Here is a 54,323-nt window from a genome sequence, read left to right as displayed (position 1 = left end):
AAGTGAAACGCCGTGGAGCCGATGGTAGTGTGGGGAATTCCCCATGTGAGAGTAGGTCACCGCCAGACTATAAAATACCTTACCCTGACATTATGTCGGGGTTTTTTATATATAAAATCTGCACAAATTGCCATCCTAAATCTGTTCTGAATAAATTTATAATCTATTATACAATCTCATCTATAACTTTGTTTATTTGTTAGCAATGTTACGCTACTGCTTTATAATCTTATCCTAATTCTATATTTCAGGTTGAATGAATATATAATCAAAATAATGGTTTAAATTAGAATTGATAACAGTGATATTTGTTAACTATAAAATTTTTTTATAAAAATTAATTGGATCATGTAATATTTTAGTAAAAATAACTGACATTTTTCTTATGTTACTGATAATATAGATTATCTATCACTATTTTCTTATATAGCTATGATTAATATTTTATTGATTGATGATGATGTTGAACTATCTCAGATGTTAAGTGAGTACTTAACGAATGAAAGCTTTAAAGTTAAAGTTGTCCATCAAGGGCAAGAAGGTATTAATGAGGCGCTAACTGGCGAATATAAAGCGATTATTTTAGATATCATGTTACCCGATTTAAATGGTATTGATGTTCTTAAAAATATTCGCCAAACATTGAACACGCCTGTCATCATGCTAACAGCAAAAGGTGATAATATTGATCGTGTTTTAGGACTAGAACTTGGCGCTGATGATTATATTCCTAAACCATGTTATCCCAGAGAATTACTTGCCCGACTTAGAGCTGTACTACGTCGTATGGATGACAAACCACCTTATCCTGAATTTGATGACAAAAAATATATTTTTCATGATCTTACATTAGATATCCCACAACGTTTATGTATGTGGAAAAATACTACAATTGAATTAACTTCAACGGAATTTAATTTACTGACTTTATTAGTTAAAAATCATGAGCGTGTGGTTACTAAGGAAGAGTTATCTGAAGAAGGCTTAGGTCGTGCTCGAGAGTTGTATGATCGTAGTGTAGATGTCCATATTAGTAATATTAGACAAAAATTGCATCAGCTCACTCGTGATGCTATAACAATTGAGACAATTAGAGCTGTAGGTTATCGTATTAGATAATAACTTCGATGAACAGATGCTTATTTTGGAAGATACTCATTATATTTTGGGGTATCTTTTATCTCACTTTTCAATTAACTTGGATTGGTTTCACTTTTTATCTGGAAAATCGTGAATCTAAAATGTATTACCACATTCCAACAAAAGTTGAGATGATAGCACAGTTACTACAGATTTCCGGTGAACGTGAGGCGGTAAATTTTATTTCACATTTAGCTGAACCTGAGCGTTTATGCTTCTCAATTACCTTGTCCAGCGTGCAAGAAGAACTTCTGACTACAGGACCAAATTATTTAAAAGATGGTTCTTTTATCTATCAAAAAACCGCCGTTGCACCCGATGGTATCGTTTATTTAATTACTTTCAAAGATAACAATAAAAGTTATGCTAAAGGAGCTTTTTTTAACTTACCTGTTCCTATGTTTTTGATGGGAATTATTGGTGGTTTACTATTTAGTTTGTTTTTAGCATTAAATCTTACCCGACCCATGAAATTATTGCGACAAGGTTTTTATCAGGTGTCACAAGGTAATTTATATGTTCGACTTTATGAGCGCTTAAAGTCCCGTCATGATGAATTTAGTGAATTAGCAAATGATTTTGATTCAATGGTTGAACAATTAGATATTTTAATTACTGATAGACAAGTATTATTGCATGATGTTTCTCATGAACTTAGAACACCACTGGCAAGACTTCAATTAGCAATAGGATTGGCGCAACAAAATAAACAAAATATTGATAACGCTCTTGCTCGAATAGAACTGGAATCCCAACGGCTAGATGCATTGATCGGTGAAATTCTCAACTATTCACGAGCTGAAATGAATAATTGTCTTGATGAGTACTTTGACCTAAAAGAGCTCATTAATGTCATTGTTGATGATGCACGATATGAAGCTGCTCCTCAACATATTGTGATTAATTTTAAATGTGAGCCAATTATTCATTCTATTATTAAAGGAAATTCAGAGCAAATCAGGCGAGCGGTTGAAAATATTATTCGAAATGCAATTAGATTTTCTGAGAAAGAACAACAGATTGATATTCACTTAAAAGAAGTGGGGAAATATTTACAAGTTGTTGTCAGTGATCATGGCCCAGGTGTTGAAGAGCATAAATTATCAAGTATATTTGAACCTTTTGTCAGAATACAATCACCTCAATTAGGTAAAGGCTACGGTTTAGGATTAGCTATCGCCCGTAAAAGTATTAGTATGCACAATGGTACTATTCAAGCTAAAAATCAGGAAACAAAAGGTTTAATTATTACTATTAAATTACCTTATTGGCGTGGTTAATTTTTAATAACAATCTGGATTAACATCAAAAACATATTCTTCAATTAAATCACGTAATTTAATTTTATTATAACCAGCGAACGTTAATTGATTGATAATGGATTTTTCATTACTAGCTAAAATATTCTTGTATTGAGCTAAAAATTTCTTAGCGATGGGTTGATAAGACCAATGCCATTCTTCAGGTTGATATCCACCCTTTCGACCATGATTAAAAGACTGACAAAAACCGTATTTAGACATATTTGTTTGTAACCATTGAAAAAGAATTTTACCTTTTGGGTCTTGAGTAAAATAATCGGATGAAACGCTGGTGATATCAACATCTGTTCCCCAGTGGTGACGTGATGTTCCTGGCATTGAAGAATATTTTAAAATTTCTTGTGCTGTTTTTGGTTCATTTTTTAATTTTTTAAATAGCCTATCCCATTTGTTTTGCCAAATACTATTTTGATAAGCATAATTTCGTGTCGCACTGACAACAATAAAAGGTATATTAGGATGTGCGATTTTGAAATCTTGATAAGCTTTTGTTAATTGATCGGCGACTTCTTTTTGCAAATACATACCGGGTTTATTGACAGGTAAAATAGTAGAATCTAAGGCGACAAAATTAGGATCTGTCTTTTCGTTAAATTGTCCGATCAATTTGTTTAAAGGTATTGTTTCTGCCATAGTAGTAAAAGTTAGATTAAGTAAAAGAAAAAATAGAATTTTTTTCATGTTATCTATATCGCAAAAAATAGAATAATATTAGCCAGATGAATTTAAAAACAGTATAATCTCTCCTCAATTTTTTTCATATATTTTTTCGCCGCAATGTGTAAAAACGAGGCCATATGACAGTAGTAAATAATGTAGAAATGCAAACCGAATTATCGGCTCAATCTTTTGTATTAGATGAAGCATCTTTCGAAAAAGTAAATTTATTAAATTTCACCCGCCAAGAATTACGTGAATTTTTCAAAAATTTGGGGGAAAAACCTTTCCGCGCAGATCAAGTAATGAAATGGATTTATCATTTTGGTTATGATGATTTTGAACTAATGACCGATATTAATAAAAAATTACGTGATCAATTAGCCAAAATAGCTGAAATAAAAGCCCCTGAGATTGCTGAAGAACAGCGTTCTGCAGATGGTACGATTAAGTGGGCACTTGATGTCGGTCATAATCAACTAATTGAATGTGTCTATATTCCAGAAAAAGATCGAGCGACGTTGTGTGTATCATCGCAAGTGGGATGTGCATTAGCTTGCCAGTTTTGTTCTACTGCCCAACAAGGTTTTAACCGCAATTTACGCGTTTCAGAAATCATAGGTCAAGTTTGGCGAGCTTCAAAAGTTATCGGTTTGACCGGTAAACTCGCAGATAGACCGATTACCAATGTCGTAATGATGGGAATGGGGGAACCGTTATTAAATATTTCTAATGTGGTACCGGCCATGGAAATCATGTTGGATGATTTTGGTTATGGCTTGTCAAAGCGTCGGGTGACGTTATCCACATCAGGTGTAGTACCCGCATTAGATAAACTCGCTGGTATGATTGATGTCGCATTGGCTATTTCATTACATGCACCTAATGATGAAATTCGTAATCAAATAATGCCAATCAATGAAAAATATAATATGGCAATGTTACGTGATTCAATTCATCGTTATTTAGCCGTATCTAATGCTAATCATGGTAAAGTCACTATTGAATATGTGTTACTTAATCAAATAAATGATAGTGTCGAACATGCTCACCAGCTAGCTAGATTTCTAAAAAATACACCTTGTAAAATTAATCTTATTCCTTGGAACCCATTCCCAGGAGCACCTTATTCACGCAGTTCAAATACGCGAATAGATCGATTTATGAAAACATTAATGGAGTATGGTTTTACTGTCATTATTCGAAAAACTCGTGGCGACGATATTGATGCAGCATGTGGTCAGTTAGCTGGTGATGTAATTGATCGAACTAAACGTACTAAGTTGATTAAATCGTCGTTAAACAAAACACATATTGAAGTGAGACAAGCTTGACATTAAGAGGATTAAATCAATGATGCTTTCAAAAAAAAGGTATTCAGTCATTTTAAGCGTTGCAATAATATCTTGTTTAACCGGATGCCAATTTACTGAGCAGCAACAGGCAGAATTTAATCCAGAAAAGGCGGCATTTGCACGATTAAAATTAGGCTTAGGTTATTTGGTACAAGCAGATGTAGATGATTCCGCAGAAAATATTAAACGTGCACATTATAATTTAGCTTTAGCAAATCAATATTCACCAAATAATCCGAACATCATGCTTGGTATGGCATTGTTCGATCAACGTGTAGGTGAGTATGATGAAGCAGATATGATTTATAAAAATATCACTAAAATGGAACCCAATAATGGGCTCTATTTTAATCATTATGGTGCTTTTTTATGTGCCAGAGACCAATATGCTGAAGCAAAAAAACAATTCCAACATGCGATTAAATTAAACAATCCCATATGGAAAATTAATGGTTTAGAACAATTAGGTTATTGTGCCATACAAAATAATGATAAGGCTGAAGCGGATCAAACTTTTAAGCAATTATTTCGCTATGATCAAACTGCTCGAGATAGAGTGAGTAAATCAGCTAAAGATTATCGGCAGCGTGGTGCAATTTACGTTGCTGACTACTTAGACAATATTTCAAAATAATATTTTAATAAAAACAATTCGAGCAAATTTTATGAATTTTTTAACCGTTATGCTGTTGGCGTTTGCCATGTCGACAGATGCTTTTGCTGTGGCTGTTTGTAAAGGAGTATCACTCAATGTTCCTAAACTGAAAGATGCGTTTAAAGTGGGACTAATATTTGGTTTGATTGAAGGTATTACCCCCATGTTAGGATGGTTATGTGGTTTTCTCACACTACACTTTACTGAAAAATGGGATCACTGGATTATATTTCTTTTGATGTTATTTTTAGGTAGTCATATGATCTATAATTCTTTTCATGAAGATGATGAAACTCAAGAAGATAAAAACACTAAAAAACAGTCATTATTTTTGCTTGTTTTGACCGCAATATCAACCAGTATTGATGCATTTGCAGTAGGTATCGGGTTAGCGCTTGCAACAGTTAATATTGTTTTTGCATCTTGTATGATAGGTGCTGCAACTTGTTTAATGGTTACTTTAGGGATTTTACTGGGTAAGAAAATAGGGTCTTGGATTGGTAAACGAGCTGAATTTTTGGGCGGTTTAGTACTTATTGTGATTGGTTCAATAACACTTTATCAACATATTTCAGCTTAGATGTTTAAATCGTTGAAATTGGTGAGTGATAACGATAAGTTTAATAAAATTTGTACTAAATAGTCTTCAATCTCCACCTGTAATACGCTTTTGGGCAAGGTTAATCAGTAAATAACCGGTGTTAAGATTTTTAGGTTTGATATTATATATATTTTACAACCTGATCGTCTGAACTGAATATATAATTAAATGGTTCTAAATGACTAACAACAATAAAATTATCGTTATCCTGCCAAAACATGGCTACTACAAATTAAGTAGTGCCAAGCAAAAGTGTGATCCTTTTTGTTTTTTCTTTTCAATCTACTAATTATTATATCTTGGCAAACTTTATTACCATAACAGACAAATTTATCTAGATTTTTTAAAAATAAATAAGATTTCAAGGTATTATAGTTTTTTCGAATAAAATCCAATTTTAGAAGTATGTAAACATTGTTAAGATGTGAGATTTAATATCACTGATATAAATAACTTGATCGTTTTTATCGAATTACCAAGAACTTATTATCTTTAATATACCATTATAGTGATATCTAGACGGTAAAAGTCAAGCCGAAGGTTTAATGATATTTATGAGTGAAAAGGAAATTGTTTATTTAGTATCTCTATAAACGGTGTTCTTCATCACGACCAGTTACTGAGCTTATTTAATCCACTGAAATAGGTATTAATGATATATTATTTAAAAATATGTAACTAATAAAATATAGATGCACCATTTAGAGATAAGCTCAGAATTTCATTTATGATATTATAAATAATATTTATTGAAGACTAACTTTGAAAGGCCTTTTTATCAAATTTGTTCACTTTTCATTCAAATATTGAAGAACGCAATCAATATTTGAAAAACGAATAAAACTCAATAAATCAATTCTGTTTATATAATGAATGAGATATTGTTAACAATAATTTTTTCAAAAATAAAAAACCACTCTCATTTCTGGAGTGGTTTTTATTTTATTTAGCTATGGATAGGGGAAATTACATCATTCCACCCATACCTCCCATACCGCCCATACCAGCAGCACCTAAATCAGGTTTATCTTCTTTAGGAAGTTCAGAAATCATACATTCGGTGGTAATCATTAAACCGGCAACAGAGGCTGCATATTGTAATGCACTACGTGTTACTTTAGTTGGATCTAAAATACCCATCGCAATCATATCACCGTATTCTTCAGTAGAAGCATTATAGCCGTAATTACCTTGACCTGCTTTTACTGAGTTAGCAACAACGGACGCTTCTTCACCGCAGTTAGTTACGATTTGGCGTAATGGCGCTTCCATTGCGCGTAATGCAACTTTAATACCTACGTTTTGATCTTCATTATCACCTTCAAGTGATGAAATGACACTAGCTGCTCGAACTAACGCTACACCACCACCAGCAACAACACCTTCTTCAACTGCAGCGCGAGTAGCATGTAAGGCATCTTCAACTCGTGCTTTTTTCTCTTTCATTTCAACTTCAGTTGCAGCTCCAACTTTGATTACGGCAACACCACCAGCAAGTTTAGCTACACGTTCCTGGAGTTTTTCTTTATCGTAATCTGATGTTGATTCTTCAATTTGACCACGAATTTGGTTCACTCGCGCTTCAATTAGAGACTGCTCGCCAATACCATCAATGATGGTAGTGTTGTCTTTGTTGATTACAACACGTTTAGCTTGACCAAGGTCTTCTAAAGTTGCTTTTTCAAGTTCTAAACCAATTTCTTCAGAAATAACAGTACCTGAAGTTAGAATTGCAATATCTTGTAACATTGCTTTACGGCGATCACCAAAACCAGGTGCTTTAACCGCAGCAACTTTAACAATACCACGCATAGTATTGACCACTAAAGTAGCAAGCGCTTCGCCTTCAACATCTTCCGCGATAATTAATAAAGATTTGCCTGCTTTAGCAACAGCTTCAAGTACTGGCAATAATTCACGGATGTTAGAGATTTTTTTATCGACTAATAAAATATATGGGCTGTCTAATTCAACCGTTGCAGTTTCTGGTTTATTGATGAAATAAGGTGATAAGTATCCTCGATCAAATTGCATACCTTCTACAACATCTAATTCATCTTGTAAACCAGTACCATCTTCAACAGTAATGACACCTTCTTTACCGACTTTTTCCATTGCTTCTGCAATTAATTTACCAACAGTTTCGTCAGAGTTTGCAGAGATTGTACCTACTTGAGCAATAGCCCGTGAATCAGAACAAGGTTGAGATAGTTTTTTAAGTTCTTCAACTGCAGCAATGACAGCTTTGTCAATTCCGCGTTTTAAGTCCATTGGGTTCATGCCCGCAGCAACAGCTTTCAAACCTTCATTGACAATCGCTTGAGCAAGTACGGTTGCGGTAGTGGTACCGTCACCTGCTGCATCATTCGCTTTTGATGCAACTTCTTTAACCATTTGAGCACCCATATTTTCGAACTTATCTTCTAATTCGACCTCACGGGCAACTGATACACCATCTTTAGTAATAACTGGTGCGCCAAATGATTTGTCTAAAACAACATTTCGACCTTTAGGTCCTAATGTTACTTTTACTGCATCAGCAAGAATATTTACACCACGCAGCATTTTTGTGCGCGCATCATTACCAAATTTTACTTCTTTAGCTGCCATTCTTAATTTCTCCTAAAATTCTGTCTTTTATTCTGATTAATAACTTAATTATGCTTGAACGATTGCTAGAATATCGTTTTCAGAAAGGATTAAAACTTCTTCGTTATCAATTTTTTCAGCTTTTACGCCATAGCCTTCATTAAAAATAACAATATCACCAACTTTGACATCTAATGGCTGTACTTGACCATTTTCTAAAATACGACCATTACCTACAGCCAACACTTCACCACGAGTAGATTTACCAGCAGCAGAACCAGTTAAAACAATACCTCCAGCTGATTTTGATTCGATTTCTTTACGTTTGATGATCACGCGATCATGCAATGGACGAATTTTCATTTATTATTCTCCTAAACTAATTTCAAATTAAGTTTCAATACAGTGAATTAAAACAAAATCATAATATATGATCATATTACAATGTAGTTATCCTAAAATGGGGATTTATTTATATACTTCAAGGTAGATCGAAAAAAAATTTTTCAATTGACTAATTATTAATCATTTTTGCGCTTAAATTCTCCTTCGATAATATCAAGCTCAGCATCATTACTCGCTTTAAATTCATAACCATATGTTTTAATATTCATTTTAGGTATGATTTTGCTGAAAAGAAATCGTTGTATTGGGGATAATAATAAGATCACCCCTAGTATATCGGTAAAAAAACCCGGAATTAACAGTAAAAATCCAGCTATAAATAATGAGATATTTCTAATGACTTCATTGGTGGGATTTTCTCGATTAACTATTTTATTTTTCATTTGGATAAAATTTTTTATGCCTTCAGATTTAACTAAAGATAATCCAAAAATGGATGTTGCAAAGATAGCAATTAAAGTTAGCAATACACCGATCGTATTGGCTACTGCATTAAATATTGCAAATTCAACATAAAGATAGATGAAAAAACAGAAAAAACAAAATATACGCATAATTTGATGATTATTCCGAATAAATAACTAGATTAATATTAAATATTTAGGCTAAATTTTTATTTTCAACCTCAATTAAAACCTATTCCAATTTTTTTCAAGATATAAAATTTAGTATAATAATATTAGCAGCAGTCCAAATCGCCGCCTTATTTTTACAATTTTAATATCAAGATTTTGGTTGCCAACGTTTAAGTAATAATGCATTGGTGACGACACTAACACTACTTAATGCCATGGCAGCACCGGCAATCATCGGATTGAGTAAACCTAGGGCTGCAAGTGGTACACCAATAAGATTATAGAAAAAAGCCCAGAATAAATTTTGTTTAATTTTATGATAAGTTCTTCGTGAAATATCAATGGCATCTGCAATCAATAAAGGATTACCGCGCATTAATGTCATGGATGCGGTATGCATGGCCACATCTGTGCCTGTTCCCATCGCGATTCCAATATCTGCTGCAGCTAATGCTGGTGCATCATTAACACCATCGCCTACCATAGCAACTTTACCATAGTTTTTTTGAAGTTGATAAATTTTATCAGCTTTAACTTCAGGGGTAATTTGCGCAAAAACTTCATCAATGGATAATTCTTTTGCAATGGTGTTTGCAGAGTGAATATTATCACCGGTTAACATAATCGTTCGTACATTTAATTGATGTAAGGCAGTAATTGCTGTTTTAGCTTCTGGTTTTATCACATCAGAAAAACCCAAAATAGCTAAAATTTTGATAGTTTCAGATGCTTTTTCCGCCAATATAGAAATAGTTAGGCCTTTCATCTCCAATTCATCGATACTATTTTGTAGTTCTGTAACATCAGCGTTCATTGATTTTAGCCAACGGTAACTACCTAAATAATATTGATGATTATCAATTTCAGCTTTAACTCCCGAACCCGCTATATTTTTAAAACTTTGTGTATAGTGATAGGATAAATGTTTTTCATTAGCTTTGGTTATAACAGCTTTGGCTAGAGGATGTTCACTTCCCGATTGGATTGATGCGGCGATAGTTAATAAACTATTTTCATCAGAATCAGTTATAATTTTAAAAATCACCAATTCCGGTTTGCCAATGGTTAGTGTTCCTGTTTTATCGAAAGCGACAGCTTTCACGCTATGAATAGTCTCAAGAGCCTGAGCATCTTTAATTAAAATACCTTGTCGTGCGGCAACACCTGTTCCAACCATAATTGCAGTCGGTGTAGCAAGACCGAGTGCACACGGGCATGCAATCACTAACACGGCAATGGCATTAAGTAAAGCGTGCTGCCAGTCATGAGTATAAATCCCCCAAGTTAGTAAAGTTACTAAAGCAATTAACAAAATAATCGGTACAAAAATCGCACTAATGTGATCAACAATTCGTTGTATTGGGGCTTTTTTAGTTTGGGCTGATTCCACCATTTGAATGATTTTTGCTAAAGTTGATTCGTTTGATGTTGCGGTTGCTTCAACAACTAGTAAACCCTCGCCATTAATTGCCCCACCTATTACTGTATCATTAATTTGTTTACTTACGGGTAGACTTTCACCGGTAATTAATGATTCATCACTACTCGATGCGCCTTCTAAAATAATGCCATCAACTGCAATTCTTTCACCAGGTTTCACGATAATAATATCGTTTAATTTAATTTGATCGATAGGTAGTATCACTTCTTGTTCGCCACGTCGAACACGAGCCGTTTCTGGGCGTAGAGCAGTTAGTGCTTCAATAGCTTGAGTGGTCTGATGTTTGGCTTTAGATTCTAGCCATTTACCTAATAAGACTAACGTGATTATCACGGCAGACGATTCGAAATAAAGATGAGGTATTTGGGGGCTATGCCAATATTTAATCAATTCAAAAACGGATAATCCATATGCTGCACTGGTGCCAAGGGCGACTAAAAGATCCATATTACCGGTCAAGGCTTTAACTGCTTTCCAAGCGCTCTGATAAAATTTTGCACCTAAAATAAATTGTACTAATGTAGCAAGTAAAAGTTGTAGCCAACCCGGTAACATTAAATTAATTCCAAACGGCATCAAAAGCATAGGTATTAGTAATGGTGAAGCTAATAATGCTGCTAAAAGAACTGGAATGAAAGAAGGTTGTTTATAATGATATTTTTGTGGTTCTTGTTCATTGATGAATTCGGCATCATATCCTGCTTTTTTAACCGCGGAAATAAGATCAGCTCCATTAAGATTATTTCCACTTATTGTTGCCGTCTCAGTTGCTAAATTAACGACTGCGTTCTGAACACCAATCACTGATTTAAGCGCTTTTTCAACGCGATTAACACATGAAGCACAACTCATTCCCGTTATCGATAATGAAATATTTGAAGGTTCGCTGATATTAGATAAAGGTATAGCATGATAACCAGCATCGTCAACGACTTTGATTAAAGTGGTTAATTCTACAATTTCATTGGTTTTTACGATTGCTTTTTCGGTTGCTAAATTCACATTAACATCTACAACGTGCGGGACTTTTGTTAATGCTTTCTCAATCCGATTAGCGCATGTAGCGCAAGTCATTCCTTCAATGATAAATTGATACTGATTCAGTTTCATGGTCCTTCCTATCAATAATATTTTGATAAAAATGATTTAAATTTAATCAATGATATATTAAAAATCATTGTTATACATTCGATATTTATTTAATTATGTATACCTATATTTAATATCGTGTATAAATAATACTGGTTTTTGCGGAGTAAATATGATATAAAACGCGTGCTTTATTCTATATAAATAGAAGAAGTAAAACACTTTAATTTTATTAACGTTATAACACACACATATTACCACACTTTGCCGGGGTGCTTTAATTTTTATTAAAGTCGGTTAGAGCGAATATGTGGAGGCATAACCCCAACTTTTTAATGAGGAAATCATGACTACAGTCTCTATGCGCGATATGCTGCAAGCTGGTGTACATTTCGGTCACCAAACCCGCTATTGGAACCCAAAAATGAAACCATTTATTTTTGGTGCTCGTAACAAAGTTCATATCATTAATCTTGAAAAAACGGTTCCAATGTTCAATGAAGCATTAGATGTACTAAATAAAATCGCTGCTCGTCGTGGTAAAATTTTATTTGTGGGTACTAAACGTGCGGCAGGTGAAGCGATAAAACAAGCTGCAGAAAATTGTGGACAATTTTATGTTAATCACCGTTGGTTAGGTGGTATGTTGACTAACTGGAAAACCGTTCGTCAATCTATTAAGCGTTTAAAAGATTTAGAAACACAATCACAAGATGGTACTTTTGATAAATTGACTAAAAAAGAAGCCCTAATGCGTACTCGTGAAATGGCTAAATTAGAAAATAGCCTAGGTGGTATTAAAAATATGGGTGGATTACCAGATGCAATTTTTGTTATTGGTGCAGACCATGAACACATTGCAATTAAAGAAGCCAATAATCTTGGTATCCCAGTGGTAGCGATTGTTGATACTAACTCAGATCCAGATGGTATTGATTACGTTATTCCAGGTAATGATGATGCTATTCGTGCGATTCAACTTTATGCTAATGCAGTATCTGATGCAGTACGTAGTGGTCGTGAGCAAAATCAAGCACCAGTTGCAGAAGAAACTTTTGTTGAAGAATCTGTAGCGGCTGCTGAATAGTATTTAAAATATTATTTGCCTTATAATTAGGGAGGAGTTTACTCCTCCTATCTTGTGTATCAAATATAATTTACTGAAAATGTTTTGAGTAAATGACAGAATTTCAAACAGAGGGTTAAAAAATGGCTGAAGTAACTGCCTCTATGGTTAAAGAACTGCGCGAAAGAACTGGCGCAGGCATGATGGAATGTAAAAAAGCGTTAGTTGAAGCAAATGGTGATATTGAATTAGCCATTGATAATATGCGTAAATCAGGTCAAGCTAAAGCGGCCAAAAAAGCGGGTCGTGTGGCAGCTGAAGGTGTCATTGTTTCAAAAATTTCTGCAGATAAGAAATTTGGTGTGATTTTAGAAGTTAACTGTGAAACGGACTTTGTAGCAAAAGATGCGGGCTTCTTGGCATTTAGTAATAAAGTTGCTGAAGCTGCACTTGCTGATCGTATTAGTGATGTTGCTGTATTACAAGCAAAATTTGAAGAAGAACGTACTGCATTAGTAGCTAAAATTGGTGAAAATATTGGTATCCGTCGTGTGGCTGAAATTGCCGGAGATGTTGTAGGTAGCTATCAACATGGTGCACGTATAGGTGTTTTAGTGGCAGCTAGTGGTGCTGAAGATGAATTAGTTAAACATATTGCTATGCATATCGCCGCAAGTAAACCAGAGTATGTTAATCCAGAAGATGTTTCAGCGGATGTCGTAGCACATGAACGTCAAATTCAAATTGATATCGCTATGCAATCAGGTAAACCACGTGAAATCGCAGAAAAAATGGTTGAAGGTCGTATGCGTAAATTTACCGGCGAAGTTTCTTTAACTGGTCAGCCATTTGTTATGGATCCATCAAAAACAGTTGGTGATTTGTTAAAAGAGAAAAAAGCAACTGTAGCAACATTCATCCGTTTTGAAGTGGGCGAAGGTATTGAAAAAGTTGAAGTTGATTTTGCTGCAGAAGTTGCTGCAATTTCTAAACAGTCTTAATTTATTGGTAAATATATGAAAACCGCCTCTTTGGCGGTTTTTTTTATCAGCAAAATACTTTAAAATTAGAGAGATCAAGTTATTATTATTTATCTATAGGATTTTTCCGCAATGACAAAGCAAACTCCCTGTTATAAACGTATCCTTTTAAAACTGAGTGGTGAAGCATTACAAGGTGATGAAGGTTTTGGTATTGATGCCTCTGTCCTTGACAGAATGGCATTAGAAGTGAAAGATTTGGTTGAAATGGGTGTTGAAGTCGCGTTAGTTATTGGTGGGGGTAATTTATTCCGTGGTGCAGGACTTGCAAAAGCCGGTATGAATCGAGTTGTTGGCGATCACATGGGAATGCTAGCGACAGTTATGAATGGATTAGCGATGCGTGATGCATTACACCGTATTGAAGTTAATGCTAGATTAATGTCAGCGATCCCCTTAAATGGTGTTTGTGATGATTATCGATGGACGGAGGCGATTAGTTTATTACGGCATGGAAAAGTAGTTATCTTATCCGCTGGAACGGGTAATCCATTTTTTACAACAGATTCTGCTGCCTGCCTTAGAGGGATCGAAATAGAAGCCGATGTGGTATTAAAAGCAACCAAAGTTGATGGAGTATATTCTGCAGATCCCGTTAAATATGCTGACGCACAGCTATACAAAACACTCAGCTATGAAAAAGTATTAGATGATGAATTAAAAGTTATGGATTTAGCAGCATTCACCTTAGCCAGAGATCACAATTTACCGATCTGTGTCTTTAATATGAATAAGCCTGGCGCACTTCGCCGCGTTATTTTAGGTGAACAAGAAGGTACTTTAATTAATAATGATGTGAAAGTGAGTTAATATAAAAGGAAAAGGTTTTTACTATGTTAAATGAGATTCAGAAAGATGCTCAAGATAGAATGGAAAAAAGCTTAGAAGCGTTCCAAAATCATATTGCAAAAATACGTACTGGTCGAGCATCACCAAATTTATTAGATGGAATTATGGTTGAATACTATGGCAGTGCAACGCCACTGCGTCAGTTAGCAAATATTGTTGCTGAAGATTCTAGAACACTTGCAATTACTGTTTTTGATAAGTCTTTAACACCAGCAGTTGAAAAGGCAATTTTAGCGTCAGATTTAGGACTAAATCCAGCGTCAGCAGGTACGGTAATTCGTGTACCATTACCACCATTAACCGAAGAGCGTCGTCGTGATTTGACCAAAATCGTGCGCAGTGAGGCAGAACAAGGACGTGTATCGATTCGTAATATTCGTCGTGATGCTAATGATCAAATTAAAACATTATTAAAAGATAAAGAAATTTCCGAAGATGATGAACGAAAATCGCAAGAAGTTGTCCAAAAGATAACCGACTCAATGATCAAAAAATTAGATGGCTTTCTTGTGGAAAAAGAAAAAGAATTAATGGAATTCTAATTTTCACTGTATATTTACCATGATAATCCGATAAAAATCGGATTATTTTTTATCTATATTTTATTAAACATTGTTTAATTTTGGTAAAAACAAGGTTGAATATTGATCACAATTGTTAATTTTTTGTTAAATAGTGTCGAATTTTCCAATTTTACCTAAACATTTATTGACTTGGCATAGGTAATTAGGTTTAAAATAACGGGCACTAATAAAATTATAAAAGCGATTGTTTTACACTTTTTATTAAAACCATAATGAAAGTGTGGGGCGATATTTTTCTTTTTTTAATAATTAAGGTAAGAGGTAATATGACAATCTCTTCTCCAAGTTCACCACAGGAATATATTAAACACCACCTTCATAGTTTACAGTTTGGTGAGGGTTTTTGGGCGTTTAATCTCGATTCCTTATTTTTCTCAATTTTGCTAGGTGTAATATTCTTGTCTATATTCCATCGGGTAGCCCATAAAGCAACTACGGGAGTTCCTGGAAAATTACAATGTGCAGTTGAAATGATCATTGAATTTGTTGATAAGACCGTTAAAGACATGTTTAGTGGTCAAAATAAATTGATTGCACCATTAGCTTTAACCATATTTGTGTGGGTGTTTTTAATGAATCTTATGGATTTATTACCAATAGATTTCTTACCATACATTTCACAACAACTAGGTTTGCCTTATTTACGTGTCGTGCCTACAGCAGATGTTAGCATTACGATGTCAATGGCTATAGGGGTATTTTTATTAATTATTATCTACACGTTTAAATATAAAGGTGTAAAAGGATTTATTAAAGACTATACTTTACATCCTTTTAATCATTGGGCTTTCGCTCCGATTAATTTACTATTGGAAACAGTTAGTCTATTATCTAAACCGATTTCTTTAGGTCTACGGCTGTTTGGAAATATGTATGCAGGGGAACTTATTTTTATCCTTATAGCAGCATTAATTCCTTGGTGGTCGCAATGGGTTTTATCTTTACCATGGGCGATTTTCCATATTTTAATTATTACGTTACAAGCATTTATTTTTATGGTGTTGACGATTGTCTACTTATCTATGGCATCGGAAACAGAAGATCACTAATAAACAATTATTTTTAATGATATTACTGGAGTATAAAGATGGACATGAGTATGTTATTTATAGCTGCTGGATTGATGATGGGATTAGCTGCAATTGGTGGAGCAATTGGTATTGGTATTTTAGGAGGCAAGTTCCTTGAAGGTGCTGCACGCCAACCAGAATTAATGCCAATGTTACGTACTCAATTCTTTATCATTATGGGATTAGTTGATGCAATCCCAATGATCAGTGTGGGTATTGCTTTATATACTATTTTCGCTCGCGCTTAATTAGCTATTATTTAATATGAGTAATGTAAGAGGAATTGTCTCATGAATATGAATGCAACGCTCCTCGGCCAAGCAATTACATTTGTATTGTTTGTTTGGTTCTGTATGAAGTTTGTTTGGCCTCCGATTATCAGTGCGATTGAAAAACGCCAAAAAGAGATAGCTGACGGGCTTGCTTCAGCAGAAACAGCAAAAAAAGATTTGGAATTAGCCAAAGCTAATACATCTGACATAATGCAACAGGCTAAGGTTGAGGCGAATGCTATTATTGAGCAAGCAAATAAACGCAAAGCATCAATAATCGAGGAAGCCCAACAAGAAGCGACTCGTGAAAGAGAAAGAATTGTTGCACAAGGTCTTGCTGAAGTTGAGGCCGAACGCAAACGAGCCCGAGAAGAGTTAAAACAACAGGTTGCAAGGCTTGCCATTGCTGGTGCAGAGAAAATTATTGAACGTTCTGTTAATGAAGCCGCTAATAGTGACATTATTGACAAACTAGTAGCAGAATTATAAGAGGAGATTGAGCAATGGCTGACTTTATTACAGTTGCTCGCCCTTATGCTAAAGCTGCTTTCGATTTTGCTGTTGAACATAATCGCATTGAAGCATGGCAAAAGATGCTAACTTTAGTGTCACATATTAGTCAGGATGAACAAATTAAAAGTGTTTTGACATCCGATATGAAGCCAGATTCAATTGCGCAGTTATTTATTAATGTTTGTCGTGAGCAACTTGATGAATATCAAGCAAATTTTATCAAAGTGATGGCAGAAAATAAGCGATTAATTTTACTGCCAGATGTGTTAATGCTTTTTGTTCAATTTGTGTTAGCAAAACAAGCCGTGGCAGATGTTGATGTAATATCTGCAACGCCGTTAACAGATGCACAACTTGATAAAATTGCAGCTGGAGTCGAACAACGTTTATCTCGAAAAGTAAGACTGAAATGTCATATTGATAAATCAATCATGTCAGGTTTTATTATTCGTTCGGGTGATATGGTTATTGATAGTAGTATTAGAGGGCGCCTTAATCGTTTAAGTGACGCGCTACAGTCTTAAGGGGACTGATAATGCATCTAAATTCAACTGAAATTAGTGAACTAATTAAAGAGCGAATTGCTCAGTTCAATGTTGTGAGTAATGCTCACAATGAAGGAACAATTATATCCGTTAGTGATGGAATTCTTCGTATTCATGGTTTAACTGAAGTAATGCAAGGTGAAATGATTGCATTGCCAGGAAATCGTTATGCAATGGCACTTAATTTAGAACGTGATTCTGTTGGTGCTGTGGTAATGGGACCTTATGAAGACCTTGCTGAAGGTATGAAAGTTCAATGTACCGGTCATATTTTACAAGTCCCGGTAGGGGAAGGCTTGCTTGGACGTGTTATTAATACGTTAGGTGAACCTATCGATGGTAAAGGAGCACTTCAGCATGATGGTTTTTCACCTGTTGAAGTCGTCGCGCCAGGAGTTATTGAGCGTCAATCGGTTGATCAGGCTTTACAAACTGGTTATAAAGCGGTTGATTCAATGATTCCAATCGGGCGTGGACAACGTGAATTAATCATCGGTGACCGTCAAACAGGTAAAACAGCGTTGGCAATTGATGCAATCATTAATCAACGTGATTCAGGCGTTAAATGTATCTATGTCGCGATTGGTCAAAAACAATCTACTATCGCTAATGTTGTACGTAAATTAGAAGAGTATGGTGCACTGCAAAACACGATTGTGGTCGTTGCTTCTGCATCAGAATCGGCAGCATTACAATATTTAGCACCTTATGCAGGTTGTGCAATGGGTGAATACTTCCGTGATCGTGGTCAGGATGCACTTGTTGTTTATGATGATCTTTCAAAACAAGCGGTCGCTTATCGTCAAATTTCATTATTATTACGACGTCCGCCTGGACGTGAAGCTTACCCTGGGGATGTATTCTACTTGCATTCACGTTTATTAGAACGTGCAGCACGTGTTAACGCTGATTATGTAGAGCAGTTTACAAAAGGGGAAGTTAAAGGTAAAACCGGTTCATTAACTGCCTTACCAATTATTGAAACCCAAGCTGGTGACGTATCTGCTTTCGTTCCGACCAACGTTATTTCGATTACTGATGGTCAAATTTTCTTAGAAACGAATTTATTTAATTCTGGAGTACGTCCCGCAGTTAACCCAGGTATTTCGGTATCGCGTGTTGGTGGTGCGGCACAAACTAAAGTAATCAAAAAATTATCAGGTGGTATTCGTACTGCTTTAGCTCAATATCGTGAGTTAGCTGCATTCTCACAGTTTGCTTCGGATCTTGATGATGCAACGCGTAATCAGTTAAGCCATGGTGAAAAAGTAACTGAATTACTTAAACAGAAACAGTATTCACCTTTGACCGTCGCTGAACAGTCTGTAGTGCTATTTGCAGCAGAACGTGGTTATTTAGAAGATGTTGAATTGCCAAAAGTATTGGCTTTTGAAGCAGCGCTTCTTTCTTATGCGCACAGTCAATATACAGATTTTATGGCTGAGCTTGCTAAAACTGGTAATTACAATGATGATGTTGAGAATAAGCTAAAAGAAATTCTAGATAGCTTTAAATCTACACAGACTTGGTAGTTATCAAGCAGAGGTGAATAAATGGCTAATGCAAAAGAGATAAGAACGAAAATCGCAAGTATTCAAAGTACTCAAAAGATTACACGAGCGATGGAAATGGTTGCCAACTCTAAAATGCGAAAAACGCAAGATAGAATGGCAGCAAGTCGTCCTTATGCAGAGTTAATACGTAACGTAATTGGACATTTAGCGTTAGTACAATCATGTGTTAAGCATCCTTACCTAAATGAACGGGATGTTAAGCGTGTTGGTTACCTGATCATTTCAACCGATCGAGGTTTATGTGGTGGTTTAAATATTAATTTATTTAAAACTGTTGTAGCTGATATGCAGAATTGGCAGGAAAAAGGTGTTGAATCTGATTTAGCTGTGGTTGGGTCACGTGGCGTTTCTTTTTTTACTTCGTTAAAAGCTAATATTTTAACACAAGTAACAGGGTTAGGTGATGATCCAACCCTTTCTGATTTAATCGGACCTGTGAAAACAATGTTGCAAGCTTATGATCAAGGTAAAATTGACCGTCTATATATTGTGACTAATCGATTTATCAATACCATGACGCAAAAACCAATGATACAACAGTTGATACCACTTGAACCTGCTGATGATGAAGAGCTTAAATCTAAAACTTGGGATTATATCTATGAACCAAGTGAAAAATCATTATTAGATGTGACAGTTCGTCGTTATATTGAATCACAAGTTTACCAAGCTGTTGTTGAAAACTTGGCAAGTGAACAAGCGGCCAGGATGGTCGCAATGAAGGCGGCAACTGATAATGGTGCAAATCTCATCAGTGAGTTACAAATTGTCTATAATAAAGCACGTCAAGGTGCTATTACTAATGAGTTGATAGATATTGTATCGGGCGCAGCAGCAGTTTCAGGTTAACGTTAAAGTCATGTTGCATTTTAATGTGCAACTGATTAATTAAGATTAAGACATAGAGGATTAAAGATGGCTACTGGAAAGATTGTCCAGATTATCGGCGCAGTTGTTGATGTCGAATTTCCAGAAAATGCGGTACCAAATATTTATGACGCATTAGAGGTGGAAACTGGCGCAGATAAACTTGTTCTGGAAGTTCAGCAACAATTAGGTGGCGGTGTCGTATGCTGTATTGCAATGGGATCTACTGATGGATTACGTCGTGGATTAAATGTTGTTAATACCGGTCATGGTATTGAAGTTCCTGTTGGTACTGAAACACTAGGTCGTATTATGAATGTGTTAGGTGATCCAGTTGATAATGCTGGTCCAATTAACGAAAAAGAGCGTTGGGGGATTCACCGTAATGCACCAAATTATGACGAGCTAGCTAACTCGACTGAATTACTTGAAACAGGTATAAAAGTAATCGACTTAATTTGCCCATTTGCTAAAGGTGGTAAAGTTGGTTTGTTTGGTGGTGCCGGTGTAGGTAAAACAGTTAACATGATGGAATTAATCCGTAATATCGCGATTGAACATTCAGGTTATTCTGTATTTACTGGTGTGGGTGAACGTACACGTGAAGGGAATGATTTTTATCATGAAATGCGTGAATCAAACGTACTTGATAAAGTATCATTGGTTTATGGTCAAATGAATGAGCCACCAGGAAATCGTTTACGGGTAGCTTTGACGGGTTTAACTATTGCCGAAAAATTCCGTGATGAAGGTAAAGACGTTTTGTTATTTATTGATAACATTTATCGTTATACGTTAGCGGGTACTGAAGTATCTGCATTATTGGGTCGTATGCCATCTGCGGTTGGGTATCAACCTACATTAGCTGAAGAAATGGGACAATTGCAAGAGCGTATCACATCAACTAAAAAAGGATCGATCACTTCGATTCAAGCCGTTTATGTGCCAGCTGATGACTTAACTGACCCATCACCAGCAACAACATTTGCCCACTTGGATGCAACAATTGTATTAAGTCGTCAAATTGCATCATTAGGTATTTATCCGGCAGTGGATCCACTTGATTCAACTAGCCGTCAATTAGATCCGTTAGTTGTTGGTCAAGAGCATTACGATTGTGCGCGTGGTGTTCAATCAATCTTACAACGTTATCAGGAGTTGAAAGATATTATCGCAATTCTTGGTATGGATGAATTATCTGAAGATGATAAATTAACCGTTGCTCGTGCGCGTAAGATACAACGTTTCTTATCTCAACCGTTCTTTGTTGCTGAAGTATTTACTGGTTCGCCGGGTAAATATGTTCCATTGAAAGATACGATTAGTGCTTTTACAGGTATTATGAATGGTGATTATGACCATTTACCTGAACAGGCATTCTATATGGTTGGTTCAATTGATGAAGCAATTGAGAAAGCAAAATCTCTGTAAGAGATAATTAGTGTGGAGAGTGTATTATGGCACTAACTTCCTATCAATTAGAAGTTGTTAGTGCTGAATCTCACCTTTTCTCAGGTGAGGTTCAGCGAATCAGAATAACCGGTAGCGAAGGTGAACTAGGTATTTATCCTGGTCATACTCAGCTGCTAACAACGATTAAACCCGGTATGGTTGGTATTGTTAAAGCTGATGGGGAAGAAGAATTTATCTATCTATCCGGTGGTATTTTAGAAGTGCAACCAACAATGGTGACTATTCTGGCCGATACGGCGATTCGTGGTGAAGATCTTGATGAAGCGAGAGCAAAAGAATCGGTAAGACAAGCTAAAGAACATATCAATAATCCAAGTGGTGATATGACTTATGCACAAGCATCAGCTGAATTATCAAAAGCACTGGCTAAATTACGAGTTATCGATTTAACACGAAGTAATCGCTAATAGCTATCTATTCCGTTATCGTGCTGTAGGCACGATAATTTCTTTCTTCTTTCTAAAGTTTAATAAGGCGTATCTATAAATATCTATATCCAGGATGAATACGTTATTATTCGACTATGATCAAATCATACGTATCGGTTAATAAGTGACTTTTCTGGTAATCCATATAACGTCAACAGTTCTCTAACCCCAGTCTATTCGTTTTTTGTGCAAGATGTATATTGATCTTTTTCTATATAAACAGCTTAATAATTAATTTTTGCGATTTAAACTAACATAGTTTAGCTTAATTTCTAAAAATAATGTTCAACTATTAAATTGCAGTATATCGATAGGTAAAAATCGGGTAAAAATAAATAATCACTATGTAATGAGAGCCACCATGACTTCAAATGTAGAAAGAGATGTTTTAAAAGAAACAAAATAGGGAACTTGCTTACTTGTTTAGTTATTATAAAATAAAATGCTGGCTGAGGACCATATTGAAAAATCAATTTAATTACAATAAGCTTTGAAATTACATTTTTTTACTGATTTAGGATTTTAGATTGCTTAAAAAGCTTATATCGGAATGATGATCTTTTGAATCAAGCTTAAAGCATGAAAATAAAGACTTTTTTCAAGGGTTTAATCATGTCAAGACGCTATCTATAAAAGAATATATTAGTTAAAACATGTCATTAAAAAGTAAGGGAAGAAAGAATTAATTAATATAATTTTTTTGACCAACCTAATTTATTAGATAAATTTTTAAAGTAATTATAATTAGCGGTGTGAATAAGGTTAAATTCACATTGAGAACGTTTAATAATGATTTCATCATTTGCTTCAGCTGTTAGGATAATTTGACTATCGCAGGAAATTTGGAGTTGTTCCTTAGTAGTTGGGCATTTAAGTTTAATCACATTATCACTTTTTATCACTAGCGGTCTAGCAGATAATGAATGTGGAAACATTGGTGTTATAATAAAAGCATCCAAGTTAGGCGTTATAATAGGCCCTCCAGCGGAAAGTGAATAAGCAGTAGAACCAGTTGGTGTGGATATGATTACGCCATCGGCGCGTTGTGAAAATGCTTTTTTATTATTAATATAAGCATCATATTCAATCATATGTGCCACATGCTCAGGATGAAGAACGATTTCGTTGACAGCAAAACTAGAAACTGTGTTTGTCCCTTTTTTATTGTAGATGGAAACTTCAAGCAAAAATCGTGGATCATCGATATATTCACCTGATAAAACTTCGCTTAAACTATCAATCGCATTATTGGGATTAATATCAGTTAAAAATCCAAGATTTCCACGATTGATACCAATAATTTTAATTTTATAATGTGCCAAATAACGTGCGACTCTTAAGATATTACCATCCCCACCTATTACAATAGCGAGTTCGGCTTGCTGACCAATTTCTTCCAATGAAGCATAATGCTCAACGGCAAATGAGAGGTGATTTTGTAGTTTATCTTCAACTAAAACTCGATAGTTGTTACTTTTTAACCATGTATAAATTATTTGATGAGTAGCGAGCGCAGCAGGTTGTCTTGGAATACCGATTAATCCAATGCAATTAAATGGTTTACTCATAAAATCATCCTTAGTAATTTATTGATTATTTGCAATAAAATAGTTTTATTCCTTCCGCTTGACGGTCTGGTCTTGTAATATTGAATTTTATCCCCATAATACCTTAAATAAAAATATTTTTGATAATTTTCGGAGTAACCTATGACTGATCAAGAAAAGACTATGTCAGAAACTAATGAAGATATTAACACAAAACCAGAATCGACAGATAATTTTGCTGATACAACATCTGAAAAAGACGTGCAGCAATCACAGTTGGAAGCCTTACTAAAGGAAAAAGATCAACTCATTGCGAATCTGGAAAAAGATCTACAAATCGCTAAGAAGAATGAAAGCGAAGCAATGGTACGAGCAAGGGCCGAAATTGATAATGTGCGTAAACGTGTCGAACAGGATATTGAAAAAGCACATAAATTTGCGTTAGAAAAATTTTCCAATGAGTTATTACCGGTGATTGATAATCTTGAACGTGCTTTGCAAGCTACCGATAAAGAGAATCCAGAGCATAAAGCAACGGTAGAAGGATTAGAATTAACCCTTAAATCATTTTTAGATACTGTGAAAAAATTTGGTGTTGATATTGTGTCTACCGAAGGTGGTCAATTAAATCCAGATGTACATCAAGCTATTACTATGATTGAATCGCCAGAACATCAATCAGGGCAAATTGTTAATACAATTCAAAAAGGTTATACCCTAAATGGTCGTTTACTTCGTCCAGCAATGGTAGTTGTGGCAAAGTAAACCCTATGCTCATATCTGAGCTATATCGTTACTTTTATTGATTTAATAACTAAAAAAGCCATATTTTTATTATGGCTTTTCAATGTTTAAATTCTATTTATTTAAAATTTATTGATGCCACACTCCACGAATAGGACGTGCATAATGGGCTAATATAGCAATCATACAGATTTCAATTGAGGCTGACCAGTAGATATGTCCAAGAATTTCACTCCATAATTCATAACCATTAAGATTCCATAACCAACCGACTTTACCATGATCATAAGCTGGGTTTCTAAAACCAAATAATGGAATGAAAAAACCATGCATGATGACAGTGATGAGAATACCGTATAATGCTCCATACCACTTCCTAATGGTATTCCAAAAATAAGCAATATATACATAAACAAAAGCAAAGGCAAAGCTGAATAACCAATGGTAAAGCGTTACTGCACCATTAACCGTCGTAGCTTGATATATATAATCAAGGCTATGCGAATTAAAACCTGTCCAACCTAACCAAGCATCAATATTTGCCCCAGGTGGTGAGACTTCGCCTGGTTGACGAGGTGGCATATTGACTTCTGAGCCCCATTTTACTAACGAACTCATAAATCCACCAATGAGAGTGGTCCAAATTATAATTTTACAATCAACACTATTTTTAAATACTTTTAACATATTAATATCTCTTTAAGATAAAAACGCAATTATTATTATATAGTTAAATCAGGTAAAAGACACTTAACACATGTACCATGCGATGTATTATTACGATTTTTTATAATTAATTTACCACGATGTAATTTTATGATTCGACTAACAATACTTAACCCCAGGCCAACGCCTTTATAGCGCCTATCCATACGAAAAAAAGCCTGAGTTAATTGAGACAGTTTCGATTCATCAATACCAATACCTTCATCGATCACTTCAATGATGATATGATGATCAAATTGATGGCAATCGATAATAATTTGGCTGTTTGGTGGACTGTATCGTGATGCATTTTCTACTAAATTACGTAATAAAAGACAAATTAGGGTATGATCGCCTTTAAATAATAAGGGGCCATCACTTAATTGCCAGATTAAGGTTTGCTGCTTTGTCTGTAGCATATCTGTAAGTTCATTTGCAAGCTGATTAAAAATATCAGTCTTAAAATTGACGGTTTGTTCTGAACCGCTGATAAACTTTTGGCTGGTACGTGCTAAAGTGAGTAACTGTTCAACCGTATTAACTAAACGATCGATTCGTTCGATTAATTCCTGACAGTCGATATTTTCATTACGTTCTAATAATTCCAAATGTAAGCGTATACCGGCTAAAGGTGTTCTTAATTCATGGGCAACATCCGCAGTAAATAAGCGTTCTTGTTGTAATGTTTCATCTAATCGCATAAATAATCCGTTTAATGCTTGTGTAATCGATTTAATTTCATTCATTTGGCTTAGCGGATCAATTGGCGTCAGATTTTCTGCGGTACGCAGTGATAATTTTTTTTGTAATCGCTCTAATGGCTTGGTGATTTTTTTAATTGCCTGATAAGCCAGTAGTAACGTAATTGACATAATTGTAAAGGTTGACACTAATAATACTAAGATAGCTTCAAATTCTTCTTGTTTAACAACTGTATCGGTTATTTTTTTGCTGAGCGTTAAATCAACCATAACATCGATTTGTTCTTTACTTTCATGCCATAACCATAATACGGTAATTGTTTGACAAACAAGCATAAGTAAACCAAGTGTAATAAACAGATTCCAGCGAATACTATATTTTAGGTTTACGAATGTTTGTTTTAATTGCATTTTTGGTATTTCCTAGCGATGATGATTAATTTAAAGTAAAACGATAACCGTAACCTCGAACGGTTTGAATAAATTTTTTGCCAATTTTTTGTCTAAGACCATGAATATGAACTTCAAGTACATTTGAATTAGGATCACTACTCCATGTATATAAATCATTTTGTAATACTTCACGATGAATTTGTTGCTCCGGTTTAGTCATTAATCTGGCTAATAAGGCAAACTCTTTTGGTGTGAGTGTAAGAGGAATTTGATTATCAAACGCGATGTGTTGTTTAAGATCAATCGTAAAACGGCCACAACAAATAATATTATGGCAAATACCTTCATGACGACGAATTAAGGCTCTCACCCGAGCAAGTAACTCTTGTAAAGCAAAGGGTTTAATTAAATAATCATCGGCACCTAAATCTAAACCTTCGACGCGATCTTCAATTGTATCACGGGCAGTTAGAATCAATACTGGTACAGCATTGTTTTGTTTACGCCATTTGCGAAGTAATTGCAAACCATCACAATCAGGTAAACCTAAGTCAAGTATAATAACACTAAATACAAAGTTTTCTATCAATTGTTCAGCTTGTTTACCATTTTCGGCAAGTTCACAAACAAAACCTTCAGCAGTCAATGCTTTATGCAATCCTTTTTGTAATAATGTATCATCTTCGGTTATTAATATTTTCATTAGCTACCCTTATTCATTATGATTTATTATCCAATAAGTTACGTTTTTTCCGGCTTTAATTACTTTCATTATTACATCAAAAAATTTTCCACAAAATGATAAGACAAAAAAATTTATTATTTGTTCCCAAGCAATTTTGTAATATTCATCGTAACTTATGAGGTTCTTAGCCAAAAATAAAAATATAGAATAGTCAGTACTATCCTTTAAATTTAATTAGTATAACTAACGTTAATATTTAGTAATCCCAAAACGAATAAAAAAGAAAAATATTATTCGATAAATGCAACTTATAATTTCTACGGTTAATTTCCCACATTTTGGCCAATAATAATTGAGCAAATAAGTACTAATTAAACTGATTATAATTCCAAAGATAATATCAAATGGCCAATGTATACCTAGATAAATCCGTGACCAGCCTATCAACAAAGCAATAATCAACGTTATTAAACAAGCTATTTTCTGTTGCGGATGATGTTTAATATTAAAAAATAGAGTAAAGGTAATAGCGAATATAAAAGTGGTATGTTTGCTAGGAAAAGAATTTCCCTCTGCATGAAATAAAAAATTAGTGCCTGTGGCTAAACTAAAGGGACGAGGGATAACAATCATAAGTCGTAATACTGTGGTCAAACTCAAGCTAACTAATATAACAAGTAAGATTTTAGCAATGATTTCGCGTGAAATTGGTCGCCTTAGCCACAGATAGATAATAGTTAATATAGGTAAATAAATGAGATAGTTAGCACATAAAATAGCAAATGTAATCATAAAATGAGGCGCATCTGCTGCAGCATTGATCATCATAAATAGGCGGTAATTTAAGTCACTTAACATAGGTTATTCAAGTTATGATGTCTATTAATATGTTGCTTGATTTTAATAAGCTAATCTTAAAAAAACCTTAAGGGAGCATTGCTGATAAGAAAATAAAATGATTTGAGCTTAATTAGCTTTTCATGTCCAGCTGATGAATTGGGTAAGATTATATCTATCAAGGATGTAATAAGTATTAACTTATTAAAAATGACAGCCAAACTTATTTATTATCTGACTGTCATGGCGATTATATTATATGGTTAATTAACCTAAGATTTTCTCTAATTCGTGGGTAACTTTTTCAACTGGTTGTGTGCCATCTATGCGGAAATATTCAGTATTACCTGCTTTTTTCTCATTTTGATAATAATTAATTAACGGTTTAGTTAATTGATGATATTCGACTAAACGTTTTTTTACGATATCTTCATGATCATCCTTACGAATTGTAAGGGGTTCTCCAGTGATATCATCAATACCTTCATTTTTCGGTGGGTTATATTTCACGTGATAAACACGTCCAGATGTTTGATGAATACGTCGTCCACTCATACGATCGACGATAACTTCATCAGGTACATCAAATTCTAATACATAATCAACCTTAATCCCTGACGCCTTCATGGCATCAGCTTGTGGTACGGTACGTGGAAATCCATCAAGTAAAAAACCATTTTTACAATCTGGTTGGCTAATACGTTCTTTTACTAGTGCGATGACTAAATCATCGGTAACTAATTGACCCTTATCCATAAGTTCTTTAGCTTGCAAGCCTAACGATGTTTGTGCTTTGACCGCTGCGCGTAACATATCACCTGTCGAAATTTGTGGTATACCATATTTTTGCATAATAAACTGAGCTTGAGTTCCTTTTCCCGCTCCTGGTGCACCTAATAGAATGATTCGCATTATACAATAACCTCTTTTATTTATAATTTATTCACCCAAAACAGGGCGATAATGAAATTTAACTTTGCTAGTGGATACCAATCCATCATTTTGACAAATATAATTGATTGCTCCGCAACCCTTAATTTGTTGTAGAAATGCTGAACATACTGGGCAAAGGTATTGCTCATCGTAATTTTGATGGCAATGTTCACAATAACAAATTTTAGGGCTAGTCCGTTTCATTGGTTGATGGCACACCGGACAAACCCCTTCAATATTAGATAAATTCTGTTCGTTGTTCATAAAATTTTAACGGCGTCCTTTAACATGCTTTAATAAACGTCGGCGCTTACGTTGTTGTGATGCAGTTAAGCTATTTTTTCGACCCTCAAATGGATTGGCACCTTCTTTAAATTGAATACGGATAGGCGACCCCATGATTTTTAGAGAACGTCTGAAATAGTTCATCAAATAACGTTTATAAGAATCAGGTAGATCGGTGACTTGATTACCATGGATAACCACAATTGGTGGGTTATAACCTCCAGCATGGGCATATTTTAACTTAACACGTCGGCCTTGAACCAAAGGCGGTTGATGATCATCTTGCGCCATCTGCATAATTTTAGTTAATAAGGCAGTATTAACGCGACGCGTAGCGCAATCATATGCTTCTTGTATAGAATCAAATAAATTACCTACACCACTACCATGTAATGCCGAAATAAAATGTAACCGGGCAAAATCAATGAAATCTAATCGATCATCCAACGTCGATTTGATTTGTTCTTTGACATCCATTGATAAGCCATCCCATTTATTGACAGCAATCACTAGCGAACGTCCGCTATTAATAATAAAGCCAAGTAAAGAAAGGTCTTGATCGGAAATACCCTCTCTGGCATCAATCACCAAAATCACAACGTTAGCATCTTCGATCGCTTGTAGGGTTTTTATAACAGAAAATTTTTCTACCGTTTCATTAATTTTACCGCGTTTACGAACACCGGCGGTATCAATTATGATGTATTCACGCTCATCACGAGTCATCGGTATGTAAATACTATCGCGTGTGGTGCCGGGCATATCATATACAATCACGCGTTCTTCACCCAAAATTCGATTAGTGAGTGTTGACTTACCTACATTTGGTCGACCAACAATAGCTACTTTTATTGGTTGATTAATTAATGCTTGAGTATCATCTAATATTGAATCATCATAAGATTCAGGTAAAGCACTTGTATCATCGTCGCTATTATCTTCTACGATGGTGTCTGCAAAATGAAAAATGGGTTCTAAGACTGTTTCAATCAATGAAGTTACACCGCGTCCATGGCTGGCCGCAATTGGGTAAACTGAACCTAGCCCTAATTCATAAAATTCGTTTGTCACAACATCAGCATCAAGTCCATCCGTTTTATTCACCACTAGGAAATTTGGTTTTGAGCGACTACGTAAGTGATTGGCAATTGCATGATCAGCTGGCATTACGCCGGCTCTGGCATCAACCATAAATAAAACAATATCAGCTTCTTCGATTGCCTGTAAGGATTGATCTGCCATAAAGCTTTCAATGCCTTCTTCTGAGCCATCAATTCCACCCGTATCAATAACAATATACTCGTGACCTTTAATTTCAGCACGACCATACTTACGATCGCGAGTTAATCCTGGGAAATCGGCCACCAAAGCATCTCGGGTTTTGGTCAAACGATTAAATAGTGTTGATTTGCCGACATTCGGCCGACCAACTAATGCAATGACAGGTATCATGTCAATTCTCTTATTAATGGCGCCAATTCTATCGTTAAATCGATAAAAATTGACGGTAAATTCAGTTCTATACTAATAAAGTTTAGTGAGCACTCTCTATTACAACCGCAGGTAACTTAGCTTCTGCTGATAATGAAAAATGCGCTTAAACTAATATTATTTAATATTAATATTGTTCTAACGATTTAAACAATAATTAAACTAAAATACTTATTAACTTAATAACCAAACCTTTATTGTTGTAATTTCTAAAATATTAGGTCGTAAAAACGACCTAATAATATCATTGATTTTATTTTAAGTGTGTTAACTATCAATCAAAAAATATACTATTCTCCATTATTTTAGGCCATATGCATAAATATCGCCATTTTTGGCCTGAATAATTAAATCATTATCAACAACTAACGGTTTGGAGAGTAAGCCACTACTATTCACTTGAGTTTTTGCCGTAATATTACCTGTATTACTATCAATGAGATAGAGATAACCTTCATAATCACCGACAACAATATAATCATGATAAATAACCGGGTCAGTTAACTGACGATGTAATAAATCAGATAGTTTCCAAACAACCGTACCATCATTTTTTGTTAAAGCATAAATATTATCATTTTGATCAACGGCAAACAGATGGTTTTGATTCATGACTAAACTATGGTAAGAACCGATAGGTTTTTTCCAAATAATTTGTCCATCGCTTAAATCTAATGCGACAATATTGCCATTATAGCCTACAGAATAAACTAAACCTTGTTCAATAACTGGTGAAGAATCGACATCATTTAGTTTTGCAATTTCCGTAGAACCTTTTGGCTGTGAAATACGTTGTTGCCATATTAATTGCCCATCTTTAGCAAAGTAAGCACTTACATGACCACTATTATCGCCCGTTACAATGGCACCATAAGCCAGCGTCGGTGTTGATTGCCCACGTAATGTTAGTGTTGGCACTTCAGTAGTAATTTCCCATAATTCATTGCCACTATCACGATTGAAACACTGAATGTAACCATTTGAGGTTGAAACAATAAGATTATCATTAACCAAAATCGGTTTAGCTAAGATTTCGCCTTTGGCCTCTTTTTGCCACATGATCATACCAGTGTATTTTTCTAAAACATAAAGTGTTGCACGCTCACTACCTACATAAACATATTTCTCATCTACCGTAACACCACCGGACAATAAAGCGGATTGACTACTAAATAATGAGCTCGTTGAAACATCAATATTCCATAGGGTATTACCAGTAGTTAAATCAATAGCTTTAATTTGTCCTTTACGACTAGCTGCGTAAACCACATTAAGATAGGCATCAGGCGATAATAATGAATAGATTTTTGTATCGCCTGATAAGTCATTATGCCAAAGCTGATGAAGTGGAAATGCGGTATCAATAACTGGAGAAGGTGCCACTTCAACGGTATCTTGTTCTCCTCCAAATAGTGAACAACCAGAGGTCACCGATGCAATCGAAATGACGATAGCACTTACCAAAAAATATTTACGCAAATTCATATTATTTTCCTATGGCAATGTTAAATTTCATTTATCATAATTTAACATTCAGTATAAATTTAATGTCATGATTTTGATGATAAAAGCCAATAATAGCAAATTTAAACCTTGATCAGATTAATTCTAACCAATCAAATATTACTTTTAAACATCGCAAACATTTATATTAAAAATTGAAATATCTCATCAATAATAAAGCTACTTTATTATTCTGCTTTAGATTGTTGAGCAGCCTTCTCTTGTTCAATATTCTGTATATCACGCAAAATTTCAGCGTTATTGCGTTTCATTTTTATATATTCAGCTAGTTTTTCAGGAACAGAACTTGCTAGCGCTGCATCATAAGCATTAAATGCGTCTTGATATTTTTCAAGTTTAATAAAAATGTCGCCCCGAATATCATTAACAGCCCCTGACCATTTTGGACTCTTTATTTGATTTAAAGTAGCCAAACTATCTTGATATTTGTCCAACTGATATTGTAATTTAGCAATTCGGATATTGATAATGGCTAATATCAATTCGGAGTTTGTATAGCTACGCGCATTAATCAGTAATGATTCAGCACCAGCATAATCTTTTAGTGTTTCAACATAGAACTGTGCCGCTTTCAAATCCGCAAAAATACCATAGATATTATCGTTTTCATTAGCAAATGCGACTAACTCATCAATTGATTTAGGATCTGCTGGGTCTACTTTATTAATTAAAGATTCATACTTCTCAGATGCGATAGCAAGTTGTTCGGTCTTATATGATTGCCAATAATACCAACCTGCTACACTGATTAAAATGATAATAACAATAGGAACAATAATTTTCCATGTTCTATTAAAAAAATAAATGATTGTGTTTAACTGTTCTTCTGTATCAGAATGACTCACATTATTCTCCTCAATCCATAATGTTCATACAATATTCGGCAACACTGTTTTGGGCAACATCAAATTGTTCACCACTTTGTAAATTTTTAATGATCACTTTGTTAGCTGAAATTTCATTTTCACCAATTATGATCGCGATCTTAGCACCATGTTTATCTGCTTTGCTGAATTGCTTTTTGAAATTGCTGGTACCATAGTTTGTCATAATACGCTTATCTGGCATCACATCATGTAATTGCTCAGCTAATTGTTGGGCGACCGCTAGGGTTTTATCTCCTGATGATATCATATAAATATCAATGTTATTATTACTTTTCAATTCAGGATTAACGCTTTGAATCAGTAAGATTAATCTTTCTGCACCGATGGCGAAGCCAACTGCTGGAGTCGATTTTCCGCCAAGTTGTGACACCAAGCTATCATAACGCCCTCCACCACAAACGGTACCTTGAGCCCCTAAACTGCTTGTTACCCATTCAAATACAGTACGATTATAATAATCTAGACCTCTTACAAGACGTTGATTAATATTATATTTAATACCATTATCGTCGAGTAATTTGCATAAACCTTCAAAATGTTCATATGATGGCGCATCTAAATATTCGAATAATTTAGGCGCTTCATTTAATAATTCTTGAATATCGGCATTTTTTGAATCTAAAATCCGTAATGGATTGGTATATAAACGACGTTTACAGTCTTCATCAAGCCGATCTTGATGCTGTTCTAAATAACTGACTAATGCTTGTTTATAATTGGCGCGCGATTCTAATGAACCAATACTGTTAAGTTCTAACGTGGTATGTTCAGCAATTCCTAATGCTTTCCATAATCGTGCGGTCAATAAAATTAATTCTGCATCGATATCGGGTCCAGTAAGACCAAAGACTTCGACACCGAATTGGTGAAATTGACGGTAACGTCCTTTTTGTGGACGTTCATGCCGGAAAGCAGGACCAAAGTACCATAAACGCTGTTCTTGATTATATAATAACCCATGCTCAATTCCAGCTCGAACACAACCTGCTGTTAGTTCAGGTCTTAGGGTTATACTCTCATTTTCATTGCGATCATTGAAGGTGTACATCTCTTTTTCAACGATATCGGTAACTTCACCAACAGCGCGTTTGAATAATGCGGTATCTTCAACGATTGGAGTACGAATTTCATTATAGCCATAGCTATTAAAAACACGTTTCACTGTTTCTTCAACTTGTTGCCAGAGCATGCAATCAGTTGGAAGTAAATCGTTCATACCACGAATAGCTTGTATCTTTTTTTCTGCCATTTTGTTCACTATTTTAATTTAAGTTCGTTACAATTCTTTAGTTTCGATTCGGTTTTTTAAAAGCATTGCTTTTGCACGAATTTTAGTTTCCAATTCTTCGATCATTTTATCATTCTCAATACGATCTATGCGAATACCGTCTTCATAAAAACCACTTTTATTATGTCCACCAGCTACACCTAAGGTTGAGGCTAAGGCTTCACCAGGACCATTTACTACGCAGCCGATAATTGAAACATCCATCGGTGTAATAATATCTTCTAAACGTTTTTCTAATTCATTAACAGTATTGATGACATCAAACTCTTGCCGTGAGCAGGTTGGACAGGCGATAAAATTAATTCCGCGCGCACGGATGCGTAATGATTTTAAAATATCAAAACCTACTTTTACTTCTTCCGTTGGATCGGCAGCTAATGATACTCGTAAGGTGTCACCGATGCCTTCCGACAATAACATACCCAAGCCAATTGCCGATTTAATTGAGCCACTTCTTGCTCCACCGGCTTCAGTAATACCTAGATGAAGTGGTTGCTTGATCTGCTTTGCCAATAAACGATAGGCATCAACCGCATTAAAAACATCGGATGCTTTAACACTGACCTTAAATTGATCAAAGTTAAGACGATCAAGAATATCTACATGGCGCATAGCTGATTCGACAATTGCCTGCGGTGTCGGTTCGCCGTATTTTTCCTGAATATCTTTTTCCAACGAACCTGAGTTTACACCAATGCGAATCGGAATATTCTTATCTCTGGCACAATCAACGACAGCACGAATTCGGTTTTCATTCCCAATATTACCAGGGTTAATCCGCAAACAATCAACACCATATTCAGCAACTTTCAAGGCTATTCGATAGTCAAAATGAATATCGGCAATCAATGGTACTTTTGCTTGCTGTTTGATGAATTTGAATGCTTCCGCTGCATCCATCGTCGGAATTGAGACCCGTATAATATCCACGCCAACGCGTTCTAATGCTTTGATTTGAGCAACTGTACTTTCTACATTGGTTGTCCGAGTATTGGTCATTGATTGTACCGCAATTGGTGCACCATTACCAATCGGCACATTTCCGACATTAATTCTTGTAGATTGCCGTCGCTTAATCGGGGAATCTTTGTGACCCATAAGTTAGCCTAAACTGAACATAAAATAAATTGGCTAATCTTAACAAGATTTCTTAAAAATGTCTGTAAATGAAAACGAAAAATATCAGTATTATCTAAAGTTTTTACATTCAAATTTTTTCACAATGGTCGTCACTGATTTTATTCCTGATTATACGATCTTTATCAATACTGATTAAGTTTTCTATATAAATAGCAAAATTCGAAGGAATAATTCAGTAAGTGCAAAAAAATATTCCCTTAATTAAATATTAGTTGTTGATTCTGATGTGGCAGTATAGTGGTTAACTTCAACTAAATTTTGGTTATTATCTTTCCAAACAGAAAACCAAGTTATGCCTAACGCAAATAAAATAATTACGATCGTCATGAAGAAAAGAATGTTACCTAAACGTTTCTGCTGCGGTTTTTGTGAATAATTTTTCATTTTTCGCTTAGGTCTTTGCTTTGATTTCATTTTTAAGAATGGTAAATACTCTTCTGGAGGTAATCCAACGATTTCAGCATAGGATTTAATATAGCTCTTGAAAAAAACATCAGGAATATAGAGAGTGTCATCATTTTCAATATCTTGAATGATAGCAGAATGGATATAAATTTTAGCAGCAATATCCGTTTGAGATAAATTTAATTCTTTTCGCAGAATGGATAATTTATTACCTAATGAAACATCTTGTTCATGGTTAGCGATATTTTCTTCGCTCATGAGCACCTCACAAAAGAAAAAGTATGGCATTGTCGATATTTCTATTATGATCTATGCTTATTCAAGCACAAAACCACTGATAGATTTAACATTTTATCACTGAATCAGTTTTTTGTACTAGCTACTATCATTGTTTTGTTGTTTGATTTTGGCGATTATTCTCAGAATGAGTATAATTTCAATGTTAGTGATAACAAAACTGTAAGCAATCACAGTACAACCAATCTATCTGCTAATATTCCGATCAATATTATTAATACACAAGTTAATGTATTAAAACGGCTCTATTATTAATTTAGCTATGATGGACGGATCATAGACTTTCCCTACCTGACGCGCAAATAACGCAACGCTATCATTAGCTGTATGCTCAAATATTTATTGCATCAAGAGGGGAAATATTTTCTTAATTCATTGTAATATAAGATTACATTTAGTTCCAAATTAATAGGCAATAATATTTTTTACCACGCCGTAATAATGTATAACGACCAAATAAACGATCGGCTTCGCTAAATTTATATTCGGCTACAGACTGCTTTTCTCCGTTGATTGAAATTGCATTAGATTCAATCATCGTTCTGGCTTGACCACGCGATGGTGCCAAGCCCGCATTAACTAATGCTTGTTGTAAATCGGCATCGGCTGTTAACGTAACAGTTGGCATACCATCTTGTTCAAGTTGAGCAAAATCGTCTTGAGATAATGATTTGAGTGAGCCAGAGAATAAACTTTCAGTAATACGTTTGGCTGCGATCAAACCGGATTCGCCATGAACTAATTTAGTGACTTCTTCGGCCAAGACATACTGGGCGCGGGGCGCAACGCCACTATTTTTATCTTCTTCTTCCAATGCATCAATGGCTTCCAGAGGCATAAAAGTGAAGAATTTAAGGAAACGATACACATCAGCATCCGCCGTATTGATCCAGAATTGGTAGAATTTATAAGGGCTGGTTTTTTTCGGATCTAACCAAACCGCACCACTTTCAGTCTTACCAAATTTTGTTCCGTCAGATTTAGTAATTAAAGGAACCGTTAATCCGTATACTTGTTGTTGGTTAAGGCGACGCGTTAAATCAATACCCGCAGTAATATTACCCCATTGATCAGAACCGCCTATTTGTAATATGACTTTATGCTGTTTATTTAAGCTTGCAAAGTCATATGATTGCAACAAACTATAAGAAAATTCGGTAAAAGAAATACCTTGATCTTCACGATCAATGCGTTGTTTAACCGATTCTTTAGCAATCATTTGATTAACGGAAAAGAATTTACCAACATCTCGCAGAAACGTTAGCACATTCATACCACCAAACCAGTCATAGTTATTGGCAACAATTGCAGCATTATCGCGACAGTTAAAGTCTAAGAATGGTGAAACTTGTTGCTTAATTTTATCTGCCCATTCTTGAACCGTATCTTGGGTATTGAGTTTGCGTTCAACTGCCTTAAAACTTGGATCGCCGATTAGTCCTGTTGCCCCACCTACTAATGCGACAGGTTTATGGCCGGCTAATTGAAAACGTTTTAAACACAGTAATGGTACTAAATGACCTAAATGCAGACTATCGGCAGTGGGATCAAAACCACAATACAAGGCAATTGGACCTTGCATCACTTGTTCGGTTAGCGCCGTTTCATCGGTAACTTGCGCGATTAGACCTCTTTCCTGAAGTTGTTTGATCACATTTATTGCCATAATATTACCTTGTATTTTGTATCCTATTTTCAGTTAAATGTTTATTTTACATTCATCATTTTTCGCGATGAGTATAACGCATTCTTGTAATATTGTCTTTTGTTGTCACATTTTTCTTTTATATGCATACCCGGCTTATTTTACCAACTAATTAATTAGTTATAAGCCGCATTCATTCTTTATTATGATAAAGTTTACTAGCCGTTTCAAAATGTGCTATTACATCTGCAGCTGGCTGTTTATCGAGTAAACTAACGAAGACAATTGTGATGGAAGCAAACACAAAGCCAGGAATCAATGAATAAAGATTGAACCATTCAAATTGAATCCACAACAGTACGGTGAGCGCACCGATCAACATCCCAGCTAAAGCACCGTTGCGGGTCATTCGTTTCCAAAAGACCGAGAAAATAATTAATGGTCCAAAGGCAGCGCCAAAACCAGCCCAAGCGTGACTCACCAGATTCAATACACTATTATTGGGATCGAGTGCCAATAAAATAGCGATGATTGCCACCAATAACACCATAAAACGCCCAATCCAGACTAATTCTTTTTGTTTTGCTTTTGGACGGATAAAAGCACGATATAAATCTTCAGTAATAGCACTAGAACAGACTAATAATTGACAACTAAGAGTACTCATAACTGCCGCTAAAATTGCAGCAAGTAGTACACCAGCCATCCACGGGTTAAACAGTAATTTGGAAAGCTCAATAAAAATACGCTCATGATTATCATTGCTTACTAAATAAGCATACTCAGGATGAGCAGAAAAATAGGCAATACCGAAAAATCCGACGGTGATTGCACCGACTAAACACAATACCATCCAGGTCATACTAATACGACGAGCATTCTTCATTACTTCGTGAGAATCGGCTGCCATAAAACGCGCTAAAATATGCGGTTGGCCAAAATAACCCAATCCCCAACCTAATAATGAAATAATAGTTATGATATCCATACCGGAAAATAGATTTAAATATTGTGGATTTAAATTTGCGATTGATGTGATTGTGTCACCAAAACTACCACACGAAATAATCACCATAATTGGAGTTAGAATTAAGGCAAACATCATCAAGCTGGCTTGCACTGTATCGGTCCAACTAACGGCTAAAAACCCCCCCACAAAAGTGTAAGCAATCGTTGCCCCCGCTCCAGCTAACATAGCCCAACCATAACTGAGACCAAAAGTACTTTGGAACAGTTTGGCACCAGCAACCACGCCCGAGGCACAATAAATAGTAAAGAAAACCAAAATAATAATCGCTGATATTAGACGTAGTAATGAACTTTTATCATTAAAACGACGTGCAAAATAATCAGGTAACGTTAAAGAATTATGATTCACTTCGGTAAAAACGCGTAAGCGCCCGGCAATCAATAACCAATTAAAATAAGCACCGATGATTAGACCAATGGCTATCCAACTTTGTGAAATACCGAACAGGAACACCGCACCGGGTAAGCCCATTAATAGCCAACCACTCATATCGGAGGCTCCGGCAGATAATGCTGTGACAAAACTGCCAATTTTACGACCACCTAATACATAATCGCCAAAATTTTTAGTGGCATAAAAGGCAAATAGTCCGATTGCAATCATTCCTACTATATAGATAGCAAACGTGACAATCATAGGTAAAGACATCATGAGTTTATTCCAAAAAAATAGTTAGCTCGCAAGCTTATCATAAAATTATCTAAAGCCCAAAAAACAACGAATATGGTCAAGTAATTTATTGGTTAATCATAATATTAGGGGCAATTTTATAATTTAGATTCACGATTGAACTATAAACCTTATATCAAGCGATGGTGAAATGCTGGTTACTTTTAAATAAACGGTGGGATGAACTCAATATAAAAAGGGGAATAGTCATAATCAATATTCAAGTAGTGTTAGCAACGTATTGAGCGAAAAATCAGCCACTAACTGATGATCGTAAATCTTGATTGATGATGTGTTAAACAAACGCACTAATTTAACAAGTCGATAAATTTAAATGATAAAATATAAAAAAAGGGGCTAAAGTATAGCCCCAAATTTTAGTGAAGGTATTTAATCATACAAAATCACTACGTTCACTTTTGACGATTTATTATTGTAATAAAGACAATACAGATTGTGGTACTTGGTTAGCTTGGGCTAACACAGAAGTACCAGCTTGTTGAAGAATTTGACCACGCGTCATATTTGATACTTCGGTTGCATAGTCAGCGTCTTCAATTCGGCTACGTGCAGAACTTAAGTTATTAACGGTATTGTTGATGTTATTAACCGTTGATTCGAAACGATTTTGTACCGCACCAAGCTCACCACGTAATGAATCAATTTTAGAAAGCGCTGCGTCAAGCGTTTTTAATGGATCAGCAGTAGGTGTGTCTGATACGTTGAAACCAGCTAGGCCTAATTCAGTACTATCAATTTTTTTCAAATTGATTTCAATGGTTTCGCCATCATTTGCTCCCACTTGGATTTTTAAAGATTTATCTTGGGAAAGAACTTTAGAACCATTGAAATCAGTTTGTTTAGAAACACGATCGATTTCGTCTAAGCGTTGATCAATTTCGTTTTGAATTGATTCAAGATCGCTTTGTGAGTTAGTACCATTAGCTGCTTGAACCGTTAATTCACGGATACGTTGTACGTTATTATTGATTTCGTTTAATGCACCTTCCGTCGTTTGGGCAATGGAAATACCATCATTTGCGTTACGTGCAGCCTGAGTAAGACCTTTAATATTTGAAGAAAAACGGTTTGCAATCGCTTGACCAGCAGCATCATCTTTTGCACTATTGATACGCATACCAGAAGAAAGACGTTCAATTGCTGTTCCTAACACGCTTTGTGAATTGTTCAGGTTGTTTTTTGCCACCAAAGACATGGTATTGGTATTAATTACTTGTGCCATATTTATATCCTCTTAAATTGTTAAAATATTCAGCTTATTATTTGTGTATCATTAATTTTGCTGACAGTTAAGTTATCGGTAGGCATTTTTGAAACTTTAATTTTTTTTAAAAATTTATTCGGAATTTTAAGATAAATTTATTTGATAAATTACATTTAATTAATAAAATTAATTGGTTATGTTTTTTCAGATTGTGTTTTATAACAGCATGTCGCTTTAAAACTTACTCTTTACTGGCTAGTAATCGGTGCGAAGATTTAGCAATTATGTTTTAGAATATAATAACTGATAGGATAAATCGCCTGATCGACCATTGTTAAACCATCGTGGATTAAAAAATGTGGTAAAAACGCATAGCCACGACTGGTCTTTATTAACTGCAATAAATTATTCAATGAGTTTACAGTAATCAAGTGCATTGTAGCGTCACATTGTTCTAGGGTTAATGCTCTCAATGGGCAATTTACATCATCATTAACAAATATTGGTAAGTCAGTAATGTCTTTAACGGTTGGACTTTTTAAACAACAAACCGGTAAATGATGTTTTTCGAACAATTGATAATCTTTATGAGTAATCTTGGTAAAGCTGATCACATAATCATAATCGTCCTGTTGAATAAGCTGATTCATTTCATCGGTTCTTTTGATGGTGAATTGATGCGTGTCCAAAGAAAATTGCTGCTTCTCAATTACAATATATCTAAATAATAATTCAGATATAAGTACTTTAGTTTGATGATTAATTAATGAAGCTTTTAAATCGCTAAATTGCTTTAATACTGTGGTAGCAAATACAAAGAATTGTTTGGCTGCAGGCGTTGGCGTTACGCCATCATATCCACGAACAAATAGCACCGTTTTTAATGTATATTCCATCTTTTTCAAGTGAGCGGTGATATTCGATTGACTTGAACCTAAAATTTTTGCTGTTTTATTTAATGAATTGGTCTCATAAATTGTTTTAAAAATTAAAAGCTCTTTAAAGTCCATTTAACTTAGTTGTTATCACATTTAATGATAACCTCATCTTAAATGAGAATTATTCATTAGTCAATTTAATCACTATACTTAAACTCCAACTAATTTAGGAGAAAAAATATGCCAGCAATGCAATATAAAATCAACTTACCGTCCGACTATGATATGAATATTATTAAAAAACGCATTAAAGATAATGGTCATAAAACTGATCGCTTTCCAGATCTTCTTTTCAAAGCCTACTTAATCACGGAAAAAGCAAATGGTAGTTTGACTAATAGTTATTGCCCACTTTATATCTGGCAAAAATCGACAAGTATGAACCACTTTATTTTTGATGGTTTTTTCGACAATATTCTTGATTCTTTTGGCTGGCAAACCATTAATATTGGTATTCCGTTACAAGTGGAGTTAACTGATGAATTTTCCCAAAGCCAATTTGTTTTAGAGGAATATCACGATATTGTGCCTCAGTCTAATTTAAAAAACTTTGTTTTTCAAACGACTGAATATCAGGATCAATTAGCTCGAGTCGTTATATATAATCCCGATAAATGGCAATATGTGAATTTTACCTTTTTTAAAAATAAACCACTAGTTACGGATAGAACCATTTATTCATTGCTGCATTTGTCATTGGGGTAAATCATCAAGCTATTTAAAAAGAGTAAAAAAATCCTAAACTTTTGCATGAAGCTGCCGATAAATCAATAAGCAAAATTTTGTCATGGGATGAGTTAGTTATGTCAATGAGTATATTAGGGATTGGTTCTGGTATCGATTTAAATGAAGTTTTAAGTCAGTTAGAAGCAGCCGAAAAGACCCGTTTAACACCAATTAAAACACAGCAAAAAGCAATTAATGCCAAAATCAGTGCCTTTGGTAAATTGAAAAGTGCACTGACAACGTTTAATTCAGCGACGGAAAAATTACAAAAAGCGGATCTTTTTCAGAGTCGCCAGATAACGGGTAGTGACAATTATTTTACCGCAAAAGCCAATAGTAAAGCTGCTTTAGGTAATTACAGCGTGAAAATTGATCAACTTGCTACGGCTAATTCGGTAGCATCAACCGCGATCAACGATAAAACGACACTACTTGGTAACGCTGACGAATCCCGAACTATTACCATTGAACAAGCTAATGGTGAAAAACTCGAAATTACTCTAGGTAAAGATGAAACATCTTTAGAAGCTATTGCTAATGCTATCAACAACGGTAAAGTAAATGATGGCAATAGTGGCACAGGTTCATCCAGCATGAATGCAGCCATTGTACAATCGGGGTCAGGTAGTTATCAATTAGTGATCACATCGAAAGAAACCGGTGAACAAAATGCGATTACAGCTATCTCATCAACCGATGAAACATTAAATGGTTTAATCCGTTTCGATAGTCAAAATGCTCAAACCAGTGCAATGAGCGAAGTTACTCAAGCAAAAGATGCCAAGTTTAGTTTAAATGGTATTGCGGTCACGAGCGCCAGTAATACCGTTAAAGATGTGGTAACCGGCGTTGATATTACTTTAAAGGCAGTAACCGAAACAGAACAAAACTTAGCCATCGAAGCGGATAATTCACAAGCGCAAGCTGCTATCAAAGAGTGGGTTGATGCGTATAATCAATTGCAATCTACTATGTCATCTTTAACCCAATTCACAGCGAATGATGCCAATTCTGCTGAATTAAATAGTAGCAATGGTCCATTAGTGGGGGATGCAACTTTACGTAATATTGATCAAAGTATTCGTTCAATTTTCTCGAAAGGTCAAGAAGGAGAAATCAGTGTATTGGCTCAAATTGGTATTAATATGGACAGTCATGGCACACTAACCATCAAAGAAAATGAACTCACCCAAGCTCTAAATAATCAAAGTGAAGCGGTGGCCGCATTGTTTGTAGGTGATGGCAAAACGACAGGTATCGCAAATGAAGTCTTTGCTAAAGTTAGCGGTTTTATTGACAGTGAAGGCACCATCGACACGGTAACTGATGGACTTAATAGCACCTTAAAATCATTGGAAAAACGTTACGATCAAGTTAATCAATCAATTGATCAAACGCTTGATCGTTATCGTACCCAATTTACTCAACTAGATGTATTAATTAGTTCGTTAGATAGTATGAGTAATTATTTAACCACCCAATTTGAAATGATGAAAAATCTGAAATAGGAGTGATTCGATGTATCAAGCCGGTTCAAAGGCTTATCAGCAAGTCAGTTTAGAAACCAGTGTTAATCAAGCTTCACCACATCAACTAATTGTGTTGTTGTTTGATGGTGCTCTTAACGCAATTAAATTGGCTAAATTATATTTAGAAAAAGGCAATATTGCTGGCAAAGGTGCGGCAATATCAAAAGCAATTAATATTATTGATAATGGTTTAAAAAGCTGTTTAGATATGGAAAAAGGTGGTGAAATTGCTGCTAATCTTGATAATCTTTATCATTATATCAGCCATCAATTAGTTTTAGCTAATTTACATAATGACTTAGAAAAATTGGTCAGTAGTTATGAACTACTTGATAATATTGCTCAATCTTGGCGTGAAATTGCTTAAATAACAGGAATGGAGATGAGTTTAACCGTATTAAAACAGTATCAGCAACTACAACAACTGATGCAAAATATGTCAACAGCAATACAGGATGACAATTGGTCAGCATTATCACGATTACAAAGCCAGTATATTGAGCTGGCTCAACATTTATCTTCACTTGATATGCTTACAATTATTAATACATTGGATTCACAGCAACAAATTAATTTAACTGCATGTTTTAATGAAACATTGTGTCAACAACAGCAATTAACCCAGCTAATGCGTGAGCAGTACAATAAAATTGGTCAATTAATTGGTAAAACGATCAATCAGCGAGGTCATATTCATAGCTATCAACAAGTTGCTTTATTATTTTAACCGTATGATCGCTCAGGAAAGCCTGAAGAAATAAAATTATGCGGGTTATTCGTTGCGCCGAGGCAAATCGGTTAAACATTCATATTCATGATTTCTTGATATGCCGCAACGAGTTTATTGCGCACCTGAATGCCAAATTGTAAAGAAACTACTGATTTTTGCATATCCACCATAACTTCATTTAAAGAGACACCTGATTCACCCATCTCAAACGCTTTAGCTTGGTTATGGGCATTAATCTGATTTTGACTTATGGCATCTAATGCTGAGGTTAATTCCGTTAGAAAACTGCCCTCAACGCTGGTTTGCGTTAATTTTGTGGTGTCGAGCGATTCGCTTACTTTAGTCAATGCAACATGATGATTGGTTGCGAAGGCATTGATTGTCATAAATATTCTCTTCTGGTCGGTTACGAAACTAATTTATCACAGTTAAATAGGCTTAATGCTGCTAACTAAGGCAAAAAAAATGTGCTTTTTTAGCTATTGATTTCCTCAAATGCTCAGATAATACAGGATGAAATTAGTCTAATGAGATCAGAATCAGGATAAATATGAATACCCAAACGGTAGGCAATAAAGGTGATCAGACAAATAATGCCTTATCCTTTATCACTAAATTGAAACAAAATCCTAAAATGCTACTGCTAATTAGTGGTGTTGTTATCATAGCCATTATCATGATGGCATTATTATGGCTAAAGGAAGAAAAATACGGTGTTTTATTCAGCAATATCAATGATAAAGATGGTGGTGAAATTGTTGGTCAACTAGAAAAAATGAATATCCCGTATCGGTTTTCATCGGGTGGTAGTACGATTCTTATTCCTGATAATAGAGTTTACGATACTCGTTTACGTTTAGCGCAACAGGGGTTACCCAAAGGTGGGGCAATTGGTTTTGAATTGCTCGATAAAGAACGGTTTGGTATGAGCCAATTTACTGAACAGATTAATTATCAGCGTGCACTGGAAGGTGAGTTATCCCGTACAATTGCTACGATTAACAGCATCGAAACCGCTAGAGTTCATCTGGCAATGCCTAAGTCGTCATTATTTGTACGTGAACGTAAACAACCATCAGCTTCTGTTACGCTAACTTTACACTCAGGAAGAACCTTATCCCAAGGTCAAATTGATGCTATTGTTCATTTGATTGCCAGTAGTGTGCCTGAAATGGTGGAAGATAAAGTCACCATCATTGATCAGCATGGTCATTTATTAACCGGCGAGCAACTACGTAATATAACATTAAATGCATCACAAATTGATTTTGCTGAACGAATTGAAAAACGGATTGGTGAGCGAATTGTTAAAATTGTAAGTTCTGTGGTTGGCAAAAATAATGTCAATGTTCAAGTCACAGCCGATATTGATTTTAGTCGACAAGAATCCACAATGGAAACTTATGATCCGAATAGTGATATTGCGCATCAAACAATTCGTAGTAAGCATCAAGTGGAAAACCGTCAATCGGGTAGTGAAAAAGGTGTCGGAGGGGTACCAGGTGCATTATCGAATCAACCGGTACCTACGCCAGGTGCTCCCATTGATGATGAACAAGATAAGACACTATCAGCCGAAACGGCAGAGAATCATAAATATAGTCAACAATTAAATAATACGCTCAATTTTGAAGTAAATCGTCATGTAGTGCATAGCCAAATCCCTGAAGGCAGAATCAAACGGTTATCAGTCGCTGTATTAGTCAATTATCAAGCGGTAGAAAAGGTATCAGAACCGAAAGAAGATGAAGAACTAGAGGAGTCAGATGAATCCGAGAAACCGTCACTGACCATAGAATATGAACAACTTGATGATGAAGTATTAAAAAATATTGAAGCATTAGCACGTCAAGCTATGGGGTATTCGCAGGCAAGAGGGGATACGTTAACAGTTGCTAACCTAAAATTTAATGATCAACCAGCAATAACTGATGAAACCATCGCTTTTTGGCAAACACCGGCCTTTTTTGAATTGATGAAAATGTTGTTGCAATATGGAATTTGGATACTAATGGGATGGTTAGCGTGGCGTAAAGTGCTTAGACCAATTTGGTCAAAATGGCAAAAACATATATTACCTAGTCAAGAAAGTAATAGTGATGTGGTAGATAGTTCAGAAGAGGAAAGTCATTTTAAAGCATACAGTAAGCAACAACAGAAAATTTTTGAAGATAGTATGCAACAACAACAGTATATCCGTGAAATGGTAAGCAAAGATCCTCGCGTATTAGCACTCATTATTCGCGGTTGGATGAATAAGGAGGGTGGTAATAAATGATACTTAGCGAATCACAAAAAGCCGCAACAATTTTAATGACTTTAGGTGAGGATTTAGCGGCAAAAGTACTTAGTTATTTAACACCAAAAGAAGTCCAACTGATTAGTAGCTCTATGGTCGCTATGCCGCAAATGTCGCAAGATCAACTGAAAATGGTGTTAGATGAATGTCAAAAAACGATAGAAGAGTGTGCAATTTTAAATATTAATACCAATGAATATTTGCGCAATATTTTAGAAAAATCGATTGGCAGTGAAAAAGCTAACCGTTTATTAGATGAATTATTAGCGACCAATAATGAACTGACATCAAATGGATTAGATATGCTCAATTATGTTGATGCAAACACTGCGGTCGATCTTGTTAAAAAAGAACATCCACAAATCATAGCAACGATTTTAGTGCATTTAAACCGTGATTTAGCAGCAGAAATTTTAAACCTATTTGATGATCAATTACGTAATGATGTCATGCTACGTATCGCGACTTTTGGTGGCGTAGAGCCTTCAGCATTACAAGTGCTTTCAGAATCGTTATCAACCTTATTACATGGTCAAAATATCAAACTCAATAATATGGGTGGTATCAGTACCGCAGCCGAAATCATCAACTTAATGAAGAGTCAACAAGAAGAGATGGTGATTAATGCATTACGTGAATACGATAATGATTTAGCACAAAAAATTATTGATGAAATGTTCTTGTTTGAAAATCTGGTGGAAGTGGATGACCGAAGTATTCAGCGTCTACTCAAAGATGTAGATAATGAAACACTTATCATTGCATTAAAAGGTGCTTCGAGTGTATTACGCGAGAAATTCTTAAACAATATGTCACAACGTGCTGCAGCTATTTTGCGAGAAGATTTGGAAAACCGACCGCCTGTCCGTATGTCACAAGTAGAAACTGAACAGAAAAATATTTTGGTTATTGCACGTCGGTTAGCGGAAAGCGGTGAAATGATTTTAAGTCGAGGAGATGATGAATATGTATAATCAAGCAAATTCCCCGCTTTGGCAACCATTAAGTTTTCAAGATTTTTCTGCCACGGTAAATTCAGCAGTATCAATAATAGCGGAAAACGATAGCGCGTTAATCAATCCAGACCAAGTTCCTACAACTGAAGGTCAAGTTGAAATTGCAATACATCCGAGTGATTTTGAGTTGGAACAATTAAAAGCTGCCATATCGGCGCAAGCTTATCAAGAAGGGCATGCTTTAGGTCAACAAGAAGGCTTTAATGTTGGACAACAATCAGGTTACGATGAGGGTTATCAAATTGGATTAAAACAAGGTCTGCTTCAAGCTGAACAACAGATCAATGAAGAGAAAATGAAATTGGTTCAGTCAATGGCAAGTTTACTGGCTAATTTTCAATTGGCTTTAAATGGACTTGATGATTTGATTATTCCCAAATTAACTGATTTGGCTTTAGTTGCTGCACAAAAAATGGTCGGTGAGTTACCTAAAACAAAGTATAAACAGTTATCCTTAACCATTAAATCATTAATTCAGCAATTTCCACTATTGGTAGATCCGATTCAATTGCATGTTAATCCAGAGGATATTGCTTGCGTTGAAACAATTCTAAGTAAAGAGCTAAATCATTACCACTGGCAATTAGTTGTAGATCCATTAATTGAACCAGGGGGATGTAAACTCATAACGGATAAAAATGAAGTTGATGCCACGTTAACCAGCAAATGGCAAACGATTACAGATGCTGTGAATAGGGAAAACACTTAAGGTGAGCTATATATCCCGTTGGACTGTTAAAATTGATCAATCAATCTGCCGATTACAATCTACGTCATTAATGCGAAATTATGGCCGATTGGTGAAGGCATCAGGACTTGTATTAGAGGCAACCGGATTAACATTACCACTGGGCGCAAGTTGCTTTGTGGAACGGCAGAGCCTACATAATATTGAAGCGGTAGAATGTGAGGTGGTTGGTTTTAATGCTAAAAATCTTTATCTTATGCCATTTGATGCCACAGATGGGATTTTATCAGGAGCTCGAGTTTATACCAATTACCATGAACAACAGCAAGGTAACCAAAAACTATTACCTGTTGGGATGGCGCTATTGGGGCGCGTAGTGGATGCTACCGGTAAACCTTTAGACGGTAAACCACTTCCCGAGCAGATAAAATATCAAGGTTTAACCAATAAAACACTTAATCCTTTACAACGAACGCCCATTCATCAGGTATTAGATGTTGGTGTTAGAGCAATTAATGCACTATTGACAGTTGGACAAGGGCAACGAATGGGGCTATTTGCTGGTTCGGGTGTCGGTAAAAGTGTCTTATTGGGTATGATGGCACGTTATACACAGGCAGATATTATTGTTGTGGGTTTAATTGGTGAACGTGGGCGTGAAGTTAAAGACTTTATTGAAAATATTCTAGGGGAGCAAGGGCTCGCTCGAGCTGTGGTAGTGGCAGCACCTGCTGACGTTTCACCTTTATTACGTTTACAAGGGGCGGCTTACGCTACCAAAATTGCCGAGGATTTCCGTGAACAAGGTTTTAATGTCTTATTAATTATGGATTCTTTGACACGTTATGCTATGGCACAACGAGAAATTGCTCTTGCTATCGGTGAACCGCCGGCAACCAAAGGTTATCCTCCATCAGTATTTGCCAAATTACCTGCCTTAGTTGAGCGAGCTGGTAATGATGCGCGAGGTAAAGGGTCTATTACTGCTTTTTATACTGTGCTAACCGAAGGTGATGATCAACAAGATCCGATTGCCGATTCTGCGCGTGCAATATTAGATGGGCATATTGTATTATCGCGAACACTTGCACAATCGGGTCATTATCCAGCAATTGATATTGAAGCATCTATTAGCCGAGTGATGACCGACCTGACCGCACCTGAAGATGAGCAAAAAGCCCGTTTATTTAAGCAACTATTTTCAAGTTATCAACGTAATCGCGATTTGATTAATGTTGGGGCGTATGCTGCTGGCAGTGACCCGCTATTAGATCAAGCCATTAAACTTTTCCCAACTCTGCAACAATTTTTACAACAAGGAATTCATGAACATTGTAGTTATCACGATGCTTATCAGCAACTTGCCCAAATTGTAGCACCGGTTTTAACTGATCAGAGGTAAAGCAAGATGGATTATTCGCGTACTCATAGCGCTTTTTTAACGCTACAGGAATTAGCCCAAAAATCGGTGGATGATGCCGTCATTAAGTTAAAAAAAGCTGATGATAAATATCACAATGCTCAGCAGCAATTAAATGAGTTAAGAGATTATTATTTAGAATATCAACAACGCTTGCACTATTCATTAACCAAGGGCCTTAAAAGCGGTGATTTAACCAATTTACATGCTTTTATTGGTACATTAGAAAAATCAATATCACTTCAGCAACAGCAATTATTGTCATTAAGTATTAAACAGAAGCAAGCTACCCAGCATTTATTTCAATGCCAAAAAAAATTGAATGGTTATAAAACGTTACTCGAAAAGAAACACCTGATTTTGCTTGAGCAACAAAATCGTTTACAACAAAAATTAACCGATGAATTTGCACAGCAACAATCAGTTAGGAGAACAATGTATGAATCTTAATTCGATGACATCTATTCCGAATATATCAACTAAGCAAACCGATAGTCATGTAAATGTGACGCATTCGAATGACGAAGGGATATTTCAACAATTAATGCAACAAAATGGAGATACGTGGTTAATCTCGCAAAATCAAATCGTTCCAGAGGATGCACATCAGGAACAGGCTCAATGTATAGAGCATGAACAGCAAGCAGCTGAACAGGCTATATTGTGTCAAGTTATCATGATCTTGCCTTCTGTTCAGGATAAGCCAGACTTAGATTCATTGACTGAGATAGGTGGAACAAAAAATAAACATTCCGAATCATTAACCGATGTCATTATTGATAGAGTGAATGATGATAGGAAAGACTCAGATAGGCAACAAAAAAAATTACTCATTAATGAAAAATTATCATCATTAATGGAAACTTTGAGTGTTAAGCCAACACAAACCGATCTTCAACAATATCGGTTAACGGCACAATCTGTATCGGGCAATGAAATTACCAAAACATTTATTTATCATAATCATCAGCAAGTTATCCATCATAGCCCAGTCATTGCAACTTCAGTAACCAATCTGAACATGGCTGATATGCCATCAAATCATTTTTTATTGGATGGGATCATGCCCCATGTTCAAGCGGCGGCACAAGCTGTCACTAATAATCCGTTACCGACGGTGAATTTACCGATTAGCATTGAGCATCCTCAATGGCCTACGGCACTTTCACAGCAAATTATCCTGTTCAAACAACAAAATATTGAACAAGCTGAATTACGCTTGGATCCTGCTGAATTAGGGTCATTAAAGATTAAATTGAGTATGCATAATGGTAAGATGCAATTACAGATGGCTGCCGCCGTGAGCGTCGTAAAAGAAGTATTAGCATCAGCATTACCTTATTTAAGGACGTCTTTAGCAGAACAAGGTATTGAATTACAGCAAACCGAAGTAACCGACTTTACCGCAACAGCAGATAACGATTCATCATCGCCATTTCAGCAGCATACTCAGTCATCTTCACCACAAAAAATGACTCAATCCATGATAGAAGACCCAATGAATGAGGCGCATCAACGGCAAACTAATTGTCATTCGGGACTCAGTGTGTTTGCGTAAATAGACATTCGTTATGCTGTTAACGACGAACATGCTGGCACCGAAAACGATGAATAGATGATATTTTTATTGTTTATTCTTCGAATTAAATTTTAGCTAATACTTTATTATTCGTTATAAATTGAAATCTGATCATGTGGATATGGTCATTCTGGATTTTTGGTTAGCTGGTTTGTGGTATTTAGTGCAAACGCGTAAAGCTAATTGAAATCAATAATTTAAATCGTATTAAAACCAATTAACCGATCAATACACTATAACAGATTGGGTCTAAATATTTTTTAATCCTTATTGAGACAATAAAAACTATGCCGATTACCCCAAAAAAAGTAAGTATTTTCAACTTAATACTAATTATCATTTCTTTGCTGTCGTCAAGCGCTGCCGGTTATTTTTGGTATAAAAATCAGTCATTAATACAATCTCATCAAAAATCGAAAAACAAAACGAAAATTAAAATAGAAGAACCGAGTCCAATACCAATATTTTTAACATTAAAACCTTTTACGATTTCATTACCAACCATGAAAAATGGTTATGAAGTGAATAAAATTATTTATATCGGTATGGTGTTACGGTTAGCCAACGAAGAACAAAAAACGGTATTACTTGAATACCTACCTGAAGTCAGAAGTGACATTTTGTTATTATTATCAAAACAAGACATTAATCAACTTAGAGATGATTCAGGTAAACAGCAACTTAAAGAATTAATCAAGTCAGAATTATCTCGCCGTTATGATAATCATCAGCCGATTGAGATAAATGAAGTATTGTTTACGGATTTTATCATACGGTGATTGTCATGACTGATAAGCAGGAAGTCACTTCAGCAAATAATTTAGAAACAAAGCAATCTGATGAGCATTCGGTATCAATGACTGAGTTGTCCAATAATAATCCACAATTGGGATTGAAAACCAATGCTAAACAAATAGATGTAAAACCATATGATTTGGCGATTAAACATAATGTTATACCAGAACGTTTAATGGCCTTAGAAATTGTTAATGAGCGTTTCGCGCGACAATTTCGGATTGGTTTATTTAATTTATTAAGACGTAATACGGATGTGATAACTGCACCAATTGAATCGCAGACTTTTAATGAATTTTCACAAAACTCTTCGACCACACAGCTAAACCTTGTACATTTGAATCCACTTAGAGGGACTTGTTTATTTGCTTTATCTCCAGAATTAGTCTTCATTGTTGTTGATACGCTATTTGGTGGTGAAGGGCGTTTTAATCGTATTGATGAGCTCGAAGGGCGTGAGTTTACCCATACTGAGCAGCAAATTATTAAGCGAGTACTAGAACTGGCACTTAATATTTATCAAACTGCTTGGGCCGATATCTACCCGATTGAGACCGAATATGTGCGTTCGGAAATGCATAGTAAATTTACCAATATAACCAGTTCGCCAGAAGATATTGTATTAACATCAAGTTTCACTATCGAAGTGGGGCAGTTTAAAGCAAAATTTTGTATCTGTATTCCTTATGCAATGGTTGAACCCATTAAGGAAGTATTAGTTACACCGCCAATTGAACAACAGCCCTATCAAGATGATAAAGCATGGTTAAGTACATTAACATCCGGAATTAAGCACTCCACTATAGAGCTAGTGGCTAATTTTGCTGAAATTGAAACGACAATCAATAAATTGTTAGCATTAAAAGTTAACGATGTATTGATTATTGATAAACCCACCATGCTTGATGTGACGGTCGGCGGCGTACCCGTATTAAAAGGTTTATATGGTAAGGTTAATAAACAGTATGCAATTCAAGTTGAGCAGGTGATCAATCCTGTTTTAGAACAATTGAATGAGGAAATTCTAAATGACTGAGGTCAAAACCACATCAGATGATATAAATACAGCAGATAAACAGCTTGATGAGTCAACCACAGAAGAGGCGATCTTTGCTACGTTATCGCCACATGCAACGGAAAATCAACCGCAAGACATCAATTTGATTTTGGATATTCCCGTGAATATGAGTGTTGAATTGGGGCGCGCTAAAATGACAATCAAAGAACTGCTAAATTTAACACAAGGCGCCATTATCGGTTTGGAAGGTATTGCGGGAGAACCATTGGATATATTGATTAATGGTTATCTCATCGCACAAGGGGAAATTGTGGTTGTTGGGGATAACTATGGTGTGCGTATTACTGATATTATCACTCCGTCAGAACGGGTACGGAGGTTAAGTCGTTAATGAAGGATAGTGATCAACCGATACCGGATAATTTAGCTAATTCATTAACCAGCACAATTGCAGTTCACCAGCCTACCACAGTGCCAGAATTGAATGTTTACACTAATATGGTTACTTCATTTATTTTAGTGATAGGCCTGATAGTGGCTTTAGGTTGGTTGGTGAAACGTAGTCGATTGCGAAATTTAACTCATCGTTTAATTAATGTCCGTGATAGTTATATGATTAACGCCAAAGATCGGATTATCGTTATTGAGGTTAATCAACAATTATTAATAGTGGGAGTAACAGCACAGCAAATGACGTTACTTCATACAATCAATCAAACGGATAGTCAGGCATTATTAACTGAGCACGGTATAACTAACCCTACAGCTAGTAACTCAACATTCTATCAGTTTTTGCAGTCAGCATTAAAAAGGAATAAGTCGTGCGATTAACCTTCGTCATAATAATGGGGCTATTATTTTATAGCTATGATGGTATGGCTAGTACGCCGTTTGCATCAATGATGGTGCAACCTTTGGAAAGTGGTGGGCAAAGTTGGTCGTTACCAATTGAAACGTTAGTTTTCTTAACGCTATTAACTTTCATTCCAGCTATTTTATTGCTAATGACCAGTTTCACCCGCATTATCATCGTCCTTGGTTTAT

The 54,323-nt window shown here is 35.4% G+C and carries 56 protein-coding genes (1 of these 56 only partly in view); 33 read left to right on the top strand and 23 right to left on the bottom strand.

The genetic code is table 11. The features are described from left to right. The first annotated feature begins 435 nt into the window (after positions 1 to 435). Complete coding sequence (locus JMI89_RS11085) at positions 436 to 1,119, top strand: response regulator transcription factor (protein ID WP_187756169.1); 684 nt, start codon at positions 436 to 438, stop codon at positions 1,117 to 1,119. 122 nt (positions 1,120 to 1,241) lie between these two features. Next, a complete protein-coding gene (locus JMI89_RS11080; RefSeq protein ID WP_220680076.1) occupies positions 1,242 to 2,420 on the top strand; it encodes an ATP-binding protein in 1,179 nt (392 codons plus the stop codon). 3 nt (positions 2,421 to 2,423) lie between these two features. Here JMI89_RS11080 and JMI89_RS11075 read toward each other — a convergent pair whose 3' ends face one another. Further along, positions 2,424 to 3,143, bottom strand: coding sequence for a M15 family metallopeptidase (locus tag JMI89_RS11075; protein WP_220680075.1), 720 nt, complete (start codon positions 3,141 to 3,143; stop codon positions 2,424 to 2,426). A gap of 140 nt (positions 3,144 to 3,283) precedes the next feature. Between JMI89_RS11075 and JMI89_RS11070 the strand changes: the two genes are divergently transcribed. Genes JMI89_RS11070 through JMI89_RS11060 form a run of 3 tightly spaced genes read left to right on the top strand, consistent with a single transcriptional unit; the run spans position 3,284 to position 5,709 of the window. Then, positions 3,284 to 4,453, top strand: a complete 1,170-nt coding sequence (locus tag JMI89_RS11070) for a bifunctional tRNA (adenosine(37)-C2)-methyltransferase TrmG/ribosomal RNA large subunit methyltransferase RlmN (RefSeq protein ID WP_187756168.1) — start codon at positions 3,284 to 3,286, stop codon at positions 4,451 to 4,453. A 19-nt stretch (positions 4,454 to 4,472) separates the two neighbouring features. Beyond that, positions 4,473 to 5,108, top strand: coding sequence for a hypothetical protein (locus tag JMI89_RS11065; protein WP_187756156.1), 636 nt, complete (start codon positions 4,473 to 4,475; stop codon positions 5,106 to 5,108). Between the two features lie 31 nt (positions 5,109 to 5,139). Further along, positions 5,140 to 5,709 carry a manganese efflux pump MntP family protein gene (locus JMI89_RS11060; RefSeq protein WP_220680073.1) on the top strand — a complete coding sequence of 190 codons (570 nt, stop codon included), beginning with the start codon at positions 5,140 to 5,142 and terminating at the stop codon, positions 5,707 to 5,709. Positions 5,710 to 6,696: 987 nt separating this feature from the next. Here JMI89_RS11060 and groL read toward each other — a convergent pair. The 4 genes from groL to JMI89_RS11040 form a co-directional block, all read right to left on the bottom strand. Next, positions 6,697 to 8,340: a chaperonin GroEL gene (groL, locus tag JMI89_RS11055; RefSeq protein WP_220680072.1), complete on the bottom strand. Its 1,644-nt coding sequence runs from the start codon at positions 8,338 to 8,340 to the stop codon at positions 6,697 to 6,699. Positions 8,341 to 8,388: 48 nt separating this feature from the next. Beyond that, a complete protein-coding gene (locus tag JMI89_RS11050; RefSeq protein ID WP_187756153.1) occupies positions 8,389 to 8,682 on the bottom strand; it encodes a co-chaperone GroES in 294 nt (97 codons plus the stop codon). Positions 8,683 to 8,840: 158 nt separating this feature from the next. Beyond that, on the bottom strand, positions 8,841 to 9,278 hold the full coding sequence (locus JMI89_RS11045; protein ID WP_187756152.1) for an FxsA family protein: 438 nt from the start codon (positions 9,276 to 9,278) through the stop codon (positions 8,841 to 8,843). A 169-nt stretch (positions 9,279 to 9,447) separates the two neighbouring features. Further along, positions 9,448 to 11,850 carry a heavy metal translocating P-type ATPase gene (locus tag JMI89_RS11040; protein ID WP_220680071.1) on the bottom strand — a complete coding sequence of 801 codons (2,403 nt, stop codon included), beginning with the start codon at positions 11,848 to 11,850 and terminating at the stop codon, positions 9,448 to 9,450. Between the two features lie 325 nt (positions 11,851 to 12,175). Between JMI89_RS11040 and rpsB the strand changes: the two genes are divergently transcribed. From rpsB to JMI89_RS10980, 12 genes are all read left to right on the top strand, one after another. Next, on the top strand, positions 12,176 to 12,916 hold the full coding sequence (gene rpsB, locus JMI89_RS11035; RefSeq protein ID WP_187756150.1) for a 30S ribosomal protein S2: 741 nt from the start codon (positions 12,176 to 12,178) through the stop codon (positions 12,914 to 12,916). 122 nt (positions 12,917 to 13,038) lie between these two features. Continuing rightward, positions 13,039 to 13,896 (top strand): translation elongation factor Ts, encoded by an 858-nt coding sequence (gene tsf / locus JMI89_RS11030; protein WP_187756149.1) that lies wholly within the window; start codon positions 13,039 to 13,041, stop codon positions 13,894 to 13,896. Positions 13,897 to 14,007: 111 nt separating this feature from the next. Continuing rightward, positions 14,008 to 14,745, top strand: coding sequence for a UMP kinase (gene pyrH, locus JMI89_RS11025; RefSeq protein ID WP_187756148.1), 738 nt, complete (start codon positions 14,008 to 14,010; stop codon positions 14,743 to 14,745). A 23-nt stretch (positions 14,746 to 14,768) separates the two neighbouring features. Next, on the top strand, positions 14,769 to 15,326 hold the full coding sequence (frr, locus tag JMI89_RS11020; protein WP_187756147.1) for a ribosome recycling factor: 558 nt from the start codon (positions 14,769 to 14,771) through the stop codon (positions 15,324 to 15,326). Positions 15,327 to 15,634: 308 nt separating this feature from the next. Beyond that, positions 15,635 to 16,417 carry a F0F1 ATP synthase subunit A gene (gene atpB / locus JMI89_RS11015; RefSeq protein WP_187756146.1) on the top strand — a complete coding sequence of 261 codons (783 nt, stop codon included), beginning with the start codon at positions 15,635 to 15,637 and terminating at the stop codon, positions 16,415 to 16,417. Between the two features lie 38 nt (positions 16,418 to 16,455). Beyond that, entirely contained in the window at positions 16,456 to 16,686 is a 231-nt protein-coding gene (gene atpE, locus JMI89_RS11010; protein WP_187756145.1) for a F0F1 ATP synthase subunit C, read from the top strand. A gap of 42 nt (positions 16,687 to 16,728) precedes the next feature. Further along, positions 16,729 to 17,199, top strand: coding sequence for a F0F1 ATP synthase subunit B (atpF, locus tag JMI89_RS11005; RefSeq protein WP_187756144.1), 471 nt, complete (start codon positions 16,729 to 16,731; stop codon positions 17,197 to 17,199). Between the two features lie 14 nt (positions 17,200 to 17,213). After that, positions 17,214 to 17,747: a F0F1 ATP synthase subunit delta gene (atpH, locus tag JMI89_RS11000; protein WP_187756143.1), complete on the top strand. Its 534-nt coding sequence runs from the start codon at positions 17,214 to 17,216 to the stop codon at positions 17,745 to 17,747. A gap of 11 nt (positions 17,748 to 17,758) precedes the next feature. Continuing rightward, a complete protein-coding gene (atpA, locus tag JMI89_RS10995; RefSeq protein WP_187756142.1) occupies positions 17,759 to 19,300 on the top strand; it encodes a F0F1 ATP synthase subunit alpha in 1,542 nt (513 codons plus the stop codon). Between the two features lie 21 nt (positions 19,301 to 19,321). Next, positions 19,322 to 20,191, top strand: a complete 870-nt coding sequence (gene atpG, locus JMI89_RS10990) for a F0F1 ATP synthase subunit gamma (RefSeq protein WP_187756141.1) — start codon at positions 19,322 to 19,324, stop codon at positions 20,189 to 20,191. 66 nt (positions 20,192 to 20,257) lie between these two features. After that, complete coding sequence (atpD, locus tag JMI89_RS10985; protein ID WP_187756140.1) at positions 20,258 to 21,640, top strand: F0F1 ATP synthase subunit beta; 1,383 nt, start codon at positions 20,258 to 20,260, stop codon at positions 21,638 to 21,640. 26 nt (positions 21,641 to 21,666) lie between these two features. After that, positions 21,667 to 22,089, top strand: a complete 423-nt coding sequence (locus JMI89_RS10980) for a F0F1 ATP synthase subunit epsilon (protein ID WP_187756139.1) — start codon at positions 21,667 to 21,669, stop codon at positions 22,087 to 22,089. A 707-nt stretch (positions 22,090 to 22,796) separates the two neighbouring features. On the opposite strand, the gene nadK is transcribed toward JMI89_RS10980, so the two are convergent. Next, positions 22,797 to 23,678, bottom strand: coding sequence for an NAD(+) kinase (gene nadK, locus JMI89_RS10975; protein ID WP_187756138.1), 882 nt, complete (start codon positions 23,676 to 23,678; stop codon positions 22,797 to 22,799). A 141-nt stretch (positions 23,679 to 23,819) separates the two neighbouring features. Between nadK and grpE the strand changes: the two genes are divergently transcribed. Continuing rightward, on the top strand, positions 23,820 to 24,422 hold the full coding sequence (gene grpE, locus JMI89_RS10970; protein ID WP_187756137.1) for a nucleotide exchange factor GrpE: 603 nt from the start codon (positions 23,820 to 23,822) through the stop codon (positions 24,420 to 24,422). A gap of 108 nt (positions 24,423 to 24,530) precedes the next feature. Here grpE and JMI89_RS10965 read toward each other — a convergent pair whose 3' ends face one another. From JMI89_RS10965 to JMI89_RS10890, 16 genes are all read right to left on the bottom strand, one after another. Then, positions 24,531 to 25,088, bottom strand: coding sequence for a DUF1440 domain-containing protein (locus tag JMI89_RS10965; protein ID WP_187756136.1), 558 nt, complete (start codon positions 25,086 to 25,088; stop codon positions 24,531 to 24,533). A 35-nt stretch (positions 25,089 to 25,123) separates the two neighbouring features. Further along, complete coding sequence (pmrB, locus tag JMI89_RS10960; RefSeq protein WP_187756135.1) at positions 25,124 to 26,218, bottom strand: two-component system sensor histidine kinase PmrB; 1,095 nt, start codon at positions 26,216 to 26,218, stop codon at positions 25,124 to 25,126. 25 nt (positions 26,219 to 26,243) lie between these two features. Next, positions 26,244 to 26,903: a response regulator gene (locus JMI89_RS10955; protein WP_187756134.1), complete on the bottom strand. Its 660-nt coding sequence runs from the start codon at positions 26,901 to 26,903 to the stop codon at positions 26,244 to 26,246. A 231-nt stretch (positions 26,904 to 27,134) separates the two neighbouring features. Continuing rightward, positions 27,135 to 27,743: a phosphatase PAP2 family protein gene (locus tag JMI89_RS10950; RefSeq protein WP_220680070.1), complete on the bottom strand. Its 609-nt coding sequence runs from the start codon at positions 27,741 to 27,743 to the stop codon at positions 27,135 to 27,137. Between the two features lie 246 nt (positions 27,744 to 27,989). Further along, on the bottom strand, positions 27,990 to 28,634 hold the full coding sequence (adk, locus tag JMI89_RS10945; protein WP_187756132.1) for an adenylate kinase: 645 nt from the start codon (positions 28,632 to 28,634) through the stop codon (positions 27,990 to 27,992). A 27-nt stretch (positions 28,635 to 28,661) separates the two neighbouring features. Further along, positions 28,662 to 28,919, bottom strand: a complete 258-nt coding sequence (locus JMI89_RS10940) for a zinc-ribbon domain-containing protein (RefSeq protein WP_187756131.1) — start codon at positions 28,917 to 28,919, stop codon at positions 28,662 to 28,664. Between the two features lie 6 nt (positions 28,920 to 28,925). Further along, entirely contained in the window at positions 28,926 to 30,392 is a 1,467-nt protein-coding gene (gene der, locus JMI89_RS10935) for a ribosome biogenesis GTPase Der (RefSeq protein WP_187756130.1), read from the bottom strand. A gap of 339 nt (positions 30,393 to 30,731) precedes the next feature. Then, entirely contained in the window at positions 30,732 to 31,916 is a 1,185-nt protein-coding gene (bamB, locus tag JMI89_RS10930; protein ID WP_220680069.1) for an outer membrane protein assembly factor BamB, read from the bottom strand. Positions 31,917 to 32,122: 206 nt separating this feature from the next. After that, positions 32,123 to 32,800, bottom strand: a complete 678-nt coding sequence (locus JMI89_RS10925) for a tetratricopeptide repeat protein (protein ID WP_220680068.1) — start codon at positions 32,798 to 32,800, stop codon at positions 32,123 to 32,125. A gap of 10 nt (positions 32,801 to 32,810) precedes the next feature. Next, positions 32,811 to 34,091: a histidine--tRNA ligase gene (gene hisS, locus JMI89_RS10920; RefSeq protein WP_220680067.1), complete on the bottom strand. Its 1,281-nt coding sequence runs from the start codon at positions 34,089 to 34,091 to the stop codon at positions 32,811 to 32,813. 27 nt (positions 34,092 to 34,118) lie between these two features. Next, positions 34,119 to 35,228: a flavodoxin-dependent (E)-4-hydroxy-3-methylbut-2-enyl-diphosphate synthase gene (gene ispG, locus JMI89_RS10915; protein WP_187756126.1), complete on the bottom strand. Its 1,110-nt coding sequence runs from the start codon at positions 35,226 to 35,228 to the stop codon at positions 34,119 to 34,121. A 243-nt stretch (positions 35,229 to 35,471) separates the two neighbouring features. Next, positions 35,472 to 35,933: a helix-turn-helix domain-containing protein gene (locus JMI89_RS10910; RefSeq protein WP_187756125.1), complete on the bottom strand. Its 462-nt coding sequence runs from the start codon at positions 35,931 to 35,933 to the stop codon at positions 35,472 to 35,474. A 433-nt stretch (positions 35,934 to 36,366) separates the two neighbouring features. Then, complete coding sequence (gene tyrS / locus JMI89_RS10905) at positions 36,367 to 37,638, bottom strand: tyrosine--tRNA ligase (RefSeq protein WP_255562896.1); 1,272 nt, start codon at positions 37,636 to 37,638, stop codon at positions 36,367 to 36,369. Positions 37,639 to 37,810: 172 nt separating this feature from the next. Beyond that, positions 37,811 to 39,298: a sodium/proline symporter PutP gene (gene putP / locus JMI89_RS10900; protein WP_246415121.1), complete on the bottom strand. Its 1,488-nt coding sequence runs from the start codon at positions 39,296 to 39,298 to the stop codon at positions 37,811 to 37,813. Between the two features lie 448 nt (positions 39,299 to 39,746). Then, positions 39,747 to 40,559 carry a flagellin gene (locus tag JMI89_RS10895; protein WP_187756124.1) on the bottom strand — a complete coding sequence of 271 codons (813 nt, stop codon included), beginning with the start codon at positions 40,557 to 40,559 and terminating at the stop codon, positions 39,747 to 39,749. A gap of 257 nt (positions 40,560 to 40,816) precedes the next feature. Beyond that, positions 40,817 to 41,551, bottom strand: a complete 735-nt coding sequence (locus tag JMI89_RS10890) for a LysR family transcriptional regulator (RefSeq protein ID WP_220680066.1) — start codon at positions 41,549 to 41,551, stop codon at positions 40,817 to 40,819. 108 nt (positions 41,552 to 41,659) lie between these two features. Between JMI89_RS10890 and JMI89_RS10885 the strand changes: the two genes are divergently transcribed. The 4 genes from JMI89_RS10885 (at position 41,660) to fliT (ending at position 44,461) form a co-directional block, all read left to right on the top strand. Next, positions 41,660 to 42,184 carry a DUF4865 family protein gene (locus tag JMI89_RS10885; protein WP_187756122.1) on the top strand — a complete coding sequence of 175 codons (525 nt, stop codon included), beginning with the start codon at positions 41,660 to 41,662 and terminating at the stop codon, positions 42,182 to 42,184. A gap of 98 nt (positions 42,185 to 42,282) precedes the next feature. Beyond that, positions 42,283 to 43,713 (top strand): flagellar filament capping protein FliD, encoded by a 1,431-nt coding sequence (fliD, locus tag JMI89_RS10880; protein WP_220680065.1) that lies wholly within the window; start codon positions 42,283 to 42,285, stop codon positions 43,711 to 43,713. Between the two features lie 10 nt (positions 43,714 to 43,723). Continuing rightward, on the top strand, positions 43,724 to 44,101 hold the full coding sequence (gene fliS / locus JMI89_RS10875; RefSeq protein WP_187756120.1) for a flagellar export chaperone FliS: 378 nt from the start codon (positions 43,724 to 43,726) through the stop codon (positions 44,099 to 44,101). Between the two features lie 15 nt (positions 44,102 to 44,116). Then, complete coding sequence (fliT, locus tag JMI89_RS10870; protein WP_187756119.1) at positions 44,117 to 44,461, top strand: flagellar protein FliT; 345 nt, start codon at positions 44,117 to 44,119, stop codon at positions 44,459 to 44,461. 71 nt (positions 44,462 to 44,532) lie between these two features. On the opposite strand, the gene fliE is transcribed toward fliT, so the two are convergent. After that, the gene (gene fliE, locus JMI89_RS10865) at positions 44,533 to 44,850 is read right to left on the bottom strand and encodes a flagellar hook-basal body complex protein FliE (RefSeq protein ID WP_187756118.1); all 318 of its coding nucleotides are present in this window, start codon (positions 44,848 to 44,850) and stop codon (positions 44,533 to 44,535) included. A 164-nt stretch (positions 44,851 to 45,014) separates the two neighbouring features. Between fliE and fliF the strand changes: the two genes are divergently transcribed. From fliF to fliP, 11 genes are all read left to right on the top strand, one after another. After that, on the top strand, positions 45,015 to 46,742 hold the full coding sequence (gene fliF, locus JMI89_RS10860) for a flagellar basal-body MS-ring/collar protein FliF (RefSeq protein WP_220680064.1): 1,728 nt from the start codon (positions 45,015 to 45,017) through the stop codon (positions 46,740 to 46,742). Beyond that, entirely contained in the window at positions 46,739 to 47,737 is a 999-nt protein-coding gene (fliG, locus tag JMI89_RS10855; RefSeq protein ID WP_187756116.1) for a flagellar motor switch protein FliG, read from the top strand. Before fliF ends, fliG begins: the two co-directional genes overlap by 4 nt. After that, positions 47,730 to 48,488: a flagellar assembly protein FliH gene (locus JMI89_RS10850; RefSeq protein WP_187756115.1), complete on the top strand. Its 759-nt coding sequence runs from the start codon at positions 47,730 to 47,732 to the stop codon at positions 48,486 to 48,488. Before fliG ends, JMI89_RS10850 begins: the two co-directional genes overlap by 8 nt. Before the next feature lies 1 nt (position 48,489). Further along, complete coding sequence (gene fliI, locus JMI89_RS10845) at positions 48,490 to 49,869, top strand: flagellar protein export ATPase FliI (protein WP_370633743.1); 1,380 nt, start codon at positions 48,490 to 48,492, stop codon at positions 49,867 to 49,869. A gap of 6 nt (positions 49,870 to 49,875) precedes the next feature. Further along, entirely contained in the window at positions 49,876 to 50,337 is a 462-nt protein-coding gene (gene fliJ / locus JMI89_RS10840) for a flagellar export protein FliJ (protein WP_220680063.1), read from the top strand. Continuing rightward, positions 50,327 to 51,445 carry a flagellar hook-length control protein FliK gene (locus JMI89_RS10835; protein ID WP_220680062.1) on the top strand — a complete coding sequence of 373 codons (1,119 nt, stop codon included), beginning with the start codon at positions 50,327 to 50,329 and terminating at the stop codon, positions 51,443 to 51,445. Before fliJ ends, JMI89_RS10835 begins: the two co-directional genes overlap by 11 nt. Before the next feature lie 308 nt (positions 51,446 to 51,753). Then, on the top strand, positions 51,754 to 52,245 hold the full coding sequence (locus JMI89_RS10830; RefSeq protein WP_187756112.1) for a flagellar basal body-associated FliL family protein: 492 nt from the start codon (positions 51,754 to 51,756) through the stop codon (positions 52,243 to 52,245). 5 nt (positions 52,246 to 52,250) lie between these two features. Further along, a complete protein-coding gene (fliM, locus tag JMI89_RS10825; protein ID WP_220680061.1) occupies positions 52,251 to 53,297 on the top strand; it encodes a flagellar motor switch protein FliM in 1,047 nt (348 codons plus the stop codon). Next, positions 53,290 to 53,670 (top strand): flagellar motor switch protein FliN, encoded by a 381-nt coding sequence (gene fliN / locus JMI89_RS10820; protein ID WP_187756110.1) that lies wholly within the window; start codon positions 53,290 to 53,292, stop codon positions 53,668 to 53,670. Before fliM ends, fliN begins: the two co-directional genes overlap by 8 nt. Continuing rightward, complete coding sequence (fliO, locus tag JMI89_RS10815) at positions 53,670 to 54,110, top strand: flagellar biosynthetic protein FliO (protein WP_187756109.1); 441 nt, start codon at positions 53,670 to 53,672, stop codon at positions 54,108 to 54,110. The genes fliN and fliO overlap by 1 nt, the downstream gene beginning before the upstream one ends. A gap of 14 nt (positions 54,111 to 54,124) precedes the next feature. Beyond that, positions 54,125 to 54,323, top strand: partial view of a flagellar type III secretion system pore protein FliP gene (fliP, locus tag JMI89_RS10810; protein ID WP_187756164.1) — the 5' portion only. 518 nt of this gene lie beyond the right edge of the window; 199 of the gene's 717 nt are visible here — the first part of the coding sequence; the start codon lies at positions 54,125 to 54,127; its stop codon lies off the right edge, out of view.

This window comes from Frischella sp. Ac48, assembly GCF_019641635.1.
GTDB lineage: Bacteria > Pseudomonadota > Gammaproteobacteria > Enterobacterales > Orbaceae > Frischella > Frischella japonica.
The sequence above is the reverse complement of the archived record's forward strand: the minus strand, read 5'-3'. Positions and strand labels throughout refer to the sequence as shown.

Coding starts and splice junctions, on each gene's coding strand:
- JMI89_RS10850 (WP_187756115.1), top strand. CDS start 47,730: ATGTATAATCAAGCAAATTCCCCGCTTTGGCAACCATTAAGTTTTCAA.
- JMI89_RS11050 (WP_187756153.1), bottom strand. CDS start 8,682: ATGAAAATTCGTCCATTGCATGATCGCGTGATCATCAAACGTAAAGAA.
- fliG (WP_187756116.1), top strand. CDS start 46,739: ATGATACTTAGCGAATCACAAAAAGCCGCAACAATTTTAATGACTTTA.
- JMI89_RS10940 (WP_187756131.1), bottom strand. CDS start 28,919: ATGAACAACGAACAGAATTTATCTAATATTGAAGGGGTTTGTCCGGTG.
- atpB (WP_187756146.1), top strand. CDS start 15,635: ATGACAATCTCTTCTCCAAGTTCACCACAGGAATATATTAAACACCAC.
- tsf (WP_187756149.1), top strand. CDS start 13,039: ATGGCTGAAGTAACTGCCTCTATGGTTAAAGAACTGCGCGAAAGAACT.
- atpF (WP_187756144.1), top strand. CDS start 16,729: ATGAATATGAATGCAACGCTCCTCGGCCAAGCAATTACATTTGTATTG.
- groL (WP_220680072.1), bottom strand. CDS start 8,340: ATGGCAGCTAAAGAAGTAAAATTTGGTAATGATGCGCGCACAAAAATG.
- atpG (WP_187756141.1), top strand. CDS start 19,322: ATGGCTAATGCAAAAGAGATAAGAACGAAAATCGCAAGTATTCAAAGT.
- fliO (WP_187756109.1), top strand. CDS start 53,670: ATGAAGGATAGTGATCAACCGATACCGGATAATTTAGCTAATTCATTA.
- frr (WP_187756147.1), top strand. CDS start 14,769: ATGTTAAATGAGATTCAGAAAGATGCTCAAGATAGAATGGAAAAAAGC.
- rpsB (WP_187756150.1), top strand. CDS start 12,176: ATGACTACAGTCTCTATGCGCGATATGCTGCAAGCTGGTGTACATTTC.
- fliN (WP_187756110.1), top strand. CDS start 53,290: ATGACTGAGGTCAAAACCACATCAGATGATATAAATACAGCAGATAAA.
- JMI89_RS11075 (WP_220680075.1), bottom strand. CDS start 3,143: ATGAAAAAAATTCTATTTTTTCTTTTACTTAATCTAACTTTTACTACT.
- tyrS (WP_255562896.1), bottom strand. CDS start 37,638: ATGGCAATAAATGTGATCAAACAACTTCAGGAAAGAGGTCTAATCGCG.
- JMI89_RS10950 (WP_220680070.1), bottom strand. CDS start 27,743: ATGTTAAGTGACTTAAATTACCGCCTATTTATGATGATCAATGCTGCA.
- putP (WP_246415121.1), bottom strand. CDS start 39,298: ATGATGTCTTTACCTATGATTGTCACGTTTGCTATCTATATAGTAGGA.
- fliM (WP_220680061.1), top strand. CDS start 52,251: ATGACTGATAAGCAGGAAGTCACTTCAGCAAATAATTTAGAAACAAAG.
- ispG (WP_187756126.1), bottom strand. CDS start 35,228: ATGGGTCACAAAGATTCCCCGATTAAGCGACGGCAATCTACAAGAATT.
- pmrB (WP_187756135.1), bottom strand. CDS start 26,218: ATGCAATTAAAACAAACATTCGTAAACCTAAAATATAGTATTCGCTGG.
- atpE (WP_187756145.1), top strand. CDS start 16,456: ATGGACATGAGTATGTTATTTATAGCTGCTGGATTGATGATGGGATTA.
- der (WP_187756130.1), bottom strand. CDS start 30,392: ATGATACCTGTCATTGCATTAGTTGGTCGGCCGAATGTCGGCAAATCA.
- JMI89_RS10835 (WP_220680062.1), top strand. CDS start 50,327: ATGAATCTTAATTCGATGACATCTATTCCGAATATATCAACTAAGCAA.
- JMI89_RS10885 (WP_187756122.1), top strand. CDS start 41,660: ATGCCAGCAATGCAATATAAAATCAACTTACCGTCCGACTATGATATG.
- fliD (WP_220680065.1), top strand. CDS start 42,283: ATGTCAATGAGTATATTAGGGATTGGTTCTGGTATCGATTTAAATGAA.
- JMI89_RS10890 (WP_220680066.1), bottom strand. CDS start 41,551: ATGGACTTTAAAGAGCTTTTAATTTTTAAAACAATTTATGAGACCAAT.
- hisS (WP_220680067.1), bottom strand. CDS start 34,091: ATGGCAGAAAAAAAGATACAAGCTATTCGTGGTATGAACGATTTACTT.
- JMI89_RS10965 (WP_187756136.1), bottom strand. CDS start 25,088: ATGTTAAAAGTATTTAAAAATAGTGTTGATTGTAAAATTATAATTTGG.
- fliE (WP_187756118.1), bottom strand. CDS start 44,850: ATGACAATCAATGCCTTCGCAACCAATCATCATGTTGCATTGACTAAA.
- pyrH (WP_187756148.1), top strand. CDS start 14,008: ATGACAAAGCAAACTCCCTGTTATAAACGTATCCTTTTAAAACTGAGT.
- JMI89_RS11065 (WP_187756156.1), top strand. CDS start 4,473: ATGATGCTTTCAAAAAAAAGGTATTCAGTCATTTTAAGCGTTGCAATA.
- JMI89_RS11070 (WP_187756168.1), top strand. CDS start 3,284: ATGCAAACCGAATTATCGGCTCAATCTTTTGTATTAGATGAAGCATCT.
- JMI89_RS11045 (WP_187756152.1), bottom strand. CDS start 9,278: ATGCGTATATTTTGTTTTTTCTGTTTTTTCATCTATCTTTATGTTGAA.
- fliS (WP_187756120.1), top strand. CDS start 43,724: ATGTATCAAGCCGGTTCAAAGGCTTATCAGCAAGTCAGTTTAGAAACC.
- grpE (WP_187756137.1), top strand. CDS start 23,820: ATGACTGATCAAGAAAAGACTATGTCAGAAACTAATGAAGATATTAAC.
- fliF (WP_220680064.1), top strand. CDS start 45,015: ATGAATACCCAAACGGTAGGCAATAAAGGTGATCAGACAAATAATGCC.
- JMI89_RS10955 (WP_187756134.1), bottom strand. CDS start 26,903: ATGAAAATATTAATAACCGAAGATGATACATTATTACAAAAAGGATTG.
- atpA (WP_187756142.1), top strand. CDS start 17,759: ATGCATCTAAATTCAACTGAAATTAGTGAACTAATTAAAGAGCGAATT.
- bamB (WP_220680069.1), bottom strand. CDS start 31,916: ATGAATTTGCGTAAATATTTTTTGGTAAGTGCTATCGTCATTTCGATT.
- atpH (WP_187756143.1), top strand. CDS start 17,214: ATGGCTGACTTTATTACAGTTGCTCGCCCTTATGCTAAAGCTGCTTTC.
- adk (WP_187756132.1), bottom strand. CDS start 28,634: ATGCGAATCATTCTATTAGGTGCACCAGGAGCGGGAAAAGGAACTCAA.
- JMI89_RS10830 (WP_187756112.1), top strand. CDS start 51,754: ATGCCGATTACCCCAAAAAAAGTAAGTATTTTCAACTTAATACTAATT.
- JMI89_RS11080 (WP_220680076.1), top strand. CDS start 1,242: ATGTATTACCACATTCCAACAAAAGTTGAGATGATAGCACAGTTACTA.
- JMI89_RS10910 (WP_187756125.1), bottom strand. CDS start 35,933: ATGAGCGAAGAAAATATCGCTAACCATGAACAAGATGTTTCATTAGGT.
- JMI89_RS11040 (WP_220680071.1), bottom strand. CDS start 11,850: ATGAAACTGAATCAGTATCAATTTATCATTGAAGGAATGACTTGCGCT.
- JMI89_RS11060 (WP_220680073.1), top strand. CDS start 5,140: ATGAATTTTTTAACCGTTATGCTGTTGGCGTTTGCCATGTCGACAGAT.
- JMI89_RS10895 (WP_187756124.1), bottom strand. CDS start 40,559: ATGGCACAAGTAATTAATACCAATACCATGTCTTTGGTGGCAAAAAAC.
- nadK (WP_187756138.1), bottom strand. CDS start 23,678: ATGAGTAAACCATTTAATTGCATTGGATTAATCGGTATTCCAAGACAA.
- fliT (WP_187756119.1), top strand. CDS start 44,117: ATGAGTTTAACCGTATTAAAACAGTATCAGCAACTACAACAACTGATG.
- fliJ (WP_220680063.1), top strand. CDS start 49,876: ATGGATTATTCGCGTACTCATAGCGCTTTTTTAACGCTACAGGAATTA.
- JMI89_RS10980 (WP_187756139.1), top strand. CDS start 21,667: ATGGCACTAACTTCCTATCAATTAGAAGTTGTTAGTGCTGAATCTCAC.
- atpD (WP_187756140.1), top strand. CDS start 20,258: ATGGCTACTGGAAAGATTGTCCAGATTATCGGCGCAGTTGTTGATGTC.